General features: G+C 64.9%; 49 protein-coding genes (1 of these 49 only partly in view). 25 read left to right on the plus strand and 24 right to left on the minus strand.

Annotation, left to right across the window (positions count from 1 at the left end; translation table 11 throughout):
- The 3 genes from QBK88_RS04450 to QBK88_RS04460 all read left to right on the plus strand — a co-directional run.
- Positions 1-759, plus strand: the 3' portion of a protein-coding gene (locus QBK88_RS04450; RefSeq protein WP_277961068.1) for a glycosyltransferase. 168 nt of this gene lie to the left of the window's left edge; the window shows 759 of its 927 coding nt (coding positions 169-927); its start codon lies off the left edge, out of view; the stop codon is at positions 757-759.
- A 137-nt stretch (positions 760-896) separates the two neighbouring features.
- Positions 897-1,448, plus strand: a complete 552-nt coding sequence (locus QBK88_RS04455) for a cysteine hydrolase family protein (protein ID WP_277961069.1) — start codon at positions 897-899, stop codon at positions 1,446-1,448.
- A 64-nt stretch (positions 1,449-1,512) separates the two neighbouring features.
- Positions 1,513-2,535, plus strand: a complete 1,023-nt coding sequence (locus tag QBK88_RS04460; RefSeq protein ID WP_277961070.1) for a helix-turn-helix domain-containing protein — start codon at positions 1,513-1,515, stop codon at positions 2,533-2,535.
- 11 nt (positions 2,536-2,546) lie between these two features.
- Here the strand turns inward: QBK88_RS04460 and QBK88_RS04465 are convergent, their stop codons facing one another.
- The gene (locus QBK88_RS04465; protein ID WP_277961071.1) at positions 2,547-3,188 is read right to left on the minus strand and encodes an HD domain-containing protein; all 642 of its coding nucleotides are present in this window, start codon (positions 3,186-3,188) and stop codon (positions 2,547-2,549) included.
- Positions 3,189-3,298: 110 nt separating this feature from the next.
- Here QBK88_RS04465 and QBK88_RS04470 point away from each other — a divergent pair, with 110 nt between their 5' ends.
- From QBK88_RS04470 to QBK88_RS04480, 3 genes are all read left to right on the plus strand, one after another.
- Positions 3,299-4,252, plus strand: coding sequence for a helix-turn-helix domain-containing protein (locus QBK88_RS04470; protein WP_277961072.1), 954 nt, complete (start codon positions 3,299-3,301; stop codon positions 4,250-4,252).
- Positions 4,253-4,324: 72 nt separating this feature from the next.
- On the plus strand, positions 4,325-5,101 hold the full coding sequence (locus tag QBK88_RS04475) for a class I SAM-dependent methyltransferase (protein ID WP_277961073.1): 777 nt from the start codon (positions 4,325-4,327) through the stop codon (positions 5,099-5,101).
- Positions 5,098-5,820, plus strand: coding sequence for an alpha/beta fold hydrolase (locus QBK88_RS04480; protein WP_277961074.1), 723 nt, complete (start codon positions 5,098-5,100; stop codon positions 5,818-5,820). The genes QBK88_RS04475 and QBK88_RS04480 overlap by 4 nt, the downstream gene beginning before the upstream one ends.
- A 74-nt stretch (positions 5,821-5,894) precedes the next feature.
- Here the strand turns inward: QBK88_RS04480 and QBK88_RS04485 are convergent, their stop codons facing one another.
- Genes QBK88_RS04485 through QBK88_RS04495 form a run of 3 tightly spaced genes read right to left on the minus strand, consistent with a single transcriptional unit; the run spans position 5,895 to position 8,989 of the window.
- Positions 5,895-7,331 carry an MFS transporter gene (locus QBK88_RS04485; protein WP_277961075.1) on the minus strand — a complete coding sequence of 479 codons (1,437 nt, stop codon included), beginning with the start codon at positions 7,329-7,331 and terminating at the stop codon, positions 5,895-5,897.
- 56 nt (positions 7,332-7,387) lie between these two features.
- On the minus strand, positions 7,388-8,203 hold the full coding sequence (gene aroE / locus QBK88_RS04490) for a shikimate dehydrogenase (RefSeq protein WP_277961076.1): 816 nt from the start codon (positions 8,201-8,203) through the stop codon (positions 7,388-7,390).
- Between the two features lie 21 nt (positions 8,204-8,224).
- Entirely contained in the window at positions 8,225-8,989 is a 765-nt protein-coding gene (locus QBK88_RS04495) for a glucose 1-dehydrogenase (protein ID WP_277961077.1), read from the minus strand.
- A gap of 129 nt (positions 8,990-9,118) precedes the next feature.
- Here QBK88_RS04495 and QBK88_RS04500 point away from each other — a divergent pair, with 129 nt between their 5' ends.
- The gene (locus QBK88_RS04500) at positions 9,119-10,003 is read left to right on the plus strand and encodes a LysR substrate-binding domain-containing protein (RefSeq protein WP_268143969.1); all 885 of its coding nucleotides are present in this window, start codon (positions 9,119-9,121) and stop codon (positions 10,001-10,003) included.
- Positions 10,004-10,035: 32 nt separating this feature from the next.
- On the opposite strand, the gene msrB is transcribed toward QBK88_RS04500, so the two are convergent.
- Positions 10,036-10,548: a peptide-methionine (R)-S-oxide reductase MsrB gene (gene msrB / locus QBK88_RS04505; RefSeq protein WP_277961078.1), complete on the minus strand. Its 513-nt coding sequence runs from the start codon at positions 10,546-10,548 to the stop codon at positions 10,036-10,038.
- Positions 10,549-10,742: 194 nt separating this feature from the next.
- Here msrB and QBK88_RS04510 point away from each other — a divergent pair, with 194 nt between their 5' ends.
- Complete coding sequence (locus tag QBK88_RS04510) at positions 10,743-12,017, plus strand: sensor domain-containing phosphodiesterase (protein ID WP_277961079.1); 1,275 nt, start codon at positions 10,743-10,745, stop codon at positions 12,015-12,017.
- Between the two features lie 119 nt (positions 12,018-12,136).
- Here the strand turns inward: QBK88_RS04510 and QBK88_RS04515 are convergent, their stop codons facing one another.
- The 5 genes from QBK88_RS04515 to QBK88_RS04535 are packed head-to-tail and all read right to left on the minus strand — an operon-like array spanning position 12,137 to position 19,503.
- Positions 12,137-13,744 (minus strand): ABC transporter ATP-binding protein, encoded by a 1,608-nt coding sequence (locus QBK88_RS04515; protein ID WP_277961080.1) that lies wholly within the window; start codon positions 13,742-13,744, stop codon positions 12,137-12,139.
- 1 nt (position 13,745) lies between these two features.
- Positions 13,746-14,765: an ABC transporter permease gene (locus QBK88_RS04520; protein WP_277961081.1), complete on the minus strand. Its 1,020-nt coding sequence runs from the start codon at positions 14,763-14,765 to the stop codon at positions 13,746-13,748.
- A 1-nt stretch (position 14,766) separates the two neighbouring features.
- Positions 14,767-15,840 (minus strand): microcin C ABC transporter permease YejB, encoded by a 1,074-nt coding sequence (locus QBK88_RS04525; protein ID WP_277961082.1) that lies wholly within the window; start codon positions 15,838-15,840, stop codon positions 14,767-14,769.
- A 1-nt stretch (position 15,841) separates the two neighbouring features.
- A complete protein-coding gene (locus QBK88_RS04530) occupies positions 15,842-17,677 on the minus strand; it encodes an extracellular solute-binding protein (protein WP_277961083.1) in 1,836 nt (611 codons plus the stop codon).
- Positions 17,674-19,503: an extracellular solute-binding protein gene (locus QBK88_RS04535; RefSeq protein WP_277961084.1), complete on the minus strand. Its 1,830-nt coding sequence runs from the start codon at positions 19,501-19,503 to the stop codon at positions 17,674-17,676. Before QBK88_RS04535 ends, QBK88_RS04530 begins: the two co-directional genes overlap by 4 nt.
- 261 nt (positions 19,504-19,764) lie before the next feature.
- Here QBK88_RS04535 and QBK88_RS04540 point away from each other — a divergent pair, with 261 nt between their 5' ends.
- Positions 19,765-21,939 carry a TonB-dependent siderophore receptor gene (locus QBK88_RS04540; protein ID WP_277961085.1) on the plus strand — a complete coding sequence of 725 codons (2,175 nt, stop codon included), beginning with the start codon at positions 19,765-19,767 and terminating at the stop codon, positions 21,937-21,939.
- Positions 21,940-21,972: 33 nt separating this feature from the next.
- On the opposite strand, the gene QBK88_RS04545 is transcribed toward QBK88_RS04540, so the two are convergent.
- From QBK88_RS04545 to gloB, 4 genes are all read right to left on the minus strand, one after another.
- Positions 21,973-22,707: a FadR/GntR family transcriptional regulator gene (locus QBK88_RS04545; RefSeq protein WP_277961086.1), complete on the minus strand. Its 735-nt coding sequence runs from the start codon at positions 22,705-22,707 to the stop codon at positions 21,973-21,975.
- A 215-nt stretch (positions 22,708-22,922) separates the two neighbouring features.
- Positions 22,923-23,156 (minus strand): hypothetical protein, encoded by a 234-nt coding sequence (locus tag QBK88_RS04550; protein WP_268143960.1) that lies wholly within the window; start codon positions 23,154-23,156, stop codon positions 22,923-22,925.
- Between the two features lie 112 nt (positions 23,157-23,268).
- Positions 23,269-24,723 carry a transglycosylase SLT domain-containing protein gene (locus QBK88_RS04555; protein ID WP_277961087.1) on the minus strand — a complete coding sequence of 485 codons (1,455 nt, stop codon included), beginning with the start codon at positions 24,721-24,723 and terminating at the stop codon, positions 23,269-23,271.
- Positions 24,724-24,822: 99 nt separating this feature from the next.
- Entirely contained in the window at positions 24,823-25,599 is a 777-nt protein-coding gene (gene gloB / locus QBK88_RS04560) for a hydroxyacylglutathione hydrolase (RefSeq protein WP_277961088.1), read from the minus strand.
- Positions 25,600-25,681: 82 nt separating this feature from the next.
- Here gloB and QBK88_RS04565 point away from each other — a divergent pair, with 82 nt between their 5' ends.
- Together QBK88_RS04565 and rnhA are read left to right on the plus strand one after the other, a co-directional pair.
- Positions 25,682-26,440: a class I SAM-dependent methyltransferase gene (locus QBK88_RS04565; protein WP_268143957.1), complete on the plus strand. Its 759-nt coding sequence runs from the start codon at positions 25,682-25,684 to the stop codon at positions 26,438-26,440.
- 19 nt (positions 26,441-26,459) lie between these two features.
- Positions 26,460-26,909 (plus strand): ribonuclease HI, encoded by a 450-nt coding sequence (gene rnhA / locus QBK88_RS04570; protein ID WP_158153797.1) that lies wholly within the window; start codon positions 26,460-26,462, stop codon positions 26,907-26,909.
- A gap of 476 nt (positions 26,910-27,385) precedes the next feature.
- On the opposite strand, the gene QBK88_RS04575 is transcribed toward rnhA, so the two are convergent.
- Positions 27,386-28,552 carry a PatB family C-S lyase gene (locus QBK88_RS04575; protein ID WP_277961089.1) on the minus strand — a complete coding sequence of 389 codons (1,167 nt, stop codon included), beginning with the start codon at positions 28,550-28,552 and terminating at the stop codon, positions 27,386-27,388.
- Positions 28,553-28,688: 136 nt separating this feature from the next.
- On the opposite strand from QBK88_RS04575, the gene dnaQ reads away from it, so the two are divergent.
- Complete coding sequence (dnaQ, locus tag QBK88_RS04580) at positions 28,689-29,444, plus strand: DNA polymerase III subunit epsilon (protein ID WP_277961090.1); 756 nt, start codon at positions 28,689-28,691, stop codon at positions 29,442-29,444.
- Positions 29,444-29,986, plus strand: a complete 543-nt coding sequence (locus tag QBK88_RS04585) for a GNAT family N-acetyltransferase (RefSeq protein WP_277961091.1) — start codon at positions 29,444-29,446, stop codon at positions 29,984-29,986. Before dnaQ ends, QBK88_RS04585 begins: the two co-directional genes overlap by 1 nt.
- Positions 29,987-30,001: 15 nt before the next feature.
- Here QBK88_RS04585 and QBK88_RS04590 read toward each other — a convergent pair whose 3' ends face one another.
- Together QBK88_RS04590 and QBK88_RS04595 are read right to left on the minus strand one after the other, a co-directional pair.
- Positions 30,002-30,895: a LysR family transcriptional regulator gene (locus QBK88_RS04590; protein WP_277961092.1), complete on the minus strand. Its 894-nt coding sequence runs from the start codon at positions 30,893-30,895 to the stop codon at positions 30,002-30,004.
- Positions 30,896-30,988: 93 nt separating this feature from the next.
- Positions 30,989-31,207, minus strand: a complete 219-nt coding sequence (locus tag QBK88_RS04595; RefSeq protein WP_268143948.1) for a hypothetical protein — start codon at positions 31,205-31,207, stop codon at positions 30,989-30,991.
- A 175-nt stretch (positions 31,208-31,382) separates the two neighbouring features.
- Between QBK88_RS04595 and QBK88_RS04600 the strand changes: the two genes are divergently transcribed.
- Entirely contained in the window at positions 31,383-31,940 is a 558-nt protein-coding gene (locus tag QBK88_RS04600) for an NADPH-dependent FMN reductase (protein WP_268143946.1), read from the plus strand.
- A gap of 94 nt (positions 31,941-32,034) precedes the next feature.
- On the opposite strand, the gene phnX is transcribed toward QBK88_RS04600, so the two are convergent.
- Both phnX and QBK88_RS04610 read right to left on the minus strand, forming a co-directional pair.
- On the minus strand, positions 32,035-32,862 hold the full coding sequence (gene phnX, locus QBK88_RS04605) for a phosphonoacetaldehyde hydrolase (protein ID WP_277961093.1): 828 nt from the start codon (positions 32,860-32,862) through the stop codon (positions 32,035-32,037).
- Between the two features lie 47 nt (positions 32,863-32,909).
- Positions 32,910-34,019, minus strand: a complete 1,110-nt coding sequence (locus QBK88_RS04610) for a 2-aminoethylphosphonate--pyruvate transaminase (RefSeq protein WP_277961094.1) — start codon at positions 34,017-34,019, stop codon at positions 32,910-32,912.
- A 108-nt stretch (positions 34,020-34,127) separates the two neighbouring features.
- On the opposite strand from QBK88_RS04610, the gene QBK88_RS04615 reads away from it, so the two are divergent.
- On the plus strand, positions 34,128-34,985 hold the full coding sequence (locus QBK88_RS04615; protein ID WP_277961095.1) for a LysR substrate-binding domain-containing protein: 858 nt from the start codon (positions 34,128-34,130) through the stop codon (positions 34,983-34,985).
- 98 nt (positions 34,986-35,083) lie between these two features.
- A complete protein-coding gene (locus QBK88_RS04620) occupies positions 35,084-35,791 on the plus strand; it encodes a YebC/PmpR family DNA-binding transcriptional regulator (protein WP_268143937.1) in 708 nt (235 codons plus the stop codon).
- A gap of 135 nt (positions 35,792-35,926) precedes the next feature.
- Here QBK88_RS04620 and QBK88_RS04625 read toward each other — a convergent pair whose 3' ends face one another.
- Positions 35,927-36,997 (minus strand): alpha/beta hydrolase, encoded by a 1,071-nt coding sequence (locus QBK88_RS04625; RefSeq protein ID WP_277961096.1) that lies wholly within the window; start codon positions 36,995-36,997, stop codon positions 35,927-35,929.
- Between the two features lie 124 nt (positions 36,998-37,121).
- Between QBK88_RS04625 and QBK88_RS04630 the strand changes: the two genes are divergently transcribed.
- Positions 37,122-41,783 carry an NEL-type E3 ubiquitin ligase domain-containing protein gene (locus QBK88_RS04630; RefSeq protein WP_277961097.1) on the plus strand — a complete coding sequence of 1,554 codons (4,662 nt, stop codon included), beginning with the start codon at positions 37,122-37,124 and terminating at the stop codon, positions 41,781-41,783.
- A 92-nt stretch (positions 41,784-41,875) separates the two neighbouring features.
- Here QBK88_RS04630 and QBK88_RS04635 read toward each other — a convergent pair whose 3' ends face one another.
- Entirely contained in the window at positions 41,876-42,694 is an 819-nt protein-coding gene (locus QBK88_RS04635) for a 2OG-Fe(II) oxygenase (RefSeq protein WP_268143932.1), read from the minus strand.
- A 144-nt stretch (positions 42,695-42,838) separates the two neighbouring features.
- Here QBK88_RS04635 and QBK88_RS04640 point away from each other — a divergent pair, with 144 nt between their 5' ends.
- Positions 42,839-44,146, plus strand: coding sequence for an LLM class flavin-dependent oxidoreductase (locus QBK88_RS04640; RefSeq protein ID WP_277961098.1), 1,308 nt, complete (start codon positions 42,839-42,841; stop codon positions 44,144-44,146).
- Between the two features lie 143 nt (positions 44,147-44,289).
- Here QBK88_RS04640 and QBK88_RS04645 read toward each other — a convergent pair whose 3' ends face one another.
- Entirely contained in the window at positions 44,290-44,721 is a 432-nt protein-coding gene (locus tag QBK88_RS04645) for an NUDIX hydrolase (RefSeq protein WP_277961099.1), read from the minus strand.
- 101 nt (positions 44,722-44,822) lie between these two features.
- On the opposite strand from QBK88_RS04645, the gene QBK88_RS04650 reads away from it, so the two are divergent.
- From QBK88_RS04650 to QBK88_RS04670, 5 genes are all read left to right on the plus strand, one after another.
- The gene (locus QBK88_RS04650; protein WP_277961100.1) at positions 44,823-45,734 is read left to right on the plus strand and encodes a LysR family transcriptional regulator; all 912 of its coding nucleotides are present in this window, start codon (positions 44,823-44,825) and stop codon (positions 45,732-45,734) included.
- A gap of 110 nt (positions 45,735-45,844) precedes the next feature.
- Positions 45,845-46,819 carry a hydroxyacid dehydrogenase gene (locus QBK88_RS04655; protein WP_277961101.1) on the plus strand — a complete coding sequence of 325 codons (975 nt, stop codon included), beginning with the start codon at positions 45,845-45,847 and terminating at the stop codon, positions 46,817-46,819.
- A gap of 14 nt (positions 46,820-46,833) precedes the next feature.
- Positions 46,834-47,523: an RraA family protein gene (locus QBK88_RS04660; RefSeq protein ID WP_277961102.1), complete on the plus strand. Its 690-nt coding sequence runs from the start codon at positions 46,834-46,836 to the stop codon at positions 47,521-47,523.
- Positions 47,524-47,597: 74 nt separating this feature from the next.
- Positions 47,598-48,887 carry a citrate:proton symporter gene (locus QBK88_RS04665; protein ID WP_277961103.1) on the plus strand — a complete coding sequence of 430 codons (1,290 nt, stop codon included), beginning with the start codon at positions 47,598-47,600 and terminating at the stop codon, positions 48,885-48,887.
- A gap of 3 nt (positions 48,888-48,890) precedes the next feature.
- Positions 48,891-49,583 carry a TerC family protein gene (locus QBK88_RS04670; RefSeq protein ID WP_277961104.1) on the plus strand — a complete coding sequence of 231 codons (693 nt, stop codon included), beginning with the start codon at positions 48,891-48,893 and terminating at the stop codon, positions 49,581-49,583.
- A gap of 156 nt (positions 49,584-49,739) precedes the next feature.
- Here the strand turns inward: QBK88_RS04670 and QBK88_RS04675 are convergent, their stop codons facing one another.
- Both QBK88_RS04675 and QBK88_RS04680 read right to left on the minus strand, forming a co-directional pair.
- Positions 49,740-51,158: an ATP-binding protein gene (locus tag QBK88_RS04675; RefSeq protein WP_277961105.1), complete on the minus strand. Its 1,419-nt coding sequence runs from the start codon at positions 51,156-51,158 to the stop codon at positions 49,740-49,742.
- Between the two features lie 115 nt (positions 51,159-51,273).
- The gene (locus QBK88_RS04680; protein WP_277961106.1) at positions 51,274-53,469 is read right to left on the minus strand and encodes a TonB-dependent siderophore receptor; all 2,196 of its coding nucleotides are present in this window, start codon (positions 53,467-53,469) and stop codon (positions 51,274-51,276) included.
- Between the two features lie 327 nt (positions 53,470-53,796).
- Between QBK88_RS04680 and QBK88_RS04685 the strand changes: the two genes are divergently transcribed.
- Together QBK88_RS04685 and QBK88_RS04690 are read left to right on the plus strand one after the other, a co-directional pair.
- Positions 53,797-54,504, plus strand: a complete 708-nt coding sequence (locus QBK88_RS04685; RefSeq protein ID WP_277961135.1) for a response regulator transcription factor — start codon at positions 53,797-53,799, stop codon at positions 54,502-54,504.
- On the plus strand, positions 54,501-55,844 hold the full coding sequence (locus QBK88_RS04690; protein WP_277961107.1) for a sensor histidine kinase: 1,344 nt from the start codon (positions 54,501-54,503) through the stop codon (positions 55,842-55,844). Before QBK88_RS04685 ends, QBK88_RS04690 begins: the two co-directional genes overlap by 4 nt.
- Positions 55,845-55,932 lie beyond the last annotated feature (88 nt).

The following is a 55,932-nucleotide window of genomic DNA, read 5'->3' on the forward strand; positions in this document are numbered from 1 at the left end:
TTCGTGCAGATACCCAGCCGTGAGTTCAACCACGGTGGGACCCGCCAGCGCATGGTCGAGCTGTACCCCGACTATGACGTGTATGTGTACATGACCCAGGACGCTTACCTGGAGGACCCCGAAGCGTTGGCGCGCATCGTCGCACCCTTCGCCGACGAGAGCGTGGGCGCGGTGTGCGGCCGGCAACTGGCGCACAAGGATGCCACGCTGCTGTCCCAGCATGCCCGCCTGTTCAACTACCCGGCCACTTCGCAGCTCAAGAGCCTGGCCGACGCCGGGCGCCTGGGCATCAAGACCTGCTTCATGTCGAACTCGTTCGCGGCCTACCGGCGCCGGGCGCTGATGCAGGTCGGTGGCTTTCCCTTGCACGTCATCCTCTCCGAGGACATGTACGTGGCCGCGCGCATGTTGTTAGCGGGCTGGAAGACCGCCTACGCCGGTGATGCCCGTTGCCGTCATTCGCACAACTACACCCTGGCCGAGGAATTTCGGCGCTACTTCGACATTGGCGTGTTCCAGGCCCGCGAAGCCTGGATCCGCGAACAGTTCGGCGGGGCAGGGGGGGAAGGGTTGCGCTATGTGAAATCGGAACTGAAGTTTCTCGGCCTGCGCCGGTTCTGGCTATGGCCCGGGTCTTTTCTGCGCAATGGCCTGAAGCTGATCGCCTACAAGTTCAGCCAGCAGGAGCAGCGGTTGCCGATGAAGTGGAAGAAGCGGTTGGGAATGCACAAGCGGTATTGGGACAGCCCCTATGCCTGACGAGCACCGGCCGCCCGGCGCTCGTTGTGCATTTTTCGACAGCCCTTGTCAGTTTTCCCTCGCCTGCTGTCAGATCCGCCTATCCCGCCAGCGGTGCCCGGCGCCGATACTGTCACCTCCCTTAGACGGAGGCGCCCATGACCACCCAAGCCCTGCTGCTCATCGACCTGCAGAACGACTACTTTCCCGACGGTGCCTGGCCCTTGGCCGGCATCGAGGCGGCCAGCGCCAACGCCGCGCGGCTGCTGGCGGCCTACCGCGAGGCCGGGCACCTGGTGGTGCATGTGCGCCACGAATCGCTGGCCGCCGACGCACCTTTTTTCCGTACCGGCAGCCTGGGCGCCGAACTGCACGCCAGCGTGCTGCCAGCCCCTGGCGAGCCGGTCATTCTCAAGCACTACCCCAACGCGTTTCGCGACACTGGGCTCAAGGCGGTGCTCGACCAGCACGGTGTCGACAGCCTGGTACTGGCGGGCGCCATGAGCCACATGTGCATCGAGGCCGCGGGCCGCGCTGCCGCCGACCTGGGCTACGCCACCACGGTAGTCCACGACGCCAGCGCCACGCGTGACCTGGCCTTCGAGGGCCGCACGGTGCCGGCCGCCCAGGTTCATGCGGCCGCCATGGCGGCCCTGGCGTTCGGGTATGCTCGCGTCATCGACACCGGGTCGTTGCTGGCCGATGGCTGAGCGCGCAGCGGGGGGCTATTTCGGCTACCTTAGGGGCTTAGCCGCTGCGCCGGAGCCTCTCCCCATGCCCGCTGTTCAGGACACCCTCGAAATCGCCGTGCTGGCTTACCCCGGCGCACAGGCGGCCGCGGTGCATGGCCTGACTGACCTGTTCGCGGTGGCCAACCGGCTGGCGGCGGCGCAGGGTGGTGGTCGGTTGCCCTTGCGGGTCAGCCACTGGCAGGCCGGCAGCGGGGTCCCCGAGCCGGTTTTCGATAGCCACCCCGGTCATGGCGGCCGGCGGGTCGCGGTAGTGATCCCGCCGTCGCTGGCGGCTCACCCCGACGCTAGCACCGTGTCGGCCTGTTGCCCTTGGCTGATCGAACAGCATGGGCAGGGGGCGATTTTGTCGGCCGTGTGCATCGGTGCCTTCCTGCTGGCGGAAACCAGCCTGCTGGATGGGCGCCGCGTCACCACCCATGCCAGCCAGGCGCGGCAACTGGCCGAGGCTTTTCCTGCACTGAAGGTGGAGGCTGATGCGCCCATCATCGACGACGGTGACCTGATCACCAGCGCCGGCCTGATGGCGTGGGCCGAGGTGGGGTTGCGCCTGGTGGCGCGGTTGCTGGGGGGCAGCGTCGCGCAGCAGACGGCGCACTTTCTGGCCGTGGAGTATCAGGGCCAGGGGGATGGACATTTCAACCCGGTGCTCGGCCATGGCGATAGTGCCGTGCTGAGGCTGCAACACTGGCTGCAGGCCAAGGGCGCGGTGGACGTCAGCATCGCCAGCATGGCGGCCCATGCGGGGCTGGAGGCGCGTACACTGCTGCGCCGTTTTCGCGCGGCCACGGGGTTGAACCCCACGCAGTATTGCCAGCAACTGCGGGTAGGCCGGGCACGGGAAATGCTGGAGTGGACCCATGACACGGTGGACCATATCGCCTGGACGGTGGGGTACCAGGACCCTGCTACCTTCCGCGTCACCTTTCGGCGCATCACCGGCCTTGCGCCAAGCGAATACCGCCGCTGCCACGCACGCCTGTGCAGCAGCGAACCTGGGGGCGACCCCAGCGCCGCGCAACCTCGGGCCCACCGTCTGCACCGCTGACGCGGCCTAGTTCAGGCTTTCCAGCCCGACCCACGGATCACCTGGCAGAAATTGCCGCGCACGAAGGCCGGGTCCTTGTCGGCCAGCACATCAGCCTTGACGTTGCCAAACGTCGTCTCGGGCTTGTGTTTGATGCCGTCGTAGAACGCCTGAATGATGTCTTCCTTGAACTGCGCGCTGCGCGGATGGGCGGCGACGATGGCGTCGCGTTCGGCGTTGCTGTACTGCGGGTAGGTCAGGCCCAGCACGTCCATCTCCACGCCAGCGGTCACCAGTGCCACCACCGGGTGCATGTGCTGGGGAATGCCCGGGGTGGTGTGCAGGGCGATGGCGGTCCAGACGGTGTCGATGTCGTGCTGATCGATGTGGTGGCCCTTGAGAAAGTCGCGGGCGGCGTTGGCGCCGTCCACTTCAAAGCGCTCGCAGGCGCTGCTGCACCGGTGGGTCAGGCCCATGTCATGGAACATGCAACCGGCATACAGCAGCTCGGCATCGAATGTCAGCCCGCGCTTGCGCCCGGCCAGGGCGCCGAAGTAGTACACCCGGCTGGAGTGGTGAAACAGCAATTCCGATTCCGTGTCGCGCACCAGTTCGGTGATTTCGCGGGCCATGGCGGTGTCGGGGATGCGGATGTCGTCGAGGGTGAAGGTCATGATGGGGTGCCTGCGCTGTGAGTGGGTAGGCCCAGTATCCGGTCGTCCGGGTATGGCATCAATCGGCGCCATACGTCATATACTGCCATTTTCCTTCCCGGACGGACCTCATGACCACCATTGCCGTGCTGGCCCTGCCCGGCGTGCAACTGCTCGACGTCAGCGGCCCGCTGGATGTGTTCGCCGAGGCCAACCGCGAGCTCGGCCGTGACCACTACCGTTTGCTGCTGGTGGCGTGTGCCAGCGGCCCGGTGACCAGCTCGTCGGGCGCCCGGCTACTGGCCGACGCCACCACGGCCCAGCCCCTGGCTGGCATCGACACGCTACTGGTCGCCGGCGCCCCCAGCGCCCCGGCCGCCTGGTACAGCACCGCGACCCTGGGGTGGCTGCGCCAGCATGCGGCGCAGGCGCGGCGCTTCGGCTCGGTGTGCACTGGGGCCTTCGCCCTGGCTGCGGCCGGTTTGCTGGACGGACGCCAAGTCACCACCCACTGGGCCCATGCCGCTGCCCTGGCCCAGCGCTACCCGCAGGTAACGGTGGACGCCGATGCTATTCACGTGCGCGACGGCAAGCTGCGCACGGCGGCAGGGGTAACTGCCGGCCTGGACCTGGCCCTGGCGCTGGTGGAAGAAGACCTGGGCGCCGACCTTGCCCGTCGGGTGGCCAGCCAACTGGTGATGTATTTCAAGCGCCCTGGCGGCCAATTGCAGTTCAGCCGCAAGGGCGAGCCGTTGCCCACGGGGCGTTCGGCATTGCAGGAAGTGCAGCGCTACGTGGCCGCGCACCCCGCCGAGGACCACAGCGTCGCGGCCCTGGCCGAGCGTGCCGGCCTCAGTGCCCGGCACTTCGCGCGCCTGTTCCATCAGGAAGTGGGCATCACCCCGGCGGCCTGGGTGGAGCAGGCACGCATACAGGCAGCCCGGGAGCGTTTGGAACAAGGGCAGGCGACGCCCAAGCAGGTGGCGGCGCAATGCGGCTTCGCCAATGCTGATACCTTGCGCAGGGCTTTCGCCAAGGCCGTGGGCGTGAGCCCGGCGGAATACCGCAAGCGGTTTGCCCGCTGAGTGGTCCACGGCTTTGTGCCCGGCGCCGTGGCGGCCTATGATGAAGCCCTTCTGACCGCGAAGGGCCTGAGCATGAGCCTTCACCACGCCGCCGATGGCTACAATACCGCTGCCACGGCCGACACCTATGCCCGAGGGCGCCCGGACTACCCTCCGGTGCTGGACGCCTGGTTGCGCGACACCCTGGGCCTGGACGTCGGCCGCTACGTGCTGGACCTCGGCGCCGGCACCGGAAAATTCACCCCGCGGCTGCTGGCCACGGGCGCCAGGGTAATCGCCGTGGAGCCGGTGGCCGCCATGCGCGCCAAGCTGCACGCCAGCCTTCCCCATGTGCAGGCGCTCGACGGCCGCGCCGATGCCTTGCCATTGCCGGATGCGTCGCTGGACGCGGTGGTCTGTGCCCAGTCATTCCACTGGTTCGCCACGCCCCAGGCACTTGCCGAGATCCGCCGCGTGCTCAAACCGGGCGGGCGCCTGGGCCTGGTGTGGAACCTGCGTGATGCCAGCGTGCCCTGGGTCGCGCGCCTGGACGCCCTCGTCAACCGCTACGAAGGCGACACGCCGCGCTATTACAGCGGTGCGTGGCGCGCAGTGTTCCCGCACCCGGGCTTCGGTCCGCTGCAGGGCCGCGAATTCAGCAACGGCCACACCGGTGATGCGCAAACGGTGATTGTCGACCGTGTACGGTCCACCAGTTTCATTGCCGCGCTGCCTGCTACCGAGCGCGAGCGGGTCGACGCCCAGGTGAGTGAGCTCATCGCCGGTGAACCCTTGCTGGCCGGCAAGGCCCAAGTCACTGTCCCTTACTTGACCGCTGCCTTCTGCGCAGTGAAAACGGAGACTCCATGATCAAACGATTCGCGCTGGCCTTCATGCTGGTGTCGGGCCTGGCCCATGGCGCCGACCCCGTTCTGCACACCGACCTGCCGCTGAACTACCTGGAGCAGGCGCCCACGGTGACCCGCGACAAGCCGCTGGTGATCTTCCTGCACGGCTATGGCAGCAATGAAAGCGACCTGTTCGGTTTGCGTGATCAATTACCCGAGGGCTACACCTACCTCTCTGTGCGCGCCCCGCAAACCCTGGAGGAGGGCAGCTACCAGTGGTTCCACAAACAGGGTGACGGCGCCTATGACGGCGTCACCACGGAGCTGGCCAGCAGCCGTCAGACCTTGCATGACTTCATCGACAAAGCCATCGACAAGTACCACACCAAACCGTCGAAAGTGGTGCTGGTGGGCTTCAGCCAAGGCGCGATCATGAGCTACGAACTGGGCCTGCGCGAACCGCAGTCGGTCAAGGGCATCGCTGTGTTGAGTGGCAAGATCCTGCCGGTGTTGCAGAAAGAATTGAAGCAGAGCAAGGAACTGGAGTCGCTATCGATCTTCATCGGCCACGGCATGGATGACCCGCGTCTCCCGTTCACCGATGCCAGCGAGGCCCAGCGTATCCTGCATGAACTGGGGCTGACCCCGGACTTCCACGCCTATGCCGATTTGGGGCACTCGATCAGCAAGACTGAAATCGAAGACCTGAATGCGTGGTTGGGGGATGTGCTGGCGCCGTGACGCCAGGCTTGCTGAATGGAGCCTGCCCTGCAGGCGCTGGCTTGCCAGCCAGCGCCTGCACCGGGCCGGTTGTCTCAGGAGTGGCGCACCGGAATAGCGTGATGGTGTGCTTGTACAGCCTCATCGGCCTTCGCCACTTCCCACGCATCCCGCGGCTCGTCCAGGTCGCGGTTCAAGGTCTCTGGCGTCTTGAACGTGGTGTACAGCGTGGTCAGGGTCAGCAGCGCCAGGTAGCAGGCAATCGGCACCCAGGCGCCAATACCGGCGTTGCTGTCGCCTTCATGGGTGGCCATGACCACGGCGATGATCCCCGCGCCGATCATCGGCGCGATACCGCCGGCAATCACGGCAGACGCCTCGCGGGCGATGGACACGCCCATGTAGCGGTGCCGTGAACCGAACAACTCCGGCATCAGCGCCGCCTGGGTGCCGAACATGCCCCAGGTACCGATGCCCAGGGCAATGGAGATGGCGACGATGCTGGCGACGATGTTGCCCTGGCTCAGTACCCACCATACCGGGAAGGCCAGCGCCAGTTGCAGCAAGGCGAAGGCGCGGTACACCACCACGCGGCCGAAACGGTCACTGAGCTTGCCAGCGATGGGCACGGTGAGCGCGCCCAGGCTGGCGGCGCAGATCAGGGTCAGCACGCCCACCGGGCCCTTGAGGCCGACCACGCCGACGATGTAGCTCACGGCCAGGGCCTGGTAGATGGACGAACCACCGTTTTCAGCCAGGCGCAGGCCGATGCCGATCAGCAGGGTGGGTTTGGAGTAGGTCATGGCGCTTTTCAGCGGGTTGGCGCATTCCCGTTTCTGTGCCTTGAGGCGGATGAACGTGGGCGACTCCTTGAGGCGCAGGCGCATGTACAGGCCCAGGGCGACGATCACCACGCTGATGAAGAATGGCACCCGCCACAGGTAAGTCTGGGTAATGTTGTCGTTGCCGCTGACCACCAGAAAATACACCAGCGCTGCCAGGATAGTGCCCAGCTGAATGCCCAGGAACGGCAGCGCCGCATAGAAGCCGCGACGGCCCTTGGGGGCGTACTCGGTCATCATCACCGCCGCGCCCGCCTGTTCGGCGCCAGCGCCCAGGCCCTGCAGCAAGCGCAGCACCACCAGCAGCACCGGCGCCAGGTAGCCCACCTGGTGGAAGGTAGGCAAGGCGCCGATCAGGGTGCTCGACAGCCCCATCAGCAGCACCGTGGAGGACAGCACCACCTTGCGCCCCACGCGGTCACCGATCAGCCCGAACACCACCCCGCCCAGCGGGCGGATGGCGAAGCCGAGGAAGTAGGTGCCGAAACTGGCGATCAGGCTCATGGCGCGGGTCTGCTCGGGGAAGAACAGCGGCCCGAAGATCAACGCCGAGGCCAGGGTGTACAGGGCGAAGTCGTAGTATTCCAGGGCGCTGCCCAGGGAACAGGCCCAGGCGGCGCGGTGCAGGTCTTTCTTCACCTGTGGGTCAGGCGTTTCAACGGTGTCGGACGGGGAGCGGGCGAGGGTCATGATCGTTCCTCCAGGCGCCTTCATGGCGTCTTGTTATTGATAGGCAACCGGTTGGGTTACAGGTTCAACCGCTGAATTTCCTGGAGCATGGCCTGCTCCATGACGTCGATGGGCGCGTCGTGCCCTGTGTACAGTTCGATCTGCCGGCAGGCCTGGTGCACCAGCATGCGCGTGCCGGCGACGGTGCCGCAACCCAGGGCGCGGGCCTGGCGCAGCAGGGCGGTCTGCACCGGTATGAAGGCCACGTCCATGACGATCAGGTGGCTGGCCAGGCGGCCGTCCAGCGGGTTGCTGTCTGGCTGTTTGAAGCCCACCGAGGTGGCGTTGATGACGATGTCGTAGTCCTTGGCGGCGAAGCGCTCGACACTGCCGCCCCAGCGCGCGCCCAGGGACTGGGCCAGTTCGCTGCCGCGTTCGGCGCTGCGGTTGAACACGGTAACCTGGGCGTCGGCCTTCAGGCAGCCGTATACCACCGCGCGGGCGGCGCCACCGGCCCCTACCACGGCGATGCGCTTGTCTTTGAGGCGGGTCACTTCCTGCAGGGCACGCACGGCACCCAGGTAGTCAGTGTTGTAGCCGGTCAGCACGCCGTCGACGTTGTTGATGGTGTTGACCGCGCCGATTACCTGGGCCGACTCGTCAATGGCGTCCAGGTGGGGCATCACTGCCTGCTTGTACGGCATGGACACGTTCATGCCGCGCACGCCCAGGGTGCGGATCGCGCCCACGGCGGCCACCGGGTCTTCGACGCCGAAGCACACGAAGGTGTAGTCCAGGCCCAGGGCCGCGTAGGCGGCGTTGTGGATCTTGGCCGAGAGGGAAAACGGTGAGCCCATGATCGAGCCGCACAGGGTAGGGAGTGATTGAGGCATGGTGGCATCCTTGTGAAGTAATCAGACGACGCTGGTCAGGCCGCCGTCGACGAACAGGGTCTGGCCGTTGATGAAGTCGGCCGCTGGCGAGGCGAGAAACACCGCCGCGCCGCACAGTTCCTCGACCTTGCCCCAGCGCCCGGCCGGGGTGCGTTTTACCAGCCATTGGTCAAAGGCGGGGTCGTCGGCCAAGGCCTGGTTCAGTTCAGTGCGAAAGTAACCGGGGGCCAGGGCATTGATCTGCAGGCCGTGGCCGGCCCAGTCGGCGCACATGCCGCGGGTGAGCATGCGCACCGCGCCCTTGCTGGCCGCGTAAGGGGCGATGGAAGGGCGGGCCAGTTCGCTCTGCACCGAGGCAATATTGATGATCTTGCCGTGGCCGCGGGCAATCATGTGCCGGGCCACGGCCTTGGACACATTGAACACGCCGTCCAGGTTAGTGCTCATCAGGCGGTGCCAATCCTGCTGGCTGAAGTCCTGCAGCGCCTGGCGGTGCTGGATGCCGGCGTTGTTGACGAGGATGTCGAGGGGGCCCAGGCGTTGTTCCAGGGCATCGACGGCCTGGGCGGTGGCGTCGTGGTCGGCAACGTCGAATACGGCGTATTCGGCGTTCAGGCCTTCGTCACGCAGCAGTGCGCAGGCGGCCTGGGCGCGTTCGGCATCGCGGCCGTTGAGCACCACGTGGGCGCCGGCCTGGGCCAGGCCGCGGGCCAATGCCAGGCCGATGCCGCGTACGCTGCCGGTGAGCAGCGCCCGGCGCCCGTTCAGGCGAAAGCTGTCGATCATGCACGTCTCCCGGTATTGGATTTATGAGTTCAGGGATGACCCTACTGTCGACCCCTACCCCCCGTGCGTGCCAATCGTTTATGGTGATGCCGTGATCACCATTCATGATCACCAGCTAGGGGAGGCTGCATGGAACTCAAACACTTGCGCGCGTTCGTGGCGGTGGCCGAGGAGCTGCACTTTGGCCGTGCGGCCGAGCGCCTGCATATCGTCCAGCCAGCGCTCAGCGCGCAGATCCGCGGGCTGGAAGAGGACGTAGGCGCGCAGCTGTTCGAGCGCGACCGCCATGGCGTGGAACTGACCGAAGAGGGCGCGTTGTTCTTGCCCGAGGCACTGGCCACTTTGCGCCAGGCCGGGCGCGCGCGGGAAGTGCTGCAACAGGCCGCGGCCGGCGAAGTCGGGGTGCTGCGCCTGGCGTTCGTGTCCTCGGTGCTGTCGCACTTGCTGCCGGCGCTGGTGCGCACCCTGGAACAGCGCTTCCCGCGCATCGAGCTGGAACTCAAGGACATGCCTTCGTTGCTGCAGGCCAGGGCGCTGCAGGACAACGCCCTGGACTTTGGCCTGGTGCGCCTGCCATTGAGCGCGCCGGGGTTGTACACGCGCATGTTGTTCGAAGAGTCGCTGGTGGTGGCGGTGCCCGAGGCCGACCCGCTGGCCAAGGTGCGCCGGGTGCAGCCCCAGGACCTGGCCGGGCGCCCGGCACTGGTGTTGGCGCGCAAATATGCGCCGGGGCTGCATGACCAGATGCTGGTGGGTTTTCAACGGCGCAAGGTGACGCTGACCATCGCCCGGGAAATGGGTGAATTCACCACCTTGCTGGCGCTGGTGGCGGCGGGGCTGGGTGTGGGCATCGTGCCGGCGGGCGCGGCCTCGGCGCTGCCGGCCGGGGTCGTCACCCGGCCTTTGGCAGTGGCCATGAGCGGCGCGGGTATCGGTGTGGCCTGGACGGGGCTGGAAAGCCCGCGCAAGCGGGCGTTGATGCAGGTGCTGGATGAGCTGTATCCGCCTGCCTGATGGGGCGCGCTGTTTCCGGGCGTCGCCCGGTCCTACGCGGTACCTGCGACGAACACCATGGCTACCCCATTCATGCAATAGCGCAACCCTGTGGGGGCTGGGCCATCGTCAAACACATGCCCCAGATGCCCGCCACACCGGTGGCAATGCACTTCATTGCGCTCCATGCCCAGGCTGCTGTCACGGCTGACATTCACGGCCCCCGCCAATGGCGCGGTAAAGCTCGGCCAGCCCGTGCCACTGTCGAACTTGGTGCTGGATGAGAACAGGGGCAGTTGGCACCCCGCGCACGCGAACCGCCCGCTGCGGTGCTCATTATTCAGCGGGCTGCTGAACGGCCGCTCGGTGCCGGCACGGCGCAGTACGTCGAATTGATCGTCATTGAGCAGTTGGTGCCACTGGTCGTCACTGTGGCGCACCTCGAATACCTCGTTCGCGGCCGGCTCGGCTGCCATGGCCAGGCGAAAGCGCCCGCTCATCAGGGCGAACGCGCCCAGGGACGTGACGGCGGCGGCCTGGATCAGAAACCATCGTCTGGATTGCATGTGGGGTCTCCTGGTGAGCGAACGGATAGCCAGAGTCTCGGCTTCTGCGCTTCCCCAAGTCCTCACGCAGGGTTAAACGTTTTGTGACGCCTTTGGCAATTTCCCTGCATTTCGTCCGGAAAAATACCGACGGTAGACGTAAAACCCGTTTTGCGGTCCTAGAATCTGTGGATCCAGGGATTCAGGAGGGCGTCATGGACATGTCAGCTGACCAACTCGCCAGTGTGGTTACCCTCAAGACCGCCGCGCCCACGGGCACCGGCTGCATCGACAAAGTGCTGCGGGCCTTGCGCACCCATCTGGGCATGGACGTGGCCTTCGTCTCGCAATTTCGAACCACGGACCGTGTATTCGTCAACGTCGACACCGATGGCGAGGGCCCGATAAAGCCGGGTGATTGCTTGTCGCTGGACGTTGGCTATTGCCTGCGGGTGGTGGAGGGCGTGTTGCCTGAACTGATCGCCGACACCGCCGACTACCCCGTGGCCATGGAACTGCCCGAAACCCTGGCGTTGCCCATCGGCTCGCACCTGAGCGTGCCCATTTACCTCAGCGATGGTCGGCTGTACGGCACCTTCTGCTGCTTCGGCTACAGCGCCGACGACAGCCTCAACCAGCGTGACTTGCTGGTGATGAAGGTCTTCGCCGAACTGATCGCCGACCGCATCGAAGGCGACCTCACCCAGGTACGCGACCGCGTGGCCAAGCACCGGCGCATCTCCGCGGTGCTGTCCAGCAACCAGCCATCCATCGTCTACCAACCGATTTTCGACTTCCACGGCATGGCCATCTGTGGGTGGGAGTGCCTGTCACGCTTCAATGTCGAACCCATCCGCAGCCCGGACCAGTGGTTCAACGAAGCGGCGGACGCGGGCCTGGGCGTGGAGCTGGAATGCCACGCCATCGCCGCCGCGCTGCGCGGCATGGACGCCTTGCCCTCGGGCACCTACCTGACCATCAACTGCTCACCGCAACTGATGCTCAGCGGCCGCCTGACCGACCTGCTCAGCCCGTGCCCGGCCAGCCGCCTGGTGCTGGAGATCACCGAGCATGCTGTGGTCAGCGACTACACCGGGCTGATCAAGGCCCTCAAACCCCTGCGCCAGAACGGCGTGCGGGTCGCCATCGACGATGCTGGCGCCGGTTACGCCAGCATGCGCCACATCCTGCAACTGCGCCCGGACATGATCAAACTGGACATGAGCCTGACCCAGAACATCGACACCGACCCGCAGAAACGCGCCATGGCGTCGGCCTTGATCGCCTTTGCCCGCGAGACCGGCAGCACCATCGTGGCTGAAGGCGTGGAGACCCAGTCCGAGCTGGAAGCCTTGCGGTTGCTTGGGGCCAACAAGGTGCAGGGATATCTGTTGGGGCGGCCGCTGGCATTGCAGGATGCGCTGGCGCTGGTGGAGCGGGTGGCGGTGAATAGCCTGGATGAGGCGCAGCCGAGGGTGACGTCGGGATGAGGGACGGCACCTCCATCTCCAGCGCCATCTCCAGCGCCAGGCGATAGTGCGGCAGCGCCCTTGAGATCGAGCGCCGTCCGCACGGCGCTTCCCTGGCGAGGGCTCGGCGCCCCCTGCGCCTACTGGCCGTGCGGCGCCAGGAACGCAGCCTCCAGCAGTTGCTGCGTGTAGGGATGCTGCGGGGCGGCGAACACCTGCGCCGCCGGCCCCTGTTCCAGCACTTGCCCACCCTTGATCACCATCAACTGGTGACTCAACGCCTTGACCACCGCCAGGTCATGGCTGATGAACAGGTACGTCAGGTTGTACTTGAGTTGCAACGAGCGCAGCAGCTCCACCACCTGCCGCTGCACCGTGCGGTCCAGCGCCGAGGTGGGTTCGTCGAGCACGATCAGTGCCGGCTTGAGCACCAGGGCGCGGGCGATGGCGATGCGCTGGCGCTGGCCGCCGGAGAATTCGTGAGGGTAGCGGTGGCGGCTGTCGGGGTCCAGGCCGACTTCCAGCAAAGCCTGGATGATGGCCTGCTCCTGGTCCTCGGGGGTGCCGATGCCATGGATGCGCAGGCCTTCACCGACGATCTGCGCCACGCTCATGCGCGGGCTGAGGCTGCCAAAGGGGTCCTGGAAGACAACCTGCATCTGCCGGCGCAGCGGGCGGATCTGTTCGCGGCTGAGGCCGTCCACCGCCTGGCCATGAAAGCGGATACTGCCTTGGCTGGAGATCAGCCGCAGGATGGCCAGGCCCAGGGTGGATTTGCCCGAGCCGCTTTCGCCGACGATGCCCAGGGTCTGGCCGCGCGGAACGCTGAAACGGATGCCATCCACCGCCTTGACGTGGTCGACGGTGCGCTTGAAGAAGCCTTTCTTGATGGGGAACCACACCTTCAGGTCATCGACTTCCAGCATCGTTTCGCCGGCCACGGTGGCGGCCGGTTCGCCCCGCGGTTCAGCGCCCAGCAGTTCACGGGTGTAGGGGTGTTGCGGGGCGCTGAACAGTTGCTCGCAGTCACCCTGTTCGACAATGCAGCCCTGTTTCATCACGCACACCCGCTGGGCCACGCGCCGCACCAGGTTGAGGTCGTGGGTGATCAGCAGCAATGCCATGCCCAGGCGTTGCTGCAGGGACTTGAGCAGTTCGAGGATTTTCAGCTGCACGGTCACGTCCAGGGCCGTGGTCGGCTCGTCGGCGATCAGCAGTTCAGGCTCGTTGGCCAGGGCCATGGCGATCATCACCCGCTGGCGCTGGCCGCCGGACAGCTCGTGGGGCAGGGCCTTGAGGCGCTGGCGTGGCTGGGGAATGCCGACCATGTCCAGCAGTTCCAGGGTACGCGCGGTTGCGGCCTTGCCGGTCAGGCCCTTGTGCAGCCCCAGCACTTCGTTGATCTGCTTTTCGATGCTGTGCAGCGGGTTTAGCGACGTCATGGGCTCCTGGAAGATCATGGCGATGCGGTTGCCACGAATCTGCCGCAGGCGCTTTTCGTCCATGCGCAGCAGGTCCTGGCCTTCATACGTCACGGTGCCGCTGGGGTGGCTGGCGATGGGGTAGGGCAACAGGCGCAGGATGGAATGCGCGGTCACTGATTTGCCCGAGCCGCTTTCGCCCACCAGGGCCAGGGTCTCGCCGCGACGGATGTCGAAGCTCACGCCTTCCACCACCCGCGACGAGCGTTCGTTGGTGTCGAACTGGACCGCCAGGTCACGTATTTCGATCAGGTTGTCGGGGTGCATGTCATTTCCTCGGGTCGAACGCGTCACGGGCAGCTTCGCCGATGAACACCAGCAGGCTGAGCATCAGGGCCAGCACGGCGAAGGCACTGATGCCCAGCCACGGCGCCTGCAGGTTGGATTTACCCTGGGACACCAGTTCGCCCAGCGATGGCGACCCGGCCGGCAGGCCGAAGCCCAGAAAGTCCAGGGCGGTGAGGGTGCCGATGGCGCCAGTGAGGATGAAGGGCAGGAAGGTCATGGTCGAGACCATGGCGTTGGGCAGAATGTGCTGGAACATGATGCTGCTGTCACGCATGCCCAGGGCGCGGGCCGCGCGTACGTATTCCAGGTTGCGCCCGCGCAGGAATTCGGCGCGTACCACGTCCACCAGGCTCATCCAGGAAAACAGCAGCATGATGCCCAGCAACCACCAGAAGTTGGGCTGTACGAAACTGGCCAGGATGATCAGCAGGTACAGCACCGGCAGGCCCGACCACACTTCCAGGAAGCGTTGCCCGGCCAGGTCGACCCAGCCGCCATAGAAGCCCTGCAGGGCACCGGCGATCACGCCGATGATGGAGCTGAGGATGGTCAGGGTCAGGGCAAACAGCACCGACACGCGGAAGCCGTAGATCACCCGTGCCAGCACGTCCCGGCCCTGGTCGTCGGTGCCCAGCCAGTTCTGTGCCGACGGCGGCGCGGGGGCGGGCACTTTCAGGTCGTAGTTGATGCTCTGGTAGCTGAACGGGATGGGGGCCCACAGGCTCCAGCTGTGCTTGGCGGCGAGCAGTTGCTGGATGTAGGGGCTCTTGTAGTTGGCCTCCAGCGGGAATTCGCCGCCGAAGGTGGTTTCCGGGTAGCGCTCGAAGGCCGGGAAGTACCAGCCGCCGTCGTAATGCAGGGCCAGGGGCTTGTCGTTGGCGATCAGTTCGGCGCCAAGGCTGGCCACGAACAGAATCACGAACAGCCACAGCGACCACCAGCCGCGCTTGTTGGCCTTGAACCGCTGCAGGCGGCGCTGGTTGAGGGGGGACAGGCTCATCTCAATGCTCCCTGCGTTCGAAGTCGATGCGTGGGTCGACCAGGCTGTAGGTCAGGTCGCCAATCAGTTTCACCAGCAACCCCAGCAGGGTGAAGATGAACAGGGTGCCGAACACCACCGGGTAGTCGCGGTTCACCGCGGCCTCGAAACTCATCAGGCCCAGGCCGTCGAGGGAGAAGATGACCTCCACCAGCAGCGAGCCGGTGAAGAAGATGCCAATGAAGGCCGACGGGAAGCCGGCGATCACCAGCAGCATGGCGTTGCGGAACACGTGGCCGTACAGCACGCGGCGGTTGCTCAGGCCCTTGGCCTTGGCCGTGACCACGTACTGCTTGCCGATTTCGTCCAGGAAGCTGTTCTTGGTGAGGAAGGTCATGGTCGCGAAGTTGCCGATCACCAGTGCCGTCACGGGCAAGGCCAGGTGCCAGAAGTAGTCCAGCAGCTTGCCGCCCAGGCTCAGTTCTTCGAAGTTGCTGGAGGTCAGGCCACGCAACGGGAACCAGTCCAGGTAGCTGCCGCCGGCGAACACCACGATCAGCAGAATCGCGAACAGGAACGCCGGAATAGCGTAGCCGACGATGATCGCCGAGCTGGTCCATACATCGAAATGGGTGCCGTGGCGGGTGGCCTTGGCGATGCCCAGGGGGATGGAGACCAGGTACATGATCAAGGTGCTCCACAGCCCCAGGGACACCGACACCGGCATTTTTTCCAGGATCAGGTCGGTGACCTTGGCGTCGCGAAAGAAGCTGGAGCCGAAGTCGAAGTGGGCGTAGTTCTTGATCATCAACCACAGGCGTTCGGGGGCCGACTTGTCGAAGCCGTACTGCTTTTCGATTTCCTTGATCAGCGCCGGGTCCAGGCCCTGGGCACCGCGGTAGCTGGAGCCGCCCATGGACACTTCCGCACCGCCGCCAGCGAAGCGGCTGGTGGCGCCCTCGAAGCCTTCGAGCTTGGCGATGGCCTGTTCCACCGGGCCGCCGGGGGCCGCCTGGATGATCAGGAAGTTGATGATCAGGATGCCGAACAGTGTGGGAATGATCAGCAGCAGGCGTTTGCAGATATAGGCCAGCATCTCAGCGCTCCTTGCCAGGCGAGTCGGTACCGGTGCTCACCGGGACGGCCGGTGTCACGTCGGGCTTGGCCCACCAGGTCATGGTGCCCACGTCATAGCGCGGCGACACGGCAGGGTGGCCCAGATGGTTCCAGTAGGCCACGCGCCAGGTCTTGATGTGCCAGTTGGGCACCAGGAAGTAGTTCCACAGCAGCACCCTGTCCAGGGCGTGGGCGTGGCTGACCAGGCTTTTTCGGGTCTCGGCGTTGATCAGGCTTTCAGTGAGCTGGTCGATGGCCGGGTCCTTGATGCCGATCCAGTTGTAGCTGCCGGAGCGGTCGGCGCTGGCCGACTCCCAGAACTCGCGCTGTTCGTTGCCCGGCGAGTCGGACTGCGGGAAGCTGGAGACCATCATGTCGAAGTCCCGCGAACGGCGGCGGGTGACGTACTGGGAGGCGTCCACGCGGCGCAGCACCAGCTCGATGCCCAGGTCCGCCAGGTTGCGCTTGTAGGGCAGCAGCACCCGTTCGAACTCGGGCTGGGCCAGCAGGAACTCGATGCTCACCGGCTTGCCGGTGGTGTCCACCATGCGGTCGTTGACCACGTGCCAGCCGGCGTCCAGCAGCAGTTTGTACGCCTGGCGCTGTTGGTCGCGGATCATGCCGCTGCCGTCGGTGACCGGGTTCTTGAACGGCGTGGTGAACACCGCATCAGGGATCTTGCCGCGCAGCGGTTCGAGTATTTTCAGCTCGTCGGCATCAGGCAGGCCGGAGGACGCCAGGTCGGAGTTTTCGAAATAACTGTCGGTGCGGGTATAGGCGCCGTTGAACAACTGGCGGTTGGTCCATTCGAAATCCAGCATCAGGCCCAGGGCCTGGCGCACGCGCACGTCCTGGAACAGTGGCCGGCGCAGGTTGAAGATAAAGCCCTGCATGCCCACCGGGTTGCCGTTGGGCAGTTCTTCCTTGATCAGGCGTTTTTCGCGCACGGCCGGAATGTCATAGGCGGTGGCCCAGTTCTTCGCGGTCATTTCCAGCCAGTAGTCGAAAGCACCGGCCTTCAGCGCTTCCAGGGCCACGTTGTTGTCGCGGTAGTAGTCGGTGGTCAGCACATCGAAGTTGTACGAGCCGCGGTTGATGGGCAGGTCCTTGGCCCAGTAGTCCTTGACCCGCTCGTAGCGGATCGAGCGCCCGGCGTTCACGGCCGCCACCTTGTAGGGGCCACTGCCCAGCGGGGGCTCGAGGCCGCTGCGGTTGAAGTCGCGGGTGGCCCAGTAGTGCTTGGGCAGTACCGGCAGTTGCCCGAGGATCAATGGCAGCTCGCGGTTGTCCCGGGTCTTGAAGTCGAAGCGCACTTGCAGCGGGTTTTCCTCGACCACGTCGGCGACCCCGGCGTAATAGGTGCGGTACAGCGGCGAGCCGTCTTTCATCAGGGTGTTGAACGTAAACACCACGTCTTCGGCGCGCATCGGGTGGCCATCGTGGAAGCGGGCTTCGGGGCGCAGGGTGAAACGCACCCAGCTGTTGTCCGGCGCTTTCTCGATGGTCTTGGCTACCAGGCCATATTCGGTCAGCGGTTCGTCCAGGCTCTGGCGCGCCAGGGTGTCGTAGATCATGCTGATGTCGCCTTCCGGCACGCCCTTGCTGATGAACGGGTTGAGGCTGTCGAAGCCGCCGGAGCCGGCCGTGCGGAAGGTGCCGCCCTTCGGTGCGTCGGGGTTCACGTAGTCGAAGTGCTGGAAATTGGCCGGGTACTTCGGGGCTTCGTTGTACAGGGTCACGGCGTGTTGCGGGGCGGCATGGGCCAGTCCGCTCAGCAACAGGCCGCACACGGGCAGCAGGGCGCGCAGGCGCGTCATGGCAGGGTCTCCACGGGCTTGAGCCACCACGTGTTCAGCCCCAGGGTGTAGGGCGGCGTGGTGACGAAAGCGAAACGGTTGCGGTAGGCCAGACGATGGGCGTCCAGGTACCAATTGGGAATCATGTAGTGTTCGAACAGCAGCACGCGGTCCAGGGCGCGCGCGGCGGCCACCTGGTCATCGCGGCTCTGGGCGGCCAGCAAGTCGTCGAGCAGGTGGTCGACCACCGGGTTGGCGATGCCGGCGTAGTTCTTGCTGCCCTTGACGGTGGCCTGGCTGGAGTGGAAGTACTGCCACTGCTCAAGGCCGGGGCTGAGCGTCTGGTTGAGGGTCATCAGAATCATGTCGAAGTCGAACTGGTCCAGCCGCTGCTTATACTGGGCGCGGTCCACGGTACGCAAGCGGGCATCCACCCCCAGGCTTCGCAGGTTTTCGACATAAGGTTGCAGGATCCTTTCCAGGCCGGGGTTCACCAGCAGCAATTCCAGGCGCAGGGGCTGGCCCTGTGCACCGAGCAGGCGCTGGCCGGACAACGTCCATCCCGCGTCGGCCAGTAGACCCAGGGCACGGCGCAGGGTTTCACGGGGAATGCCATGGCCGTCGGTCTGCGGCACCGTGAACGGGTGGGTGAACAGGGCGGCGGGCAGTTGCGCGCGGTAGGGGGCCAGCAGCAGGAATTCCTTGCCGGTGGGCAGGCCGCTGGCGCTGAACTCGCTGTTGGGGTAGTAACTGGTGGCGCGCTGGTAAGCGCCATTGAACAGCGCGCTGTTGGTCCATTCGAAATCCAGCAGCAGGCCCAGGGCCTCACGCACGCGTACATCGGCCAGGGCCGGGCGGCGGCTGTTCATGAACAGGCCCTGGGTCTGGGTGGGTATCTGGTGGTGGATCTGCGCCTTCACCACCTCACCGCGCCGCACCGCAGGGTAGTCGTAGCCATTGGCCCAGTTCTTGGCCTGGTGCTCCAGGTAGATATCGAATTCACCCGCCTTGAACGCCTCGAAGGCCACGTCGTTGTCGCGGTAGAACTCAACATCCACGCGGTCGAAGTTGTACTTGCCGCGGTTCACGGCCAGGTCCTGGCCCCACCAGTCCTTGACCCGCTCGAACACCAGGCGCCGGCCTGGCACTACCTGGGTGATGCGGTAGGGGCCGCTGGTCACGGGCGGTTCGAAAGTGGTGGCCTGGAAGTCGCGGCCTTTCCAGTAGTGTTCCGGCAGGATCGGCAGTTCGCCCATGCGCAGGATCAGCAGCGGGTTGGCGCTGCGGCGGAACACGAAACGGATGCGCCGTGGGCCCAGGATATCTACCCGTTGCACTTCCTGCAGGCTGGTGCGGTACAAGGGGTGGCCTTGGGTGAGCAGGGTGCGGTAGGAAAACGCCACATCGCGGGCGGTGATCGGCTGGCCGTCGTTGAAGTGGGCCTCTGGGCGCAGGTTGAACACCACCCAACTGCGGTCTTCGCTGTATTCCACGCTCTGGGCGATCAGGCCGTAGCTGGACGTGGGTTCATCGCCCGACGGGTCGTATTGCCCCGTGCCGACCATCAAGGGTTCGTTGAGCTCGCTGACCCCGTACTGGATGAAGTTCGGTGTGCTGACGGGGCTCGTGCCCTTGAAGGTGTAAGGGTTCAGAGTATCGAAAGTGCCAAAGGCCATCACCCGCAAGGTACCGCCCTTGGGTGCCTGGGGGTTGGCCCAGTCGAAATGGCTGAAGGTGGCGGGGTACTTGAGCGTGCCGAATTGGGCATAGCCATGGCTTTCGAACACCGTCGCGCCAGCGTGACAGCTCAAGACCAGTCCAAGTGTGAGCAGCAGGGGCGAACGCATCAAGTCAGAGATCCGGTTTATTACCGGTACAGTAACAGTTTGCAGGGGCTGGAAGAAGGGTTCGCGCGCAAGGTGCAGGGCGGGGGAAAACGTCCGGTTCCGTCGAGGGGCACAGGCCAGGGAATCTTAGTAGGAATTGATCTCATTGCGCCACTAGATGTGGGATGTTAGGATCATCCTGATTTTTCAGGCCCCTGTCTGCACTTGGCAGGCAGGGGGGTCGTTTGCTCACTGTATTGCCTCTATTTTCGGATTCATTCCATGAACAACCGGTGCAAATACATCGGCGGGATCTCGCTCGCCCTGGTCTTTGGTTCACGCATGGCCCTGGCCGCTCAGGCCTCTGATTCGAGCCCGCTGTTGCTGGATGATGTGCAGGTCAACGCCACGGCGCAGCAGCCTTCGGAAAGTGGCGTGGTGGTGACACGCACATCCGCGGGCAGCAAGACGCAGGCTGATATCGCTGACATCCCGCAAAGCATCTCCACGGTGTCGCGCACGCAGATGGACCAGCAGAAGGTGCAGACCGTGGCCCAGGCGCTGAAGTACACCCCTGGGGTGTTCGCGGACTCCCGTGCCGATGGTTTGTTCGATGGCCTGTTCATTCGCGGGTTTGGCGGCTTCGGCGGCCTGGCCAACTTCTCCAAGTTGCTCGACGGCCTGCCCCTGGAAGCCGGGCAATACCTGGGCACGCCCGCGGTGGATGCCTACTTGCTGGACCGCGTCGAGGTACTCAAGGGGCCTGCGTCGGTGCTGTACGGGCAAACCAGCCCGGGTGGGGTGGTCAACATGGTCAGCAAGCGGCCCACCGACACACCGCTGCACGAGATCGAGCTGCAGACCGGCAGCCGCGGCGAGAAGGAAGTGGCGGCGGACTTCGGTGGGCCGCTGGACGACCAGGGTGTCCTGTCTTACCGCCTGACTGCCATGAGCCGGCGCGCGGACACCCAGATCGACCATACCGAGGAGCAGCGCGTGGCCATTGCACCAAGCCTGACCTGGCGACCGGACGACCAGACCTCGCTGACCCTCCTGGCCAGTTACCAGAAAGACCCGTCCAGCTATTACACCGGCTGGGTGCCGGCGCAAGGTTCGGTGCAGGGCAGCAGCACAGGCAAGATCTCCCGCACCTTCAACCCGGGGGAGCCTTCCGTGGACGCGTATGACCGCGAGCAGACCCTGCTGGGCTACCAGTTCGAGCACCGTTTCAATGACACCTGGACCGTGCGCCAGAACGCCCGGTACATGGACCTGAACAGCCTTTACCGGGGCTACATGGTCAACTACGTGAACCCGTACTCCACGGTACCCGGGGTCATCAACCGCCTGGCCGACCACAGCGTTGAACATGTGCGCAGTTTCAACCTGGACAACCAGTTGCAGGCCGACTTCGCCACCGGTGCCTTGCAGCACACCGTGCTGATGGGGCTGCAGTACGATGAGTCGCGTTCCAGCATGCGCCTGGGGCGTTCCTACACGGTGTCGGGTATCAGTTACGTCAACCCGGTGTACAGCGCGGAGGCTGTCGAAGGTATTCCCGCCACGACCACCGACACCGTGCAGAAAATGCGTCAGACCGGTCTTTACCTGCAGGACCAGGCCAAGTGGGACAAGTGGACGTTTATGGCGGGGTTGCGGCAGGACTGGGTGAACACCCGTACCGAGGACCAGGTGGGCGGCACCAACAGTTCGCGCTCCGATCAGGACCTTACCGGCCGCCTGGGTGTGGTGTACGCGTTCGATAATGGCGTTTCTCCCTACGCCAGCTATTCCACCTCATTCGAACCCACCATCGGCACCGATTACCAGGGCCAGGCGTTCAAACCTACCAAAGGCGAACAATATGAAATAGGGGTCAAGGTTCAGCCCGTGGGCTGGGATAGCTTCATCACCTTGTCGGCGTTCCAGATCAAACAGAAGAATGTGCGCACCACCGACCCCGAAAACGCGCTGTATTACGTGCAGACGGGGGAGGTGCGCATCCGCGGGGCCGAGCTTGAGGCACATGCCAACCTTACGCCACAGCTGAGCCTGGTGGCCGGTTACTCCGTGCTGGACCCGGAGGTGACCAAGGACACCACGGCTTCCACCGAGGGTAACCGCCCGGTCTCGGTACCCCTGAACCAGGCGTCCGCCTGGGTGGACTATGCCTTGCGTGGGCCGCTGGACGGTATCAGCGCGGGGGTGGGGCTGCGCCACATCGGCAAGTCGTATGGCGATGTCGCCAATGACGTGTCCGTGGACGCCTACAACCTCATCGACGCCGCACTGCGTTACGACCTGCAAAAGGCTGCGGCGGCGCTCAAGGGCTGGTCGGTAGCGGTCAACATGACCAACCTCAATGACAAGCACTACGTAGCGTCGTGTTTCTCTGCCGGGGGGTGCTTCTACGGTGAAGGGCGCACCACGCTGGCCACGCTGAAATATACCTGGTGATCCGGTGGGGCTCGCCACGAGCCCCAACCTGCCTTATTTCCAGCGTGCAGCAGCCAGCCGGGCATTGACCGCTTTGGTGCCCAGCAGAGTGTCCAGCGTGTCGATCAGTGGCGTGAGCATGATCCGGGCAGCGGTAGCCGCTGCCTCTTCATCGCCGGCCACGATGGCATCGACGATGGCAATGTGGTCGGCCAGGCTGGGTTCCGGCAGCTCGACGTCGGCGAAGACGCCTTTGGTGTGGCTATGGATGGAGGCGTTGAAGTAGGCATAGAGCGCTTGCAGGGCGCTGTTGTGGGAGGCGGCGGCGATCGCTACGTGGAACGCGCGATCGCGCTCCAGGAATTCATCCAGGTCGCCCTGCGGTGAATATTCGCCGCGCCCTTCCAATGCCTTGCGCAGGCGCGTGATGTCCTGAGGCGTACGGCGTCGGGCGGCGAAGCGCGCGGCCTCGGACTCCAGCAGGCATTGCAGTTCGAGATGGTCGCGCAACCCGGCGCGGTTGAGTTGGTTGACCGTCTCTGCCGGGTCCAGCTCACGCCGCACATAGGTACCATCCCCCTGGCGCACTTCCAGCATGCCCGAGTGAGAGAGCACGCGGATGGCTTCGCGGATGGTATTGCGGCCCACCTGGAATTGCGCCACGAGCTCGGCTTCCCTGGGGATGCACTCGCCGACTTTCCACACGCGCTTGTCGATCAGGCTGCGAATGGCATCAATGGTCGACTCGACCAGCGAACGACGCTGAACAGGGGTGCTTGGGTTTTCCATGGTGCCTCTGGGGTCTGTAGGAAATGTATGCCAGCGAGGCAAGGCAAGGCGAAACAGGCGAGGAACGTCCGGGGTCGCGCATGAGCCTGTTTTCAACGCAGCATGGCCGAACTGGGATGCAGTTCGTACAGAGCCTGGGTGCCGGTGTACACGCGTTCCAGCGATTATACCGATCGGCACCGGGGTGGGGGAATGGGGATGCTGGGCATCCGGCTTCAGCTGGCCGCGGCCTGGGTCAGGGCCTTGACCCGCGCCTCGATGGCCTGGCGCTCTTCTTGGGTCAATACACCGCGATCCCACAACTCCATGGCGGCGGACAGTACCCAGCCGTGGAAGAACGCGCGGGCCACGTCACGGGTCTCGGCGCTCAGGGCCTCGATGACGGCGTCCAGGTGGGCGAGCTTGCGGGCTTTGAGGGCTTCGGGTGTTTCAGGGGCTTCGGTGGTCATGGTCAAACCTTGGCAGTAGCGCAGATTGAGTAGCAGCGGCTGCCAGGGCGGGTCACAGGCACAGCGCATGTTCCTGGCGCGGCCTGGCGGCCTCTGCTACAGGGGGCAGGTATCAGCGGTCGCGGTACACGACCAGGGTCTGGCCTGGCTTCAGCGCGCGCGCGGTGTTGGGGTTCCAGCGCTTGAGGTGGTTGACCTCGACATTGAAACGCTGGGCCACCACGTACAGCGAGTCGCCCTTGCGGATCTTGTAGCGGGTGGCGACCTGGCGATTCTTGCCGTTGCCGGCGCTGGCCACGGCGGTAGCCTTGCCACGGCCCTTGGCCACGGCGCGGGTGTTGTCCTGCATCACCAGGGTCTGGCCGACCTTCAGGTGCATGCCCGACAGCTTGTTCCAGCGCTGGAGGTCGCGGACGTCGACCTTGTTGGCCTTGGCGATCAGGCTCAGGTTGTCGCCGCGCTTGACCTTGTAGGCCCGGCGACGGGCCGGCAGTTCGGCGCGGGCGATGTCTGCCATGACCTTGCGTGTAGGCGCCAGGCTCAGCAGTTCTTCCGGGCCCATTTTCGCCAGGCTCTCGGTCAGCATGTGCGCCTTGGCGGTCGGCACCAGCAGGTGCTGGGGGCCGTCCACGGTCATGCGCTGCTTGAGGGCGGGGTTGAGCTGGAACAGCTCGTCCTCGTCGATGTTGGCCAGGGCTGCCACGCGGCCCAGGTCCATCTGCTGGTTGACTTCCACCACCTCGAAATAGGGCTGGTTGGCGATGGGGTTCAGGTTCACGCCGTAGGCCTCGGGGGACATCACCAATTCCGACAGTGCCAGCAGCTTGGGCACGTAGTCCTTGGTTTCCTGGGGCAGGGGCAGGTTCCAGTAGTCGGTGGGCAGGCCCAGCTTCTCGTTGCGTTCGATGGCCCGGCTGACCGTGCCTTCACCGGCGTTGTAGGCCGCCAGCGCCAGCAGCCAGTCGCCGTTGAACATGTCGTGCAGGCGGCTCAGGTAGTCCAGCGCGGCGGCGGTGGAGGCGGTGACGTCGCGACGGCCGTCGTAGAAACGGGTCTGGCGCAGGTTGAAATAGCGGCCGGTGGACGGAATGAACTGCCACAGCCCGCTGGCATCGCTGCGCGAATAGGCCATGGGGTTGTAGGCGCTTTCGATCACTGGCAACAGCGCCAGCTCCAACGGCATGTTGCGCTCTTCCAGGCGCTCCACGATGTAGTGCATGTACAGGCTGCCGCGGCCGCTGGCATTTTCCAGGAACGAGGGGTTGCTGACGAACCACAAGCGCTGCTGTTCGACCCGCGGGTTCACCGCTACGCCATCCTGCAACTGGAAGCCCTGGCGCATGCGTTCCCATACGTCCTGGGGCGCCTGCTGGGCCTGCTGTACCTCGGGGAAAATGGGTTTTTGCTTGATGCGCGTGTTCAGGCTGTGCAGCCGAACGCTTTCGGCATCCGGAACCTGGCTCGTGCTTTGGCAGCCTGCCAGAACAACGGGCAGGGCCAGCGCGACGGCTTGTGCGAGCCGCGTCAATGCGTCGGAAGTGAAGGGCTTTCGAATGGTGGACGACATTGGCTGGGAGGAAGTTCCGGGCAAAAATGTCGGGGGATTCTAGAAAGTGCCCTTCCCTGGGTCAACCTTTCAGAATTTTTCGACGTAACCGCAACCGCTTTAGAACTTATCTTTCCAAGCCCTTAGTGCAGCAAAAACAGTGTCGGGAGAAGGGTTTGCGTGGCCTGTCCGTTCGTCTGCTTTTTCTTTGACGCTGGCCTCGTGAACGCGCAAAAAGGGGTTGGTCTGCCGCTCCAGGCCGATCGAGGAGGGCAGGGTGATGCGATTTTGCTCGCGCAGGCGGGTAACGTCGGCAAAGCGCTGGGCAACGTGCGGGTTGTTGGGTTCAACGGCACGGGCGAAGCGCAGGTTGCTCAACGTATACTCGTGGGCGCAGTACACGGCGGTGTCGTCCGGCAGTGCCGCCAGGCGTTGGAGCGATTGATGCATCTGCGCAGGGGTGCCCTCGAACAGGCGGCCGCAACCGCCAGCGAAGAGGGTGTCGCCGCTGAACAGCAGCGGTTCGCTGCCACCATGGTAAAAGGCGATATGGCCCAGTGTGTGGCCGGGCACGGTGAACACCTGGAAGTCCAGGCCCAGGACCTGCACGGTGGCGTTGTCGTCCAGTGCCACGTCGCGAGCCGGGATGTTTTCATTCGCCGGCCCGTACACCGTGGCACCGGTGAGCTGCTTGAGTTCGGCCACGCCGCCCACATGGTCGTTGTGGTGGTGGGTGACCAGAATGTCGGTCAGTCGCCAGTCCGGGTGCTGCGCAAGCCAGGCCCGAACCGGGGCCGCGTCGCCGGGATCGACCACGGCGCAGCGCTTGCTTGCAGCGTCTTGTAACAACCACAGGTAGTTATCGTTGAAGGCTGGCAGTGCGTCGATCTGTATCATGGCGCGATTCGCTAAGCATTGAATAATGGTGCATCTTAGAGCCTGATGGGCTGTTGGTGAACCTCTTCGAGTGGAGACGGCAATGACCGATAAAGCGTTTGCGCAAGCTGACCCCGAATGGCTGGAACTGATCGGCCAGGCCCGCGACTGGTTCGAAGGGCCGGTGGGGCACTTCCTGCTGCGTGAGGAACAGACGTTGCTCGAAGAGGAACTGGGCCGTTTCTTCGGGGGTTACCTGGTGCATTACGGCCCCAGCGCGCAAGTGCCGCCCCAGGCCCCGCAGGTACAGCGCAACGTGCGCCTGGGGGCGCCGTTGCCCGGGGTGGAGATTGTCTGCGAGGAACAGGCGTGGCCCCTGAGCGAGCACGCCGCCGACGTGGTGGTGCTGCAGCATGGCCTGGATTTCAGCCTGTCTCCCCATGGTCTGCTGCGCGAGGCCGCCAGCGCGGTGCGGCCCGGCGGCCACCTGATCATCGTGGGCATCAACCCCTGGAGCGCCTGGGGCCTGCGCCGGGCCTTCGCCCATGATGCCTTGCGCAAGGCTCGCTGCTTTTCCGCTTCGCGGGTAGGCGACTGGCTCAACCTGCTGGGCTTTGCGCTGGAGAAACGCCGCTTCGGGTGCTATCGTCCGCCGCTCGCGTCCCCCGCCTGGCAAGCCCGCCTGGCTGGCTGGGAGCGCCGCGCCGGGCGCTGGCAGAGTGCCGGCGGCGGCTTCTATATTCTGGTCGCGCGCAAACTGGTGGTAGGCCTCAGGCCCTTGCGCCAGGTGCGTCGCGAACCCATGGGCAAGCTGATCCCGTTGCCGATGGCCAAGGTCAATCGGCGCAACAGCGAATCCTGACATCGACGGATAGGTAGTAATGAGCGATAGCGTTGAAATCTTCACCGACGGTGCCTGCAAGGGCAACCCGGGCGTCGGCGGTTGGGGTGCCCTGCTGGTATGCAAGGGTGTGGAGAAGGAACTGTGGGGTGGCGAAGCGGCCACCACCAACAACCGCATGGAACTGATGGCCGCCATTCGTGGCCTGGAAGAGCTCAAGAGGCCATGTGAAGTGCTGTTGGTGACCGACTCCGAATACGTGATGAAAGGCATCAACGAGTGGATGGTCAACTGGAAGAAGCGCGGCTGGAAAACCGCCGCCAAGCAGCCGGTGAAAAACGCCGACCTGTGGCAACTGCTGGACGAGCAGGTTGGCCGCCACACCGTGACCTGGAAATGGGTGCGCGGGCACACCGGGCATCACGGCAACGAACGGGCTGACCAGTTGGCGAACCGTGGGGTGGATGAGGTTCGGGCACTGAAGCGCTGAGCAGAGTGCATCCTGACGGCCGCAGCCCACCCTGTGGGACCGGGCGCCAGCTCGGGAAGCAGGCGCTGGAGTTTTTCAGGTAGTCCGTGGTGGCCCTTCCCGAGCTTCGCCCGGGCCTACTGGGAAACATCGCTTCCGCAGCCCTACCTGTGGGGCCGGGCGCCAGCTCGGGAAGCAGGTGCTGGGGTTTTTCAGGTAGTCCGTGGTGGCCCTTCCCGAGCTTCGCCCGGTCCTACTGGGAAACATCGCTTCCGCAGCCGACCCTGTGGGACCAGGCGCCAGCTCGGGAAGCAGGCGCTGGAGTTTTTCAGGTAGTCCGTGGTGGCCCTTCCCGAGCTTCGCCCGGGCCTACTGGGAAACACCACTGCCGCAGCCCACGCTGTAGGACCGGGCGCCAGCTCGGGAAGCAGGCGCTGGAGTTTTTCAGGTAGCCCTTGGTGCCCCTTCCCGAGCTCCCCGGTCCTGCAGGGCAATGGCTAATTCTTTGCCGTGCTCTTGCTTCCCAAAGCTCGCTCCATGCGCGCGATGCCGTCCTCGAGCAACGCTCGCGGGCAGCCGAAGTTCAAGCGCACGAATTGCCCGGCGCCTTCATCGGCGAAGTCCGTTCCCGGGCTCAGCCCTACCTTCGCTTCCTTCAGGAAGAAGGCATGCGGGTCGTTCAGGCCCAGGCCAGTGCAATCCAGCCACGCCAGGTAGGTGGCCTGGGGCGCGATCATCCTGACCCCTGGCAACCGGGTCGCCACGGCATTGGCCAGGTCATCGCGGTTGGCCTGCAAATACGCAATGACCTCCGCCAGCCACTCCTTGCCGTGCTTGAACGCCGCCTCGGTCGCCACCAGCCCCAGGGTGCTGACGCTGTCCACCATCCCCTGGCGCGCCGTGTTGAAACGGTGCCGCAGTGCCGGGTTCCTGATGATCGCGAACGCGTTCTTCATGCCGGCGATGTTGAACGCCTTGGTCGCCGACATCAGGGTGATGGTGCGCTGGGCAATTTCATCGTTCAGGCTGGCGATGGGAATGTGCTTGCGCCCGTCGAACAGGATCTGTGCATGGATTTCATCACTGATCAGCAGCGTGTCGTGCGCCACGCAGGCGTCGGCGATGGCTTGCAGTTCGGCGCGTTCGAACACCTTGCCCAGCGGGTTGTGCGGGTTGCTCAGGATCATCGCGCCGGCGGTGCCCAGCGCCGCATCCAGCGCCGCCAGGTCGGTGGGGTACAGGCCATTGGCGTCGGCATGGAAAGGCAGGTCGATGCGCGGCAGCTTCCAGTGCCCTGCGGCGTTGAGCAACGGCCGGTAGTTGGGCGTCTGTACCACGACCCCGGTGCCCGGTGCCAGCAGACTATTGAGCGCCATGTTCACGCCCCCTTCCACACCTGGCAGGAAGACCAGTTCTTCAGGCGCCACCTCCCAGTCGAACAGCTCGCGCAGGGCGGCCACCAAAGTGTCGCGCAGGCTGTCCTGCGCCACGCTGTAGCCCAGCATCGGGTGGGTCAGGCGCGCCTGCAGGGCCTGGATGATGCCAGGGGCCACGGCGAAGTCCATGTCGGCAATCCATAACGGCAGAACATCGGCCGGGTAGCGGTTCCATTTGGTGCTACCGGTGTCGTGCCGGTCGTGGACGGTGTCCAGGTGGGATGTCATGGCGGTGGGGCGCTCCAGTCAGTTCAGGGCGTTAATATGCGGTAGCCGAACCCGGCTGGCAACGATGTTCCCGCCGCCCACCTGTGCTAAAGTGCACGGCTGTTCCCGCTGTTGAAATGACGAGAGTGTTGTACCCATGGCGACGAGATACGTAGTCCTCGATACCGAAACCACCGGTATGCCGGTCACCGATGGCCACCGGATCATCGAGATCGGTTGTGTCGAAGTCATCGGCCGGCGCTTGACCGGGCGCAATTTCCACGTGTACCTGCAGCCCGACCGCGAGAGTGACGAGGGCGCCATCGGCGTTCACGGTATCACTGACCAGTTCCTGATCGGCAAGCCGCGTTTTGCCGAAGTAGCCGATGAGTTCTTCGAGTTCATCAAGGGCGCCGAGCTGATCATCCACAACGCAGCGTTCGACGTTGGCTTCATCAACAACGAATTCGCCTTGATGGGCCAGCTCGACCGCGCTGATGTGACGACCTACTGCACGGTGCTCGACACCCTGGCCATGGCCCGTGAGCGCCACCCGGGCCAGCGCAACAGCCTCGACGCCCTGTGCAAGCGCTACGGGGTAGACAACTCGGGCCGCGAGCTGCACGGCGCATTGCTCGACTCCGAGATTCTGGCGGACGTTTACCTGGCCATGACCGGTGGCCAGACCAGCCTGTCGCTGGCGGGCAACGCCAGTGACGGCGCCGAGGGCTCGGGCAACCAGGGCAGCGAGATCCGTCGCCTGCCGGCCGACCGTCGGCGCGCGCCGGTGATTCTCGCCAGCGAGGCTGAGTTGGCGGAGCACGAGGCGCGCCTGGCGATCATCGCCAAGTCGGCCGGTGCCCCGGCGCTGTGGACTCAGCTGCTGGAGGCGCAGCAGGGCGCGTCGGCCTGATGGCCAGCGCCGGCATCAGTGTGCGCGTGGCCGATGACGGCTTCGCGCCCTATGTGCTGGGCAGTGAATACGCTTTTCAAGTGCGTGGCTACGCCAGGCCGCAGATCGGCCGGCCAGTGGCCCAATGGCCCGTCGAGCCCGTGGCGCCTTACCGAAAATGCTACGGCATCGACCCCGACGAGTTCAGCAGCTACCGCGACAAGGACGACAGTGCCATCTTCGTCGCCTGGCTCGACGGCCAGGCGGTGGGCCATGTGGTGGTCAGCACCAATTGGAACGGGCTGGCCCATGTGGATGAACTGGCCGTGCACGCACCGGCTCGCCGCCATGGCGTGGCTCGAGCGTTGCTGGATGTGGTCAGCTGGTGGGCGCAGAAAAAGTGCCTGCCGGGGGTGATGCTGGAAACCCAGAACAACAACCTGGCGGCCTGCCGGTTGTATGAAGCCTACGGGTTCGAACTGGGCGGGCTGGACCATCTGCGCTATCGCGGCATCGACCCGCAGACCAGTGAGGTGGCGATGTTCTGGTACCTGATGTTCTAGCGTGATCTCCAGGACTCAAGGGGTCAGCAACGCCTGGCCTTTCTGCTCGACGATCTCCAGCAGCGCCTTGAGCGCCGCGCTCGGTTCCTGGCCCTTGAGTGTCAGCGCATACAAGGTCACCGGCAGTGCTGGCGAGATCGGGCACACATCCAGCCCGGCCTCGCGAGCCCCGGCGGCGGTGAACGGGTCGACCACGGCCAGACCTTCTCCCGCTTCCACCATGCTGCGCATCATCGAATAGTTCTGCACCCGGGTCTGTACCTTGGGCGCCGGGCGCAGGGCTTCCAGGCGCGCGTCGAGGCGCAGGCTGATGGGGTCGTGGCCTTCCAGGCCGATCATGGCTTGCCCCGCCAACTCCTGGATACCGATGTATCTGTGCTTCGGCGACAACCAGCCATGGGGGGCCAGCAGGTGCAGTTTGCCTTCCAGCAGGGCGGCACAGTGGATGTCCGGGTGGTTGGGGTCTTGCAAGCTCAGGCCCAGTTCGCCCTCACGCAGCAGCAGGCTGCGCACGATGGTGGTGGTGGGTTGGCTCAGCAGTTGGCAGGGGGTGTCCTGAAAGCGACGGCGCAGGGCGGCGAGGCTCTGGGGCAGCAGGCGGTGAGCCAGGGCTTCGGTGCAGACGACCCGCAAGGGTATTTCCTGATGCAGGCGCAGGTCGGCGGCCACCCGGCGTATCTGTTCCAGCGGCCCGTCCAGAAGGGTCAGAGCCGTGGTCAGCTTCAGCGCTTCGTCGGTGGGCTGGAAGCGCCCGCGCACCCGGGCGAACAGCAGCAGGCCGCTCTGGCTTTCGGCGTCCTGGAGCAGGGCGGCGATGCTGTCCTGGGGCAGTTGCAGCAATTCGGCGGCAGCACTGAGGCTGCCGCCGTGCATGAGCGCCTGAATCACTTCAATGTGGCGTAGTCGCATGGATGGAGTCCGTGCCCGGGGAGGGGAGCGTGCATGCTCGAACGGCCATTATGCCGGGCGATTCGCCACCACCGCCAGCGGCGCGGGGACGGCTCAGGGGATGCGGACGATCTCGACGCCGCTCTGCACTAGCTGAAACCGGTCGTCGCCCAGGTGGGTGACGCGATCGCCAATGGCCAGGCGATAGGTGGTCCTTGGAGCCGCAGCGCTGCTGCCATCAGCCTCCACTGTGGCTTCCTGGAATTCATGCACCGGGTAGATCCGACCTTCGGCATCCCGTGCATGAAACTGTCCAACGAGTACTGCAGCCATTGAATTACAACCTCTGAATATATCCACGTGTGAAACTTGCGCCTTGTAGACCACTGTTTTAGCTGGGAAGTTTTACCGTCGATGAAAAAAAACCGCCGTGGCGATCCGGGAAGGCAAAGCACGCCAGGCTCATCTATACCTACACCTTCTTTTTGCATTAAAGGGTGGAGCAGTCATGAGCAAGGTGTATTCGGTGGCCGTCCTGGTCGGCAGCTTGAGAAAAGCATCCCTCAACCGCAAGGTGGCCCAGGCGCTGATTGCCCTGGCTCCGCCGAGCCTGTCGTTGAAGATTATCGAAATAGGCGACCTGCCGCTGTATAACGAAGACATCGATGGTACACCACCGCAAGCCTATGCGGCGTTTCGTCAGCAGCTCGGTTCGTCGGATGCCGTGCTTTTCGTCACCCCGGAGTACAACCGCTCGGTGCCGGCGCCGCTGAAGAATGCCATCGACGTGGGGTCGCGTCCTTATGGAAAGAGTTCCTGGGCCGGCAAGCCGGGGGCGGTGATCAGTGTGTCGCCGGGGGCCATTGGCGGCTTTGGTGCCAACCACCACTTGCGCCAGTCGCTGGTGTTCCTGGATGTGCCGTGCATGCAGCAGCCGGAGGCTTACGTGGGAAATGCGGCGGCCTTGTTCGATGAAGCCGGGGCGTTGGCCGAGAAGAGCAAACCCTTCCTGCAGGGCTTCATTGATGCTTACGCGCAGTGGGTGGAGCGCTACCACAAGGCGTAATGCGGCAGCGCCCTTCCCGAACTCCGTCCGGGCCCCCAGCTGACCCCGTTACCCTGCGGGGCCGGGCGACGCTCGGGGGCACACCGGCGCCGTATCAGCAGGCCTGCGGCATCTCACCGGCCGCCAGGCGCCGGTTGATGTCGGCGATCACCCCGGGCAGCTCGTTGATGGTGTCGATCAGGTAGTGCGGCCGCGAGCCTTCGAACAGTGTGTGGATGCGCTTGCGCTCGCTGTCCAAGGTCGCTGCATCCAGCGCTTTGTAGCCTTCGTACGTCAACCCCAGGGCATTGCCCGAGCACACCAGTGCCACCGTCCACATGCCGGCGCGGCGACCCTCCAGAATGCCTGGCACGGTGTCATCCACCTTCACGCACGCCGCCACGTCATCAATGCCCAGGGCGATGACGTTGGCCAGTGCCTGGGATGGCCATGGGCGGCCATCGGGCACCTCATCGGTGGCCACCACGTGGTCGGCGACGTAACCATTCTGGCGGGCCAGTTCCACCACCTTTGCCATGACCACCGCCGGATAGCCTGAGCACGAGCCGATCTTCAGGCCACCGTTGCGCAGGGCGGTGATGGTGGCCAGCGCGCCGGGAATCAGGGCCGAATGCGCCGCTATCTTTTCGATCTGCAGTGGCATGAAGCGGTTGTAGAGAGCGGTCACGTCCTCGTCGCTGGGCGCGCGGCCAAACACCTTGGCGTATCGCTCGCTGATCGCCGGCACGTCGCACAGGGTGCGGATGTGGTCCCACTTGCCCATGCCCATGGGGCCGCGGGCTTCCTCGATGGACACCTGCACATCGAACTCGGCGAAGGCCTCGACGAAGATCTGCGTGGGTGCGAACGAGCCGAAATCGACGACGGTACCGGCCCAATCGAGGATCACGGCCTGGGTTTTGCTCGGGTTGCTGTAGTTCATGATGACGGTCCTGAAACAAAGGCTTGAAGGTCGAAGAAAGGGGCAGTTCAGCTATCCAGCACTTCCATCTCGCGCAGCACCTGCGCCACGGCATCGACGGCGGCTTGCATGCCGCCACGGTCCACGCAGCCGATACAGCCGACGCGGAAGGTGTCCACCTGGGTCAATTTGCCCGGGTAGAGGATGAACCCCTTGGCCTTGACCCGTTCGTAGAAGTCCGTGAAGCGGTAGCGCGGGTCTCGCGGGGCGTGGAAGGTGACGATGATCGGCGCCTGGATGGCGGCTGGCAGGAAGCTGCGCAGGCCCAGCGCCGCCATGCCGTCCAGCAGCGCCTGGCAGTTGTCGGCGTAGCGGGCGTGACGGGCGCTCAGGCCGCCTTCCTCGTTGTACTGCAGCAAGGCTTCGTGCAACGCCGCCACCACATGGGTAGGGGGGGTGAAACGCCACTGGCCGGTCCTGGCCATATAGGCGTGCTGGTCATGCAGGTCCATGGCCAGGGAGTGGCTGTTGCCTTCGGCCTGGGCGAGGGCGGCCTTGCTCGCGAACACGAACCCCATGCCCGGCACGCCTTCCAGGCACTTGCCGGACGCGGCGACCAGCGCGTCGAAGGGCACCTGGCGGGCGTCGATGGGCAGGGCACCGAACGAGCTCATGGCATCGATGATCAGGCGCTTGCCATGGCGCGCCACCACTTGGGCGATTTCAGGCAGAGGGTTGAGAATGCCGGTGCTCGTCTCGCAATGGATCAGCGCCACGTGGCTCACGCCGGGGTCTTGCGCCAGCAGTCGGTCGACATCGGCGGCAGTGGTGGGCTGGTCCTCGGCGGTCTCGAAGGTGCTACAGGCGCGCCCCAGTACCTTGCATATCGTCGCCAGGCGCTGGCCGTAGGCGCCATTGATCAGCACCAGCACCTTGCCGTCGCGGGGCACCAGGGTACCAATGGCCGCCTCCACCGCGAAGGTGCCGCTGCCTTGCAGGGGCACGCAGTGATGGCTGGCAGCGCCGTTGATGATGGCCAGCAGCTGTTCGCAGACGCTGGCGGTCAACTGGTTGAAGCGGGCATCCCATGAACCCCAATCCATCATCATCGCCTGACGCGTACGGGCCGAAGTGGTCAATGGGCCTGGGGTTAGCAGGAGGGGGGCGGTGGTGCTCATGGGTATTCCTCGCAAGCGATGGGCTGAACCTACGGCGCCTAAGTTGCAATTGCGCGAGGCATCAATCAAATTGTTTGTTGTTATCCCAACTATAAGTCAGGCCGATTCATGAACCTGTTCCAACTGCGAGCCTTCGATGCCGTGGCCCGTGAGGGCAGCTTTACCCGGGCTGCCGAGCGTCTGTTCATCAGCCAACCGGCGGTAACCGGGCACGTGAAAGCGCTGGAAGAGCACTACCAGATCACCCTGTTGCGACGCACCGCCCGACGGGTGGAACTGACCGAGGAGGGCACGCGCCTGGCAGCGATCACACGCGCGATGTTCGGCCTGGCCGATGAGGCCCAGGCGATGCTGGAAGCCAATCGCCAGTTACTCACCGGGCGCCTGGAAGTGGCCGCCGACGGGCCGCACCGGGTAATGCCCATGCTTGCTGCCTTGCGCGCCAGGTACCCGGGCATCACTGTGAACCTGCGCCTGGGCAACGCCCAGGAAACCCTGGCGGCGCTGACCGCCGAGCATGTCGACGTGGCGGTGATGACCGAGGTAGAGCCGCGCAAGGGCCTGCATTTGCAGGCCCTTGGCCTGTCGCAGATCTGTGCGCTGGTGCCCGCCGGCCACCCGTGGGCGGGGCAGGCCGTGGACCTTGGACAACTGGATCAGCAGATCATGGTGTTGCGCGAGCCCCACTCCATTACCCGTCGTACCTTCGACCAGGCGTGCGCCCACGCAGGCGTGGTGCCGCGGGTGTTGCTGGAACTGGACAGCCGCGAGGCAGTGACCGAAGCGGTGGCAGCGCACTTGGGCATTGGTATCGTCTCGTCGGTGGAGCTGGGCCACGACCCCAGGGTGGTGGCGGTGCCGTTGCGCGGGGAAGGGCTGCAGAACCGGCACATGGTCGGCTGCCTGGAGCGGCGCCGAGCGCTGCGGCTGATCCGTGCGTTTCTCGAACTCGCCCCCCTGGCGTGAGCCGAAGCACGCTGGCTGGCAAGGCTGCTCCCACAACGTATAAACTGGGAGGATGCGCTGATCGTTACCGGTATCGGCGCCAGAGAAAGAGAGTTGAAATGGGCGCACAGTGGAAAGCTAAACACAGAGAAGCAGCAGCCAACGCCAAAGGGCGCATCTTCGGCAAGCTGTCCAAGGAAATTTCGATTGCCGCGCGGGCCGGTACCGACCCCGACACCAACGCGCGCCTGCGGCTGGTGATCGAGCAGGCCAAGAAAGCCTCCATGACTCGCGAAACCCTGGAACGCGCCATCAAGAAAGGCGCGGGCATCGGCGGCGACGCGGTCAACTACACCCTGGTCAAGTACGAGGGCTTCGCCCCGCACCAGGTGCCCGTGATCGTCGAATGCCTGACCGATAACGTCAACCGTACCGTGTCGCAGATCCGCGTGCTGTTCCGCAAGGGCACCCTGGGCGCAGAAGGCTCGGTGTCGTGGGACTTCAACCACGTAGGGATGATCGAGGCCACCCCGGCCAACGGCGACGCTGACCCGGAAATGGCTGCCATCGAAGCCGGCGCCCAGGATTTCGAGCCGGGCGAGGAAGAGGGCGCGACCCTGTTCGTCACCGACATCACCGACCTGGATGCGGTGTGCAAGGCGTTGCCTGAGCAGCACTTCACCGTGGTGGCGGCGAAGATCGGCTACATGCCGAAGAACCCGGTATCGGGCCTGAGCGACGAGCAGATGGCCGAAGTCGAAGCGTTCCTGGAAGCCATCGACGAAAACGACGACGTGCAGAACGTCTACGTCGGCCTGGCCGGCTGATACCGGCGCACCCGGTCCCACAAGTGTGATGCCGCTGTGGGACCGGGCGAAGCTCGGCAAGCGTGCGCTGCAGTGTGACGGCCAGTGCGCGTTGCCGGCTTCCCGAGCCTGCGTCGATTCTGCAAGGGTATGACCTCAGCGGTGCAGGTCGGCCTTGAGGCGTTCCCCGGCATACGCCTGGGCCTGGGCCGCCTGTTGCACCAACGGCCCCAGCCCGAAGAATTCATGGGTCACGCCACTGTAGACCCGGCGCTCCACGCTCACCCCGGCCGCCTTCAGCGCGGTTTCCATCAGTGCGCCATCGTCACGCAGGGGGTCGACCTCGGCATTGATCAGCGTCACCGGTGCCAGGCCCTGCAGGTTGGCATGCAGCACGTCCAGGCGTGGGTCCTGTTTCTGCGCCGGGTCCGCAAGCAACTGGTTGAAGAACCACGGCATCATCGCCGCATTCAGCGGTTTGGCATGGGCGTACTTGCCGTACGATTCGGTATCGCTACCGGTCTGCGTGACAGGGTAGATGGCCAGTACCTGCTTGGGCGCCGCCAGCCCCTGCTCGTGGGCGGCGATGGAGGTGGCCAGTGCCAGATTGCCGCCGGCACTTTCGCCAGCCAGTGCCAGGTGCTGCGGGTCGCCGCCCACGGCCTTGGCATAATGAGTCAACCAGCGGTATACCGCCACGCCATCATCGGCGGCCGCCGGGAATCGGTCTTCCGGGGCGCGGCGGTAATCGATGGACACCACCACCGCATCAGCCAGCTTGGCCAGTGCACGGGCACTGCTGTCGTAGACCTTGCGGTCGGCCAGTACCCAGCCACCGCCATGAAAATACAGGATCACCGGCTTGTAGTTATCGCCTGGCGGTGTGTAGACCGTGGCCGGGATCTGCCCTGCCGCACCGGGTACCGTGCGGTCGTAGGCGCTTACCTCGGGCACCAGCACCGACGGGTCGCTGTCCCGGCCCTGGTCGGCCATCAACGCCTTGGCGGCATCCGCCAACGTGGGCTGCAGCCGCGCGGTGTCGACGTCCAGGTTCTCGATGGGTTGCGGGTTGAGGCTGGCGAGTTTGGCCAGCACCTGGGTCATGTCGGCATCGGTGTGCAGGTTGGCGGCTTCGATCTGCGCCAGTTGTTCGGGGTCAGGTGGTTTGGGCGTGCTGGAGCAGGCGGCCAGGGCCAGGGATAACAGGACGAGCAGAGCTTTGGACATTGGTACGGGGCCTGAACGGTCAAGGTCGCTTCACTATAGGCGAAATTGCCCTGGGTAAATATGCAGCACCACCGTTGGCCGCAGGCTTGGTTTGCTGGGCGCTTCTCGACACAGGAGCGCCATCATGGCCAACACACCCGAACTACCTGCCTCTCACCCCCACACCTCGTTTGCCCTTCAGCGCCTGCCAGGCTGGATGACCGCGCTGGACAAACCGACGCTGGACACCCTTGGGGCCAGCCTGTTGAGCGAGCAATACCTTCCCGGTGGCAAATGCGCCACCTGGTTCAGCCAGGCGCCAGTGGCACGCCAGCAGGCGCTGCTCGCCAGCCAGAAAGCCCGCGCCGCTGCCCGCACGGCGGTTTCGGCGGCGCTGGGCGAATTCAAGAGTGTGCTGGCGTTCGCCGAACCATTGCTCAACGAGCGCCTGACCCAATTGTGCGGGCGCGCGGTGAACGTCCACGAAACGCTACTGGTGCAGGTCCGCGAACAGGCATCCTGGCTGAGCGTCGCGGTCAAGCGCACCCCCCTGGAACAGAGCCTGTTGCTGGCCGCGCTGCACAACTTCAACCAGGACCAGGCGTTTGACCTCAACAGTGGCCTGGTCGCGCGCCACGGCTACACCGTTGACTACGTGCCAGGGCCGATCCTCGAGCGTCTGCCGCCGTCGAACCCGGGCGATCAGAATGGCGATTTCAGTGACCTGCTGCCTGAACAAGCCGACTTCCCCGTCTTCGACTTCAAGCCCGGCGCAAGGCTGTCCATCACCCCGCAAGCCTTTGCACGCGAATGCCGGGACCTGGACATCGGCCGGCAATACCAGCAATACCTGGACCGGGTGCTGCTTCCTGCACCTGTGCGCGGGGCCCTGTTGGCGGCGCGAGTGGCAGAGCTGGACTGCCTGCGCCAGGTGGCGGTGCTCAAGGGCGATATCGACGCGGCTACCTTTACCCTGTTCGGCCAGGTTATCGAGGACAAGCCGCTGCTGCGTGCAGGCCTGGCCATGCAAGGCTTGCAGTTGGAGATACTGCAGGCGGTGCTGCACGACGTGGTAGTGTTCATGCCCGCAAATTCCGCCGCCGCAGCCCAGCCGTGCATTGTGTGGATGCCCGGGGACAGTCAGGCGCCTTTGCGCCAATACGCCAGCAGCGCCGCTTTCATCACCGATCTGGCCAACCGCCTGCGCGACCCGGCTTACCGCAACGAGTTTCTCGGTCGTGTGGACATGGCTACCCGCCCGGACTTCCTGCAGCGCCTGACCGCGCAACTGGCCCGCGAGCGCGTCACCCTCGGGGCATTGACGGCCCCTTTGCAAGCGCCGCTGCTCGACCACCTGCACGAGCGGCACATGGCCTGGCTCCGCAGCCAGGCGGCGTGCCTGGCTATCCCCACGGCGCGGGTAGACTACCTGGCCACCCTGGACCGTTGGGAGGGCTATCTGCAAAGCGGTATCAATGTGCTCAACTTCGCGGCGCTGTTCATCCCCGGTCTGGGCCAGGTGATGCTGCCGATCATCGCGGCCCAGGCCATGGGTGAGCTATACCACGGCCTGGCGGACCTGGCCGACCACCACTTGGAATCAGCCTGGGAGCACTTGGGCGGCCTGGCGCTGAATATCGTGGTGGGTGTCGTGGCGCATCAGACGGTGAAATTCTACGGCAGCGTCAACCCCTTCGTGGAAGACCTGGTACCGGTGCAGTTGGCAGACGGCACGCAGCGCCTGTGGTACCCGGACATCACCCCCTACGCCACCGAGCTCATGCTGGAGCCGCAGTGGTTGCCGGACGCCCAGGGCTTGTATGCACGGGAGGGGGCGTATTACGTTGCGCTGGATGGCAAGCTGTACCTGACCGAGGTGGATACCCTTACGGGCCAGCGCGTGATCTGCCGGCCCGGTGACCCCAGCGCCTATCGCCCGCCGGTGACCAGCGATGGCCGCGGCACCTGGAAACACCAAGGCGAGAACCCCTTGCGCTGGTCGCGCAGGCGCCTGCTGCAGCGTGCGACGCCCCATGCCGCGACCCTGACCGATGCCGAACTGGAGCAGGCGCTGTCGATCACCGGGGAGGACGAAGCCGTATTGCGCCAGGCCGTAGTGGAGGGGGCGCCGCCACCGCTGGAACTCAGCGATACGCTGGAGCGGGTGGCCGCGGCGCGAAGGGTCGAGCGCCTGGTGGCCTGCGTGCGTGAAGGGCAGGCGATGCCCGAAGGCTGGCCGGTGCCGATGGAGGTGATGGTGGAACACCCTCGCTGGCCCTCATCACTGGTGCTTCAGCTGTTCGAAGGTAGCGAGCCCTGGGGCCTGTCCACTGACTATGGTGATGTCAGCAACCCTGCTGCGCGATGGGTATCGTTGGTGCGCGCTGACCTCGCCAGCGGCGAGCGCATGGGCCAGTTGCTCGATGGCCTGGGGGATAGCGCCTGCGACGAGCTGTTGGGCAGCGTGAGCCACCAGGGGCGGGCGGCACGGATGGAAGGCCTGCAAGCGTTGCTGGCCGAACAACTGGAAGGGCGCCGGCCTGATGTGCTACCCACCCTGCTCACCACCGAGACGGTGCCCAGGGCACCGGGCAGCGAAGCCTTGGGCCGCGACTTCCCCGGCCTGGACAGTGCCCAGCAGCGAGAGCTGATCGAAGGCGCGACCTTCGACGAACTGGAGCGCCTGAAAGCTGGCCGGGTGCCGCTGCGCATGGCCGAAGAGGCGCGAGTCCTGTTGCGTGAACGGCGCATCAACCGCGCCATCGCCGGGTTTTTCCAGCCAGCCTTGGCCAATGCCGACAGTGCCGTGCTGAACGACGCTTGGGGAAAGACCCCGCCGGGCGCAGCCATCGACCGCAATCAGGTCGCCACGTTGCTGGGTATCCAGCGCGGCCGTCAGGGTGGTTTCAACAGCCCGGTACGGGTGGGATCGCGTATCGGCTACCCGGCCAGTGGCCGAGGTCACATGATCACCTTTGACGCTGCTCTGGTGGCGGGTGTTGGCGAGTTGTACCCGAACCTGGAGACGACGGAGATTTTCGACATGCTCACCGCATTGGAGCGGCCCGAGCCGCAGTTGCGAGCATGGCTGCAAGGCCAGCGCAGTGAACTCAAGCGGCTGGGCAAGCAGTTGGACAAGTGGGTCTCGGCCGGCAAGGCGCTGTATGGCAAGAACACTCCCCAGGCCCTGAACCGTACCAACGTTGCGCAGGAAATCACCCGCGCGGCGCGGCGCAGCACCCCGAGGGTGGTCACCCATGCTGGCGCACGGGTAGGGTTCGAGATGAACCTCAACGGCATGCGCCTGGATGGGCTCGGGCCGCTGGAAGCCGATTTCAGCCACGTCAAGAGTCTGATACTGCAGTCCACGGGACTCTCGGGCGAGGGCCCCACGGTTTTCCTGGAGCAGTTCAGCGAGCTGCGCCACCTGAACCTGACGCGTAACGAGTTGACCACCATTCCCACGTCCGTGACCCGCATGCGCGGCCTGACTCGTCTGCGCCTGAGCCATAACCGTATCGTGTGGGGCGAGCCCGCTGCCCAGGTGCTCGGCCAGCTCACGCAATTGCGCGAGTTGGACCTGGGCTTCAATCCGCTGGGTACCCCACCGGACATGACCAGCCTGCGGGCTCTGCGCGGTGTTCGACTGCCTGGGGCAGGCCTGCAGGAGTATCCTGCCAGCGTGCTGCAACTTCCGGAAATGGGCGTTCTGGACCTGCGCCACAACCGTCTGAACACGCTGCCAGCCGACGTGCTGGCACCGCCTGCCGAGCGGGCCGAGCAGATCGGACGCATCAACCGTGATACTCACCTGGAGGGCAACCCGCTGAGCGCGCCTACCCTGGATGCCCTGCGTGAGCAGCACGCGGTAACGGGCAACCGATTTGGCCTGGCCAGTTTTACCGCTCAGGCCCCGGTGGCGCCGGGCACCGAAGGCGCCACGCGCTGGCTGCAACGTGTGCCAACCGCTGCGCACGAAGGGCTGAAAGCGAAATGGCAAACCTTGCGTGCCGAGCCGGGCTCCCAGGCGTTCTTTCAAGTGCTCGATGAGCTGGCCGAGTCCCGCGACTTCCAGCACGCCGAGACCTACACGGATTTGCGCGAGCGGGTATGGAAGATGATCGAGGCGGCCAGCGACTACACCGAGTTGCGCGAGACGCTGTTCGAGGAGGCTGCCCACGGTGGTACCTGCGGCGATGGTGCGTCGCTGCTATTCAGTGTGTTGCAGGTGCGCAGCCTGGTGTTCGAAGCCTCCCGGGGCGTGACAGGGGAAGTGCGGCAGTTGCCGCTGTTGAAACTGGCCAAGGGCCTCTTCCGCCTCGACGAGGTGGACAAGGCCGCGTTCGCCGATGTCCGCGGCCGCACCACGGCGCCGGACGTGGCTGAAGTGCAGTTGGTCTATCGCACCCGCCTGGCCGATACCCTGGACTTGCCGGGGCAACCCAAGGGCATGCGGTTTGCGCGTACCGCCGACGTCAGCGAGCAGGCCGTGGCCACCACCCAGGCGAGCATTCTGGCCATGGACGGCAGCACCGCGATGGTCGAATCGGTGGCCGCGCGTGATTTCTGGGTGGCCAACCTGCGCCAGGTCAAGGCCAACGAAGCGCGCTTCAATGCCCACGACAACACCTACTACAACCTGCTGACCGCGCTGGACGGTGATGCCGAGGGCGGGGCATTCAACAGTGCCCGTTACCAGCACAAGCTCGACCAACTGACGGCTCGTCGCCAGGCCGCGGAAAGGCGCCTGGTGCTGGAGCTGACCCAGGCGGTGTTTGACCAGGAGGTACAAGTCACCGAACTGTAACGGCCCGCCATGGCAGCGCCCCGGGGCCGCGTCCAGCTTCACGCCGCGCCCCGGGGACTGCGCAGCGCGGGTTGCAGGGGAATTCGTTTTCCTCAACGCGGCCGCTTGTTCACCAACTTGCGGCCACGCCCGCTGCGCAGCACCTTGGACACCACGTTGCGCAAGCCATTGTCCACTATCCCCAGCAGGCGGCGGCCCGGCTCTTCCGGGCGGCCGCTGAACGAGGTGACGTGGAAGTAGTCCTTTTCGTCCGGCGACTGCGCCGAGAAGTAGTAGTTGGACACGCAGCAGCGGGGCGTGTCGGCACGTACCGGGCTCACCGAGTGCCAGGAGTCCTTGTTGGTTTCCATCACCACCAGGCGGTTGAACTGCGAGACGATGGTTTTCTGTTGCTTGACCGCCGGATCCCACAGTTCGAAGTTACCACCGTTTTCCAGCACCCAATCCGGGGAGACGTAGTACAGCAGGTTCAGGCGACGGTACAGGTTGCGCGTGCCATCATGGCTGTTGTCGATGTGCGGGTTGAGGAAGTCACTGTGGAACATCATCGACAGGCCGCCGGCGTACAGGGTCGGGTCCGGGACGATGTGGTTCAGGCCGATCAGCTCGGCGACCTTCGCCACCACATCCGGGTGCTGCATGGCGTAGGTGATGTTGCTGAGGATCTCTGGGTAGTCCGCGAGGTCAGTCAGGGTTTTCTTTTTCTCGCGAAATGATTGACGATCGAAGAAGCCGTCGGCATTGCGCGGGTAGGCGTCGTAGATGGCCTGGGCCAAGTCGTCGCTCAGCAGTTGGTCGACCACGAAGTGGCGGGTGTGTGTGCCTTCGGGGTGGTTCCACTGCTGACGGATGTCCGCCTGTGCGCTGTCGAGTCGCGCGACGAGGAGGGCAGCGATGTGGTTGACGTCCATGGTGGTTCCTTGGTGACAGGGCGGGTGGCGGTGCAGCGCAAGCCATTGTGCGCGATTCACCGGACGGTATCAAAGCGGACATGTAATAGCCGCCTGCATCCTGCGCGACCGGGCGGTTCACTTTAATTGACAGCGAGTTCCTTCATGAGCCAAACCCTCGACCAGATGCGCCTGGGCCTGTTCGTCCAGGCTGCTGGCCACCATTTCAGCGGCTGGCGCTACCCAGGCGCGCAAAGCGGCAGCGAGAATTTCGCGTTGATCCGTCAACTGACCGAGCAAGCCGAACGTGCCTGCCTGGACATGGTGTTTTTCGGTGACAAGCTGGTGACCGGCCCGCAGGAGCACCCCTCGATGATCGTGCGGCTGGAGCCGTTGACGTTGTTGGGCGCACTGGCATCCATCACCGAGCGCATTGGCCTGGCCGCCACCGCGTCCACCACCTATGGCGAGCCGTATACCCTGGCGCGCCAGTTCGGCAGCCTGGACCACTTGTCCAATGGGCGCGCTGCCTGGAACGTGGTGACCACCGGCTACGACAGCGCCGAAAACTTCAGCCGTGCCAGCCACCCTGACCACAGCCAGCGTTATGCGGTGGCCGAAGAGTTCGTGGACGTGGTGCGCGGCCTGTGGGACAGCTTCGAGGATGACGCCTACGTGCGCGATGCCGACAGTGGCGTTTACCTGGACCCACGGCGTATGCACCGCCTGGATCACCAGGGTGACTATTTCAACATCGCCGGGCCGCTGAACCTGACCCGCAGCCCGCAGGGTCACCCGGTACTGATCCAGGCCGGTTCTTCGGGGCCGGGCATGAACCTGGCGGCGCGGGTTGCCGAAGTGGTGTTCACCGCCCAGCAGGACCTGGCCGGGGCGCAGCAGTTCTACCGCGAGCTCAAGCAGCAGGTGACCGCCCACGGCCGCGACCCGCGCCACTGCCTGGTGATGCCGGGCATCATGCCCATCATCGGTGCGACCCAGGCCGAGGCCCAGGCGCGTTTCGAGCGGTTGCAGCAATGGGTGGACATGGACGCGGCGCTGCTGCTGGTGGCCGAACGCCTTGGCCATGACCTCAGCGGCCTGGACCTGGACCAGCCATTGCCTGACCTGCCGCTGCCGCAGAACATGAAGAGCCGCGCGCAACTGTTGCTCGACCTCAGCCACCGCGACGGCCTGACCTTGCGCCAGCTCTGCAAGCTGACGGCGGGCGCGCGCGGCCACAAGATCATCATCGGCACGCCCCGGCAAGTGGCCGACGAAATGGTGGCCTGGTTCCAAGGGGAAGCGGCCGATGGCTTCAACCTCATGCCGTCGCATTTCCCCGAAGGCCTGACCTTGTTCACCGAAGGTGTCCTGCCTATCCTGCGCAAGGCCGGGTTGTTCCGCGAGCGTTACGAAGGGCATACCTTGCGCGACCACCTCGGCTTGCCCCGCCCGGCGCACCCGCGGGCCTAGCGCCCCGCACAGGCCACACCGAGCCGTCTGGTTCCCCGCCGCAGGTTCAGCGTCACTCCTGTGGGACCGGGCGAAGCTCGGGAAGGCCGCACCGCGCAGTACCTGATGCACTGCGGCGTCTGGTTCCCGAGCTGGCGCCCGGTCTACAGGCGGGCAGTGCGGTCGTTCAGGTATTCGCGCAACCGCGCCTGCAACCGCGCTATGGCATCGTCGCGTTCCAGAAATGCCTCGACGCTCTCTACTGCCCAGTACTGTCCTTCATCACCAAACACCACCTGCTCGAACGTCCCGGCGGGCACGTGCGCCACGAAGAACCAGGTGTCCAGCCCACCTGCACCTTGGCCCGGGTACACCCGTTCCCATTCTATCCAGTCGGGGTCGAGCACCAGGCTGAACTCCTCCAGGGTCTCCCGCGCCGCGCATTCGAGCGGCGTTTCCTTACCTTCGCGGCCGCCGCCGGGCAGGTCCCATTGGCCTGGCCACGGAATGCTCGGCTTGTCATCGCGCAAATAGATGAGTATCTGACCCTCGCACAGCAGCGCGATCTTGGCACCTGAAAATGAAAGGTCGGTCACATGGCAGCTCCTCTTGCACGAGCATTACAGGGTAGCGGGTTCAAGCGCTTGGGGTATCCTCGCGCATTCAGCAACAAGCGCCGCAACGGAGCACAGCGCCCATGAGCATCAACCTGCAGATCCGCGACCTGGTGTACTTCATCAAGGTCGCCGAACTCGGCCACCTGGGCCGTGCTTCCGAGGCCCTGCATATTTCACAGTCGGCCCTCTCCAAATGCATCGACCGCCTCGAAAGCGCTTACGACGCGCAGCTGTTCGAGCGCGTCGGCCGTGGTATTCGCCTGACCGATGCCGGGCAATTGCTGTGCGACCGCTCCTTGCTGATCGAGCGCATGCTCGATGAAACCCATCGCCAGACCTCGTCCCTGGGCAAGGGCCTGGCCGGCACCATCCGCGTCGGCGCCGCGGCCACCATCGCCGAATACCTGATGCCACGGGCGTGCCGACTGTTGCAGGAAGAAGCCCCGGCGGTGGTGCTGGACCTGCAGATCGGCATGAACGACGTGTTGCACGACTCCTTGCGCAAGGGCCTGCTGGACATCGTCATCGGCCCCCTGGGCACCCAGGACGAGGAATTGGTGGAGCAGCCCATTGCTGGCGACGATGTGGTGGTGGTTGCCAGCGCGAGCCATCCGTTGGCCGGGCGCGAAGTGCCGCTGCAGGCCCTGTGCGACTATCGCTGGCTGTTGTCGGCGCCCTCGGTGGCCACGCGCCAGTGGCTGGAAAGTGTCTTCAGGCGCCACGGCCTGCCCGCGCCACAGGTGGCCATCGCCACCAGCTCGATTGCCGCGGTACCCAACCTGCTGGTTGAAACCGGGCTGTTGAGTTTTCTATCGCGGCGCAACCTGGCCGACCCTCGCCACGGCAGCGGCTTGGTGGAGATTCCCAACCCGTTGACCACCATGGCCCGGCGTTTCGGTGTGCTGCACCGCGCCGAAGGGTACTTGTCGCCCGCCACGCGGCGCTTCATCGCCATACTGCAAAGCCAGGATCGGGATTTGAATCATTCCTGACGGGAATGATTTGTTGAAAATACGCTAATAGAAATTAAGGATCACGGGGCGGATACTCTTGGCATGCCACCCTCAGGGCGGCGCACAACAATAAGCCAGAGAACATCCCCATGCCTTATGTGATCCTTGTGACTGCGCCCCGGCTTGCCCCCGCCGGCCTGGAACTGCTGCGTGCCGAAGGCTGCCGGGTGTTGTATGTGAACGCCGAGCAGGGCGCCGCGGACATCCAGCGGATACTGGCCAGCGAGCCCGTGGACGCCGTTATTTCCCGTACCCTGGACCTCACCGAAGCCGCCATCGCCGGCTGCCCAACCCTCAAGGTCATCTCCAAGCACGGCGTGGGCGTCAGCAACATTGCCGTGGCCGCCGCCACCGCCCGCGGCATACCCGTGTACGTGACGCCAGGCGCCAACGCCCAGTCGGTCACCGAAATGACCCTGGGCCTGATGTTCGCCGCCGCCCGCAAGGTCAGCTGGATGGACCGCGAAATTCGCCAGGGCCGCTGGTCCCGGGCCCAGGATGGCCTGGAACTGAGCGGCCGTAACCTGGGCCTGGTCGGCTTCGGCCAGGTGGCCCGCCGCGTGGCCCGGGCCTGCCAGGCCATTGGCATGAGCGTGACGGTGTACGACCCGTTGCTGCCCGCCGATGCAGCGTTGGAGGGGGCCGAGCGCGTGGCCGACCTGCCCGCCCTGTTGGCACGCAGCCACGTGCTCAGCCTGCACGTACCACTCACCGCACAGACCCGCAACCTGATCGGTGCGCAAGAACTCGCCTTGCTGCCCGAAGGCGCACTGCTGATCAATACAGCCCGTGGCGAGGTGGTCGACGAGGCCGCGCTGGTGCAGGCGCTGTCCAGCGGGCAGCTGTACGCCGCTGGTCTCGACACCATGGCCGTGGAGCCACTGCCGGCCACCAGCCCCCTGCTGCGCCTGGACAACGTGGTGCTCACCCCTCATGTGGGCGGCTCCACCCCCGCCGCCCTCGCTGGCATGGCCGCGGGCGCGGCACGCAACGTACTGGGCTTTCTCAACGGCACAAGGCCTGCGGCCAGCGCCTGCGTCAACCCACAGGTTTTCGATCACTGATCTGGAGTACTGTCATGACTGCTCAACAATGGCCTGCCGGCTACCGTATCAACCCACGCGTGGCCAGCGTGCCCGCCGACCTGGTGGAAGCCTTTCGCGCCATCCCCGTGGCCGTGGCCGGCGACTGCATGGGCCGCAGCATCGGCGCCCGCGGCCTGCATGCCTACCATGGTGACCTGTCGCTGAAACTCTGCGGCCCGGCCTTTACCGTGCGCGTGCGCCCTGGCGATAACCTGATGGTGCACAAGGCGCTGATGATGGTGCAGCCCGGCGACGTGCTGGTCATCGACGGTGGCGGCGACGTCAGCCAGGCGGTTATCGGCGGCCTGGTACGCACCACCGCCCTGCGGGTGAAGTTGGGCGGTATCGTCATCGACGGCGCCGTGCGCGACCTGGAAGAGTTGGCCGAAGGTATCGTCCCGGTGTTCGCCGCAGGCCACACCCACCGTGGGCCAAGCAAGGACGGCCCGGGGGAGATCAACGTGCCGATCGCCTGTGCCGGCCTGTGCGTGCTGCCGGGCGACCTGGTACTGGGCGATGCCGACGGTGTCATCGCCATCCCGGCCCAGGATGCTGCGGCGCTGCTGCCCAAGACCCTGGCCCACCTGGACCGTGAGGCCGGCATCCGCGAGACCAACCGTGCCGGCACCGCCGACCCGGAGCGTTTCGATTCGCTGCTGCGGTCCAAGGGCCTGCCGGTCTGATGTAGTGCGTCAACCCCTGGCGCCAGGCGCCAGGGTCATTGCCTGTACAATTATAAGAAACAGGACATTCGCTCATGCTCATGATGCTGAGTTTTATCATGCTGGCTTGCTTCATCTTTTTTCTGATGAGCAAGAAGCTCTCGGCGCTCACCGCCCTGATCCTGATCCCCACCGTGTTCGCCTTGATCGGCGGCTTCTACGACGAGCTTGGCACATACATCCTCGATGGCGTGAAAGTGGTCGCACCCAATGGTGTGCTGATGATTTTCGCCATGCTGTATTTCCTCACCATGACTGAAGCCGGGATGTTCGACCCGCTGGTGACGCGCATCGTCAACGCTGTGCGCGGCGACCCGGTGAAAATCTTCGTCGGCACCGTGGCCCTGGCCTGCATCGTCGCCCTGGACGGTGACGGCGCCACCATCTACATGATCGTGCTGTCGGCGTTCCTGCCCATCTACAAGCGCCTGGGGCTGTCGCTGCCGATGGTCTGCTGCCTGCTGCTGCAAGTGGCGGGGCTGGGTAACATGGTGCCCTGGGGCGGGCCTACCGCACGGGCAGCCACGGCCATGCATGTGGACGTGGGCGAGATGTTCGTGCCCATGCTGCCAGCGCTGGTTGCCTGCCTGGCTTGGACCTTCGTGCTCGCCTGGCTGTTCGGCCGCCGCGAACGCGTGCGCCTGGGCGGTGCCATCGACCTCAACGGCCATTTCGCCGACCACCAGGCCCAGCGCTGTGCCAGCGGCTGGCGCTTCTGCTTCAACTGGGCGCTGACGGTGATGCTGATCGCGGCCCTGTGCCTGGAGTTGTTACCTTTGAGCTACCTGTTCATGGTGGCCGCGTGCCTGGCCATGGTAGTCAATTTTCCACGCCTCAAGGACCAGCAGGCCCAACTGGAATTACATGCCCCGGCGATTCTGGCAGTGGCCAGCCTGATCTTCGCCGCAGGGGTGTTCACCGGCGTGTTGAACGGCACCGGCATGGCCAATTCGGTTGCCCAGGGGCTGCTGCGCGTGATCCCCGATGGCTTTGGCCCTTACATGGCGGTGATCACCGCGCTGCTGAGCATCCCGGTCACCTGGCTGGTGTCCAACGATGTGTTCTATTTCGGTATCATGCCGATATTGGCCCAGACCGCCCACGCCCATGGTATTACCGCCATCGAAATGGCGCGGGCCTCATTGGTCGGCCAGCCGGTGCACATTCTCAGCCCGCTGGTGGCGTCTACCTACCTGGTGGTCAGCATGCTCAAGCTCGATTATGCCGAGAACCAGCGGTTCACCTTTCGCTGGTCGCTGGTCAACTGCGTGATCCTGCTGGCAGTGTCGCTGCTGACCGGTATTTTTCCCCTGTTTGTTCATTGAGGTATGCCTGTGGATTGGCTCACTGACCCGTTCTTCTGGACGGCCCTGGCGCAGATCATCGCCATCGACCTGCTGCTGGGCGGCGACAACGCGGTGGTCATCGCCATGGCCTGCCGGCGCCTGCCCAAGGCACTGCAGACCAAGGCCATCTACGGCGGTATGGCCGGCGCCATTGCCGTGCGGGTGGTGATGCTGTTCTTCGCCCTGCAACTGCTGGCCGTGCCCTACCTGAAACTGGTGGGCGCGGTGTTGCTGGTGTGGATCGGCATCAAGCTGGCGGCCAACCGCGAGGATGACGCCGATGACATCGATGGTGGCACGCGGCTGTGGACAGCCATCAAGACCATCATCGTCGCCGATGTGGTGATGTCGCTGGACAACGTGCTGGCAGTCGCCGGAGCGGGTAACGGCAACCTGTACCTGGTGGCGGCGGGCGTGTTGATCAGCATCCCGATCATTGTGCTGGGCAGCCGCTTCGTGCTGGCGGTGATGGAGCGCTTCCCGGTGGTGGTGCAGGCAGGCGCGGCGCTGATCGGCTGGATCGCCGGGGCCATGGCCAGCGAAGACCTGGCCCTGTTTCCGCCGCTGGCGCCGTTGCCGTGGTTGCATTGGGTGGTCAGCGTGGCAGGGGCGGTGCTGGTGGTGCTGGTGGGGAGATGGCTGGGTAGCCGCAGGGCAGTAGCGGCAGAGTCATAGCCTGCTGCCCCCCCTGTGGGACGGGGCGAAGCTCGGGAAGCGGCCACCGCGTACTACCTGAAGACCGCGGCGCCTGCTTCCCGAGCTGGCGCCCGGTCCCACAGGGGAGGGCGCAAACACTGGGGGGGAGCCGAGCGCGTCGGCCCCCCAAGGGCATCAACGTACCTGGGTGATCCGGGTGATGCGGTCGCCGTTCTGGTCGTCCGGGCCCTTGGATTTGTTCACCGCGTACACGGTGCCCTTGGCGTCCACGGTCACGTGGTTGGGGAAGGTGCCGTCGTCCAGGTTGGCCACCAGCTTGCCGTCCGGGTCGACCACGGTGACGGTGCCGGCACCCCGGTTGCTGACGTAGGCCAGGCGCTTGGTGGGGTCGAAGGTGACGTTCAGCGGGCCGGCGCCGGTGGGCACCAGGTGCAGGGTCTTGCCGGTGGCGACGTCGACGATGGCCAGGTTGTCGCTGTTCTGGGCCGCCACGAACAGACGGTTGGTCTTGGCGTCGTAAGCCACACCCATGGCAGTCTTCACGCCTTCGATGGGGAATACCTTTTCCACGTTGCCGGTCTTGGCGTCGATGACGGCTGCTTCGTTGGTCGTCAGGCTCACGGTGTACAGCTTATGGGCCTTGGCATCCAGATGCAGGCTGGCCACGGTGAACGGCGCCGCGCGCTCGCCACGCTGGGCCGACTTGATCTCGATGGTGCGTTCCACGGCCTGCTTGCCCGCGTCGAACATGACGATGGTGTTGCCACCCGTGGCGCCGGCGAAGGCCTTGTCCAGTTCGGTGTCGATCACCACGTCACGGGCATGGGCCACGGTGTCGGGGGCGAACTGCTTGACCAGGCTCAGGTCGGACTGGCGGTACACGGCCACGCTGCTCTGGCGAGTGTTGGTGACCCACACGGTGCCATTGCGGTCGTCCACGCCCACGCCGTAAACGGCATAAACGGCGCCGGGTTCCTTGCCAGGGGCCGCGGCCGGGGTGACCTGGGCTTCGATGGCCAGGGTCTTGGGGTTGAGCTTGAGCAGTTGTGATTCCTTCACCGGTGGACGGCCCACGGCGGAGGTCACGAAGATAGCGCCAGTCTTGTCGCTGACCGCCGACTGGTACAAGCCGGGCACCAGTTTGCTGCTGGTCTGCTTGAATCGTTCGGTGCCCGACAGCGGCACCACGGGCGAGACCTTCAGTGGCAGTACGGCGGCGGCCGATGGGTTGGTGACGTTGACCACAATGGGCTGCTGGCCCACGGCGGCGTCGGCCGGCACTTTCAAGGCGCCCTTGAACTGGCCTTCGCTGTCGGCCACATAGGCGTCAGCGTTGAGCACGGTGGTGCCGCGCAGCAAGGTGATGTGCTGGCCAGGCTTGAAGCCGCGGCCCATCAGTTGCACGTCGCTGCCAGCGGTGATGGCGCCGCCGTTGGCGGGCATGGCCATGATCTGGCCCTGGTAGTCCGGGTCCGGCGTGTCGAAGGCCGATTGGGCCATGGCGGCTTGCATGCCCAGGCTCATCAGGCCAATCAGCGAGGCCAGCTTGCAGAGCTGGCTGGCAGGGGACCGCGCGCTAGTGCGTTGTTTCATCGAAGACTCCATGTTGAAGGTGGGCAAGCCCCCTGACGGTGGCAGGGGGCCTGGATCATATCAAGATGCAATGATAATCATTCTGTTTTTTACAAATTGGTACATTTGTAAAGGCTCAGAACGAGGTCGACACGCTGGCATACACCGCCTGGCCATGCTGGTTGTAGGTGGCCGCGCCGGCGCTGTTGGAGTTGCCTTCGCGGTACAGCTTCTTGTCGAAGATATTGTTCACACCAGCGCCCAGGCGCACGTTCTTGGTCAGTTGGTAGCCGACGTTGATATTGACCAGGCTGTAGGCGCCCACTTCCTCGGTGCTCACCCCTGCGGCATCAACCTTGGTGGTGCCCACGGTCGGCGGTTTCTGGCGGCCGAAGCTGGTGATGCTCAGCTGAGTCGAGAACTTGTCATTGACCTGCCAGTCCAGCATCGAATTGACGGTGTACTTGGGAATCATCGACAGCACGTTGCCGGTGTCCAGGTCTTTGTTTTCCTGCATGTAGGTGCCGTTGGTGGTCCAGCTCAGGTTGTCGGCCAGTGGCACCGTCAGGTTGGCTTCAAAGCCCTGGGTCACGGCCTTCTTGGCGTTTTCCCACTTGAGGATCATGTTGCCGCCCGAGGAGTAACCCTCGATGTCGGTGCCGGCCACCACCTTGTTGTGGTAGTCGTTGCGGAAAAACGTCAGGCCGGCGATCCAGCCTTCACGCTTGAACTCCAGGCCGATTTCCTTGTTGACGCTGGTCTCGGCTTTAAGGTTGTCGTTACCCTGGATGTAGCAACTGCCGGTGCTGCCGATCGGGCAGCCGTTGCCAGAGCTGAGCAACAGGTAGTTGGGGTCCAGCTGGTACAGGTTCGGCGCCTTGAACGCGCGGGCGATACCGGCCTTTAGGGTGAACTCGTCATTGAGCTTCTGGGTCATGTTCAGGCTGGGTGACCAGTTCACGCCGAAATCGGTGTGGTCGTCCATGCGCACGCCCGGGGTCAGGGTGGCGCCAGCCCATGGCTCGATGTTGTCTTCGGCGAACAGCGAACCGATGTTGGCCGCCGATTTGCTGCTGCGGGTGCCCGAGGCGAGCCCGGCGATGGAGTCGGCCGAGGTGGTGCCGCTGTAGTAGCTGCCCGAGGACAACGCCTGGCTGGTGGAGGCAGGGTCATCCAGTTCCTGGCGGTTCCATTCGCCGCCCAGGGTGAGGGTCTGCGGCAGGCGGGTGCTGAGCGGGATGTTGAACTCGCCGTGGGCCAGGTAGTTCTGCAAGTTGCTGGTGCTGAAGTCGGTGGAGTCGATGGTCCCTTCCACGCCACCGGTCAGGCCTTCGTCCAGGCGGCGGTTGCGGGTGTGCTCGTACTGCACGTAGAACTTGCTGGTACCGAAGTCCCAGTCGCCGTTGTGGGTGATGGCGAAGTTGTTGCGGTACATGACGTTGGTTTCGCGGCCCACCCACGGCGCGGCGCTGGCGGCCTTCTTGCTGGTCAGGCTCTGGTTGTACTGGTTGTCGCCGTCGTAGATGTTGCCCTGGCGGCTGTAGCTGGCGTCGAAGTCGATGCTCTGGCGCTCGTCCAGTTTCCAGGTCAGCCGGCCGTTGATGTCCTTGTTGCGCACACCTTCGGCACCGGAGGCGGCGGATTCGCCCGCCGCTTCGTGGCCTTCGTTGATGTCGGTGCTGTCGCGGTCGGTCTTGCTCAGGTTGCCGTATACCCGGTAGGTCAGGTTGTCGGTCAGCGGCCCGCTGAGGCCGAAGGTGGCGCGCTTGGTGGCGCCTTCGTCCTTGTCCTTGGGCATGTCGGTGTACACGCTGAAGTTGCCGTGGGTTTCCTGGGTGGGCTGCTTGGTGATGATGTTCACCACGCCGCCGGCCGCGCCGTTGCCATAGCGCGCTGCGGCAGGGCCACGGACCACTTCGATGCGCTGCACTTCGTCCGCCGGCACCCAGTTGGTGTCGCCGCGGGTGTCGCGGTCGCCGGTGCGGCCGTAGCGCACCGAGTTGCGCGACTCCACCGGCAGGCCGTCGATCAGGATCAGGGTGTTTTCCGGGCCCATGCCGCGAATGTCGATCTGGCGGTTGTTGCCACGCACGCCGCTGGCGCTGTTGCCGGTGAGGTTGACGCCCGGCATTTTGCGGATGATGTCCGACAGGTCGTTGACCGGCGGCGCCTTCTGGATATCGTCGGCGGTGATGATCGACACGCCCGGTGCCTGTTTCAGCTCCTTCTCGGCGGTGACCATGGTGTTGTCCAGGGTAATGGCCCGGTCATCGGTGGCTTTCGCCGTGTCGGCGCTGCTGACGGTGGTGTCGGCCAGCAGGGCAGGAGACATGGAGGCAGCCAGGATGGCGATTGAAAGGCGGCTGAGTGATGCACGAAAAACCACGACGATACTCCCGTTGAAATGTGGAACCGTCGCCGCTTCTTTCCATGAGCGGCGTTGGGCGGTTGTCCAGACGGGGTGCGATAATAGGCAGTCGTAAATGTTAATAAATCTTATTTACAAAATTTACCTCCGGCGTGAAGTGGCAGCCCGAGTCGGGCGGTGCAACTGTAAATTTCGTAAAGCTTTGCCATCTTGCATTTGATAATAATTACAATTTGCATCATTGGGGCGTGCCAGCCCCTGTCCGTTTTCTGTCGAGAGTTACCCCTTGTGATTGCTACCCAACCCGCTGCCAGGACGAGAATTCTCGCCGTGGAAGACGATCGCCTGCTGGCCGACCATCTGGACCAGCACCTGCGCAAACGTGGTTTTGACGTGACCCTGTGGGACGGCACGCCAGGCCTTGGCACCCCGCAGCGCTGGCAAGGTTTCGACCTGATCCTGATGGACATTCTGCTGCAAGGCAGCAATGGCCTGCAGTTGCTGGGGCAGCTGCGCCAGCGCTTTACCGTGCCGGTGATCCTGATGTCGGCGCTGGGCGCCGAGCAGGACCGTATCATCGGCTTCAGCCAGGGCGCCGACGACTACCTGCCCAAACCATTCAGCATGGGCGAGATGGATGTGCGCATCGACGCGGTGCTGCGCCGGGTGGCCTATGAGCGCTCGGCCCCCGTGAGTGCCGAGGACGGGCAACTGCGCCGTTGCGATGACGGCGTGCAGGACATGTGCCTGGGCGCGGCCAGGGCGGGGTTCACCCCTGTGGAATTCCGGTTGATGGAAACCCTGCTGTCGCACCCTGATGAGGTGCTGAGCAAGACTTTCCTCTACCAGCGCGTGCTTCACCGGCCCTATTCGTTGCAGGACCGGGTGCTGGACCTGCACGTCAGCCACGTGCGGCGCAAGCTGGCCGCCGTGGGTTTCGAGGGCCGGGTGGAGACGGTGTGGGGCAAGGGGTACGTGCTCAAGGGCGCACAGGCATGAAGCTGCCGGGCCGCGGTTCGGTGTTGTGGAAGTTGTGCGCGTTGCTGGCCACCCTGATGTTGCTGGTGATCTGGCTCAGCCGTTCCTGGGGCATGCATTTCGAGCGCGAAGGCTACCGGCTTTCCGATAGCGCCCAGCAAGCCCTGCGGGGCTATGCCGCCGAGGCAGAAGCGGTATGGAGTGCTGGCGGGCCAGCGGCGCTGGGCCAGTGGGAACAGCGCTTCAGTGTGCGCGAACCAGGCTGGGCCGTTGTGCTGGGCGCCGACATGCGGCCGTTGGACGGGCACCGGCTCAACCCACGCGAGCGCCACGCCCTGGGTTTTGCCCGTGAGATCGACTGGGCCATGAGCGCCCGTGCCCGGGGGCCCTTGTTGATCAAGGTGGCGTTCCCCATCGACCCCAGCAGCGGGCAATTGGTGCTGCAGTTACCCGACCGCTTCGTGCCCGGCATGTCCGTGAGCTGGCAACTGATCGCCCACTGGCTGGTGCCGGCGGCGCTGTCCTTGCTGATCGGCGCGCTGCTGTATCGACTGCTGATCGGCCCCCTGGCGCACCTGCATGCCCACGCCAACGCCTTGCGTGAAGGGCGGTTGGAAACACGGCTGCCGGCCGTCATCACCCGTCGCGCTGACGAACTGGGTGACCTGGGCCGCACCTTCGACCACATGGCTGACCGCTTGCAGCAGACCGTGGCCTTGCAGCGGCGGTTGCTGCGCGACATGTCCCACGAACTGCGCACCCCCCTTAGTCGCCTGCAAGTGGCGGTGGAAAGCGATGCGGACGCCCCGGCCCTGCGCCAGCGCCTGGCGCGGGAAGTGCAGTGCATGCGCCAACTGGTGGATGACACGCTGGAACTGGTGTGGCTGGACACCGAGCGGCCACAACTGGCCTTGGACAGCCTGGAGGTGGGGACCTTGTGGGAGATGTTGCGCGAGGATGCCTGCTTCGAATCCGGTTGGACCACCGAGCAGATGCCCAATGAGCTGGGCGGTCCGTGCTGGGTGCGCTGCCACCTCAACGGCCTGGCCCAGGCCATGGAAAACATCTTGCGCAACGCCATTCGCCATTCCCCGGCCGCCGGCCAGGTGCGCCTGGGTGGGCGGCGGGAAACGGGCCACTGGCACTTGTGGATCGACGACCAGGGCCCCGGTGTGGCCGAGCAGTCGCTGGAAGGCATCTTCGAACCCTTCACCCGCCTCAATGCCTCCCGCCCTGGTGGCGACGGCTTCGGCCTGGGCCTGACCATCGCCCGCTGCCGGGTGCAACTGCAAGGTGGTGAATTGTGGGCGCAGAACCTCAACCCGGGCTTGCGGCTGAATCTGCGATTGCCGGCGGCTTGATGGGGCAGGCGTTGCCTGCTGCCTGGGCTGCTGGCGCCCTGAAGATCCGGCCCTGACCCGATTCCAAGCCAGACAAACAAGGCGGACC

The sequence above is a fragment of the Pseudomonas sp. RIT-To-2 genome, assembly GCF_029623465.1.
In the GTDB taxonomy this organism is placed as follows: Bacteria; Pseudomonadota; Gammaproteobacteria; order Pseudomonadales; family Pseudomonadaceae; genus Aquipseudomonas; species Aquipseudomonas silvicola.

Excerpts from the sequence above, each read along its gene's own strand:
- QBK88_RS04455 (WP_277961069.1), top strand. The coding sequence starts at position 897 with ATGACCACCCAAGCCCTGCTGCTCATCGACCTGCAGAACGACTACTTT.
- QBK88_RS04460 (WP_277961070.1), top strand. The coding sequence starts at position 1,513 with ATGCCCGCTGTTCAGGACACCCTCGAAATCGCCGTGCTGGCTTACCCC.
- QBK88_RS04465 (WP_277961071.1), bottom strand. The coding sequence starts at position 3,188 with ATGACCTTCACCCTCGACGACATCCGCATCCCCGACACCGCCATGGCC.
- QBK88_RS04470 (WP_277961072.1), top strand. The coding sequence starts at position 3,299 with ATGACCACCATTGCCGTGCTGGCCCTGCCCGGCGTGCAACTGCTCGAC.
- QBK88_RS04475 (WP_277961073.1), top strand. The coding sequence starts at position 4,325 with ATGAGCCTTCACCACGCCGCCGATGGCTACAATACCGCTGCCACGGCC.
- QBK88_RS04480 (WP_277961074.1), top strand. The coding sequence starts at position 5,098 with ATGATCAAACGATTCGCGCTGGCCTTCATGCTGGTGTCGGGCCTGGCC.
- QBK88_RS04485 (WP_277961075.1), bottom strand. The coding sequence starts at position 7,331 with ATGACCCTCGCCCGCTCCCCGTCCGACACCGTTGAAACGCCTGACCCA.
- aroE (WP_277961076.1), bottom strand. The coding sequence starts at position 8,203 with ATGCCTCAATCACTCCCTACCCTGTGCGGCTCGATCATGGGCTCACCG.
- QBK88_RS04495 (WP_277961077.1), bottom strand. The coding sequence starts at position 8,989 with ATGATCGACAGCTTTCGCCTGAACGGGCGCCGGGCGCTGCTCACCGGC.
- QBK88_RS04500 (WP_268143969.1), top strand. The coding sequence starts at position 9,119 with ATGGAACTCAAACACTTGCGCGCGTTCGTGGCGGTGGCCGAGGAGCTG.
- msrB (WP_277961078.1), bottom strand. The coding sequence starts at position 10,548 with ATGCAATCCAGACGATGGTTTCTGATCCAGGCCGCCGCCGTCACGTCC.
- QBK88_RS04510 (WP_277961079.1), top strand. The coding sequence starts at position 10,743 with ATGGACATGTCAGCTGACCAACTCGCCAGTGTGGTTACCCTCAAGACC.
- QBK88_RS04515 (WP_277961080.1), bottom strand. The coding sequence starts at position 13,744 with ATGCACCCCGACAACCTGATCGAAATACGTGACCTGGCGGTCCAGTTC.
- QBK88_RS04520 (WP_277961081.1), bottom strand. The coding sequence starts at position 14,765 with ATGAGCCTGTCCCCCCTCAACCAGCGCCGCCTGCAGCGGTTCAAGGCC.
- QBK88_RS04525 (WP_277961082.1), bottom strand. The coding sequence starts at position 15,840 with ATGCTGGCCTATATCTGCAAACGCCTGCTGCTGATCATTCCCACACTG.
- QBK88_RS04530 (WP_277961083.1), bottom strand. The coding sequence starts at position 17,677 with ATGACGCGCCTGCGCGCCCTGCTGCCCGTGTGCGGCCTGTTGCTGAGC.
- QBK88_RS04535 (WP_277961084.1), bottom strand. The coding sequence starts at position 19,503 with ATGCGTTCGCCCCTGCTGCTCACACTTGGACTGGTCTTGAGCTGTCAC.
- QBK88_RS04540 (WP_277961085.1), top strand. The coding sequence starts at position 19,765 with ATGAACAACCGGTGCAAATACATCGGCGGGATCTCGCTCGCCCTGGTC.
- QBK88_RS04545 (WP_277961086.1), bottom strand. The coding sequence starts at position 22,707 with ATGGAAAACCCAAGCACCCCTGTTCAGCGTCGTTCGCTGGTCGAGTCG.
- QBK88_RS04550 (WP_268143960.1), bottom strand. The coding sequence starts at position 23,156 with ATGACCACCGAAGCCCCTGAAACACCCGAAGCCCTCAAAGCCCGCAAG.
- QBK88_RS04555 (WP_277961087.1), bottom strand. The coding sequence starts at position 24,723 with ATGTCGTCCACCATTCGAAAGCCCTTCACTTCCGACGCATTGACGCGG.
- gloB (WP_277961088.1), bottom strand. The coding sequence starts at position 25,599 with ATGATACAGATCGACGCACTGCCAGCCTTCAACGATAACTACCTGTGG.
- QBK88_RS04565 (WP_268143957.1), top strand. The coding sequence starts at position 25,682 with ATGACCGATAAAGCGTTTGCGCAAGCTGACCCCGAATGGCTGGAACTG.
- rnhA (WP_158153797.1), top strand. The coding sequence starts at position 26,460 with ATGAGCGATAGCGTTGAAATCTTCACCGACGGTGCCTGCAAGGGCAAC.
- QBK88_RS04575 (WP_277961089.1), bottom strand. The coding sequence starts at position 28,552 with ATGACATCCCACCTGGACACCGTCCACGACCGGCACGACACCGGTAGC.
- dnaQ (WP_277961090.1), top strand. The coding sequence starts at position 28,689 with ATGGCGACGAGATACGTAGTCCTCGATACCGAAACCACCGGTATGCCG.
- QBK88_RS04585 (WP_277961091.1), top strand. The coding sequence starts at position 29,444 with ATGGCCAGCGCCGGCATCAGTGTGCGCGTGGCCGATGACGGCTTCGCG.
- QBK88_RS04590 (WP_277961092.1), bottom strand. The coding sequence starts at position 30,895 with ATGCGACTACGCCACATTGAAGTGATTCAGGCGCTCATGCACGGCGGC.
- QBK88_RS04595 (WP_268143948.1), bottom strand. The coding sequence starts at position 31,207 with ATGGCTGCAGTACTCGTTGGACAGTTTCATGCACGGGATGCCGAAGGT.
- QBK88_RS04600 (WP_268143946.1), top strand. The coding sequence starts at position 31,383 with ATGAGCAAGGTGTATTCGGTGGCCGTCCTGGTCGGCAGCTTGAGAAAA.
- phnX (WP_277961093.1), bottom strand. The coding sequence starts at position 32,862 with ATGAACTACAGCAACCCGAGCAAAACCCAGGCCGTGATCCTCGATTGG.
- QBK88_RS04610 (WP_277961094.1), bottom strand. The coding sequence starts at position 34,019 with ATGAGCACCACCGCCCCCCTCCTGCTAACCCCAGGCCCATTGACCACT.
- QBK88_RS04615 (WP_277961095.1), top strand. The coding sequence starts at position 34,128 with ATGAACCTGTTCCAACTGCGAGCCTTCGATGCCGTGGCCCGTGAGGGC.
- QBK88_RS04620 (WP_268143937.1), top strand. The coding sequence starts at position 35,084 with ATGGGCGCACAGTGGAAAGCTAAACACAGAGAAGCAGCAGCCAACGCC.
- QBK88_RS04625 (WP_277961096.1), bottom strand. The coding sequence starts at position 36,997 with ATGTCCAAAGCTCTGCTCGTCCTGTTATCCCTGGCCCTGGCCGCCTGC.
- QBK88_RS04630 (WP_277961097.1), top strand. The coding sequence starts at position 37,122 with ATGGCCAACACACCCGAACTACCTGCCTCTCACCCCCACACCTCGTTT.
- QBK88_RS04635 (WP_268143932.1), bottom strand. The coding sequence starts at position 42,694 with ATGGACGTCAACCACATCGCTGCCCTCCTCGTCGCGCGACTCGACAGC.
- QBK88_RS04640 (WP_277961098.1), top strand. The coding sequence starts at position 42,839 with ATGAGCCAAACCCTCGACCAGATGCGCCTGGGCCTGTTCGTCCAGGCT.
- QBK88_RS04650 (WP_277961100.1), top strand. The coding sequence starts at position 44,823 with ATGAGCATCAACCTGCAGATCCGCGACCTGGTGTACTTCATCAAGGTC.
- QBK88_RS04655 (WP_277961101.1), top strand. The coding sequence starts at position 45,845 with ATGCCTTATGTGATCCTTGTGACTGCGCCCCGGCTTGCCCCCGCCGGC.
- QBK88_RS04660 (WP_277961102.1), top strand. The coding sequence starts at position 46,834 with ATGACTGCTCAACAATGGCCTGCCGGCTACCGTATCAACCCACGCGTG.
- QBK88_RS04665 (WP_277961103.1), top strand. The coding sequence starts at position 47,598 with ATGCTCATGATGCTGAGTTTTATCATGCTGGCTTGCTTCATCTTTTTT.
- QBK88_RS04670 (WP_277961104.1), top strand. The coding sequence starts at position 48,891 with ATGCCTGTGGATTGGCTCACTGACCCGTTCTTCTGGACGGCCCTGGCG.
- QBK88_RS04675 (WP_277961105.1), bottom strand. The coding sequence starts at position 51,158 with ATGAAACAACGCACTAGCGCGCGGTCCCCTGCCAGCCAGCTCTGCAAG.
- QBK88_RS04680 (WP_277961106.1), bottom strand. The coding sequence starts at position 53,469 with ATGTCTCCTGCCCTGCTGGCCGACACCACCGTCAGCAGCGCCGACACG.
- QBK88_RS04690 (WP_277961107.1), top strand. The coding sequence starts at position 54,501 with ATGAAGCTGCCGGGCCGCGGTTCGGTGTTGTGGAAGTTGTGCGCGTTG.